51 protein-coding genes, 1 pseudogene and 2 riboswitches are annotated in these 56,245 nt (G+C 64.3%); of the genes and pseudogenes, 27 read left to right on the plus strand and 25 right to left on the minus strand.

The features are described from left to right. Positions 1-136 precede the first annotated feature (136 nt). Positions 137-601, minus strand: a pseudogene (locus GTZ97_RS12330) (IS110 family RNA-guided transposase); the annotation flags it as partial. A 200-nt stretch (positions 602-801) separates the two neighbouring features. Between GTZ97_RS12330 and GTZ97_RS12335 the strand changes: the two are divergent. The 12 genes from GTZ97_RS12335 (at position 802) to GTZ97_RS12395 (ending at position 10,089) form a co-directional block, all read left to right on the plus strand. After that, on the plus strand, positions 802-1,440 hold the full coding sequence (locus GTZ97_RS12335; protein ID WP_161650948.1) for a DUF4145 domain-containing protein: 639 nt from the start codon (positions 802-804) through the stop codon (positions 1,438-1,440). A gap of 162 nt (positions 1,441-1,602) precedes the next feature. Then, positions 1,603-2,160: a hypothetical protein gene (locus tag GTZ97_RS12340; protein WP_161650949.1), complete on the plus strand. Its 558-nt coding sequence runs from the start codon at positions 1,603-1,605 to the stop codon at positions 2,158-2,160. A 160-nt stretch (positions 2,161-2,320) separates the two neighbouring features. Continuing rightward, positions 2,321-3,433, plus strand: a complete 1,113-nt coding sequence (locus GTZ97_RS12345) for a hypothetical protein (RefSeq protein WP_161650950.1) — start codon at positions 2,321-2,323, stop codon at positions 3,431-3,433. A gap of 182 nt (positions 3,434-3,615) precedes the next feature. Continuing rightward, a complete protein-coding gene (locus GTZ97_RS12350) occupies positions 3,616-4,098 on the plus strand; it encodes a peptidylprolyl isomerase (protein WP_161650951.1) in 483 nt (160 codons plus the stop codon). Positions 4,099-4,186: 88 nt separating this feature from the next. Continuing rightward, a complete protein-coding gene (locus tag GTZ97_RS12355) occupies positions 4,187-4,762 on the plus strand; it encodes a hypothetical protein (RefSeq protein ID WP_161650952.1) in 576 nt (191 codons plus the stop codon). A gap of 137 nt (positions 4,763-4,899) precedes the next feature. Further along, positions 4,900-5,436, plus strand: coding sequence for a DUF924 family protein (locus tag GTZ97_RS12360; protein ID WP_161650953.1), 537 nt, complete (start codon positions 4,900-4,902; stop codon positions 5,434-5,436). Between the two features lie 144 nt (positions 5,437-5,580). Further along, positions 5,581-7,116, plus strand: a complete 1,536-nt coding sequence (locus GTZ97_RS12365; RefSeq protein ID WP_161650954.1) for a COG3904 family protein — start codon at positions 5,581-5,583, stop codon at positions 7,114-7,116. Between the two features lie 658 nt (positions 7,117-7,774). Then, the gene (locus GTZ97_RS12375; RefSeq protein ID WP_161650956.1) at positions 7,775-8,194 is read left to right on the plus strand and encodes a hypothetical protein; all 420 of its coding nucleotides are present in this window, start codon (positions 7,775-7,777) and stop codon (positions 8,192-8,194) included. A gap of 41 nt (positions 8,195-8,235) precedes the next feature. Continuing rightward, positions 8,236-8,664 (plus strand): VOC family protein, encoded by a 429-nt coding sequence (locus GTZ97_RS12380; RefSeq protein WP_161650957.1) that lies wholly within the window; start codon positions 8,236-8,238, stop codon positions 8,662-8,664. Positions 8,665-8,676: 12 nt separating this feature from the next. Then, positions 8,677-9,378, plus strand: coding sequence for a class I SAM-dependent methyltransferase (locus tag GTZ97_RS12385; RefSeq protein WP_161650958.1), 702 nt, complete (start codon positions 8,677-8,679; stop codon positions 9,376-9,378). A gap of 10 nt (positions 9,379-9,388) precedes the next feature. Further along, complete coding sequence (locus GTZ97_RS12390) at positions 9,389-9,664, plus strand: hypothetical protein (RefSeq protein WP_161650959.1); 276 nt, start codon at positions 9,389-9,391, stop codon at positions 9,662-9,664. Further along, the gene (locus tag GTZ97_RS12395; protein ID WP_161650960.1) at positions 9,661-10,089 is read left to right on the plus strand and encodes a VOC family protein; all 429 of its coding nucleotides are present in this window, start codon (positions 9,661-9,663) and stop codon (positions 10,087-10,089) included. The genes GTZ97_RS12390 and GTZ97_RS12395 overlap by 4 nt, the downstream gene beginning before the upstream one ends. A gap of 9 nt (positions 10,090-10,098) precedes the next feature. Here GTZ97_RS12395 and GTZ97_RS12400 read toward each other — a convergent pair whose 3' ends face one another. Next, entirely contained in the window at positions 10,099-11,763 is a 1,665-nt protein-coding gene (locus GTZ97_RS12400; RefSeq protein WP_236651194.1) for a ShlB/FhaC/HecB family hemolysin secretion/activation protein, read from the minus strand. Further along, positions 11,760-14,984, minus strand: coding sequence for a two-partner secretion domain-containing protein (locus GTZ97_RS12405; protein WP_161650961.1), 3,225 nt, complete (start codon positions 14,982-14,984; stop codon positions 11,760-11,762). The genes GTZ97_RS12400 and GTZ97_RS12405 overlap by 4 nt, the downstream gene beginning before the upstream one ends. 219 nt (positions 14,985-15,203) lie before the next feature. Here GTZ97_RS12405 and GTZ97_RS12410 point away from each other — a divergent pair, with 219 nt between their 5' ends. Beyond that, entirely contained in the window at positions 15,204-16,223 is a 1,020-nt protein-coding gene (locus tag GTZ97_RS12410; protein WP_161650962.1) for a UDP-glucuronic acid decarboxylase family protein, read from the plus strand. Here GTZ97_RS12410 and GTZ97_RS12415 read toward each other — a convergent pair. Then, positions 16,185-16,811 carry a response regulator transcription factor gene (locus GTZ97_RS12415; protein ID WP_161651081.1) on the minus strand — a complete coding sequence of 209 codons (627 nt, stop codon included), beginning with the start codon at positions 16,809-16,811 and terminating at the stop codon, positions 16,185-16,187. The genes GTZ97_RS12410 and GTZ97_RS12415 overlap by 39 nt on opposite strands. Further along, positions 16,811-18,835 carry a sensor histidine kinase gene (locus GTZ97_RS12420; protein WP_161650963.1) on the minus strand — a complete coding sequence of 675 codons (2,025 nt, stop codon included), beginning with the start codon at positions 18,833-18,835 and terminating at the stop codon, positions 16,811-16,813. Before GTZ97_RS12420 ends, GTZ97_RS12415 begins: the two co-directional genes overlap by 1 nt. Before the next feature lie 128 nt (positions 18,836-18,963). Between GTZ97_RS12420 and GTZ97_RS12425 the strand changes: the two genes are divergently transcribed. The 8 genes from GTZ97_RS12425 to GTZ97_RS12460 all read left to right on the plus strand — a co-directional run bounded on the left by GTZ97_RS12425 (position 18,964) and on the right by GTZ97_RS12460 (position 30,482). After that, entirely contained in the window at positions 18,964-19,992 is a 1,029-nt protein-coding gene (locus GTZ97_RS12425) for a TRAP transporter substrate-binding protein (RefSeq protein WP_161650964.1), read from the plus strand. 91 nt (positions 19,993-20,083) lie between these two features. After that, entirely contained in the window at positions 20,084-20,689 is a 606-nt protein-coding gene (locus GTZ97_RS12430) for a TRAP transporter small permease (RefSeq protein ID WP_161650965.1), read from the plus strand. Positions 20,690-20,700: 11 nt separating this feature from the next. Further along, positions 20,701-21,981, plus strand: coding sequence for a TRAP transporter large permease (locus GTZ97_RS12435; RefSeq protein WP_161650966.1), 1,281 nt, complete (start codon positions 20,701-20,703; stop codon positions 21,979-21,981). 107 nt (positions 21,982-22,088) lie between these two features. Next, entirely contained in the window at positions 22,089-24,905 is a 2,817-nt protein-coding gene (gene ppc, locus GTZ97_RS12440; protein WP_161650967.1) for a phosphoenolpyruvate carboxylase, read from the plus strand. Between the two features lie 43 nt (positions 24,906-24,948). Next, positions 24,949-25,090: riboswitch (glycine riboswitch) on the plus strand. A gap of 9 nt (positions 25,091-25,099) precedes the next feature. Further along, positions 25,100-25,238: riboswitch (glycine riboswitch) on the plus strand. A 73-nt stretch (positions 25,239-25,311) separates the two neighbouring features. Continuing rightward, positions 25,312-26,427, plus strand: a complete 1,116-nt coding sequence (gene gcvT, locus GTZ97_RS12445; protein WP_161650968.1) for a glycine cleavage system aminomethyltransferase GcvT — start codon at positions 25,312-25,314, stop codon at positions 26,425-26,427. 143 nt (positions 26,428-26,570) lie between these two features. Beyond that, entirely contained in the window at positions 26,571-26,945 is a 375-nt protein-coding gene (gene gcvH / locus GTZ97_RS12450) for a glycine cleavage system protein GcvH (protein WP_161650969.1), read from the plus strand. Positions 26,946-26,982: 37 nt separating this feature from the next. Continuing rightward, positions 26,983-29,883 (plus strand): aminomethyl-transferring glycine dehydrogenase, encoded by a 2,901-nt coding sequence (gene gcvP, locus GTZ97_RS12455; RefSeq protein ID WP_161650970.1) that lies wholly within the window; start codon positions 26,983-26,985, stop codon positions 29,881-29,883. After that, positions 29,856-30,482, plus strand: a complete 627-nt coding sequence (locus tag GTZ97_RS12460) for a hypothetical protein (RefSeq protein WP_161650971.1) — start codon at positions 29,856-29,858, stop codon at positions 30,480-30,482. Before gcvP ends, GTZ97_RS12460 begins: the two co-directional genes overlap by 28 nt. On the opposite strand, the gene ppsR is transcribed toward GTZ97_RS12460, so the two are convergent. Then, on the minus strand, positions 30,476-31,294 hold the full coding sequence (ppsR, locus tag GTZ97_RS12465) for a posphoenolpyruvate synthetase regulatory kinase/phosphorylase PpsR (protein WP_161650972.1): 819 nt from the start codon (positions 31,292-31,294) through the stop codon (positions 30,476-30,478). The two genes, GTZ97_RS12460 and ppsR, sit on opposite strands and share 7 nt — an antisense overlap. Positions 31,295-31,485: 191 nt before the next feature. Here ppsR and ppsA point away from each other — a divergent pair, with 191 nt between their 5' ends. The 6 genes from ppsA (at position 31,486) to dnaB (ending at position 37,166) form a co-directional block, all read left to right on the plus strand. Then, positions 31,486-33,891, plus strand: coding sequence for a phosphoenolpyruvate synthase (gene ppsA / locus GTZ97_RS12470; RefSeq protein ID WP_161650973.1), 2,406 nt, complete (start codon positions 31,486-31,488; stop codon positions 33,889-33,891). Positions 33,892-34,071: 180 nt separating this feature from the next. Beyond that, a complete protein-coding gene (rpsF, locus tag GTZ97_RS12475) occupies positions 34,072-34,437 on the plus strand; it encodes a 30S ribosomal protein S6 (protein ID WP_161650974.1) in 366 nt (121 codons plus the stop codon). A gap of 26 nt (positions 34,438-34,463) precedes the next feature. After that, on the plus strand, positions 34,464-34,754 hold the full coding sequence (priB, locus tag GTZ97_RS12480; RefSeq protein WP_161650975.1) for a primosomal replication protein N: 291 nt from the start codon (positions 34,464-34,466) through the stop codon (positions 34,752-34,754). A gap of 21 nt (positions 34,755-34,775) precedes the next feature. Beyond that, positions 34,776-35,069 (plus strand): 30S ribosomal protein S18, encoded by a 294-nt coding sequence (gene rpsR / locus GTZ97_RS12485; RefSeq protein WP_161650976.1) that lies wholly within the window; start codon positions 34,776-34,778, stop codon positions 35,067-35,069. A 12-nt stretch (positions 35,070-35,081) separates the two neighbouring features. Continuing rightward, a complete protein-coding gene (gene rplI / locus GTZ97_RS12490; protein ID WP_161650977.1) occupies positions 35,082-35,534 on the plus strand; it encodes a 50S ribosomal protein L9 in 453 nt (150 codons plus the stop codon). 195 nt (positions 35,535-35,729) lie between these two features. Beyond that, a complete protein-coding gene (dnaB, locus tag GTZ97_RS12495) occupies positions 35,730-37,166 on the plus strand; it encodes a replicative DNA helicase (RefSeq protein WP_161650978.1) in 1,437 nt (478 codons plus the stop codon). Between the two features lie 56 nt (positions 37,167-37,222). Here the strand turns inward: dnaB and GTZ97_RS12500 are convergent, their stop codons facing one another. The 19 genes from GTZ97_RS12500 to rnr all read right to left on the minus strand — a co-directional run bounded on the left by GTZ97_RS12500 (position 37,223) and on the right by rnr (position 56,212). After that, positions 37,223-37,921 carry a Bax inhibitor-1/YccA family protein gene (locus GTZ97_RS12500; protein WP_161650979.1) on the minus strand — a complete coding sequence of 233 codons (699 nt, stop codon included), beginning with the start codon at positions 37,919-37,921 and terminating at the stop codon, positions 37,223-37,225. 113 nt (positions 37,922-38,034) lie between these two features. Continuing rightward, positions 38,035-38,292: a hemin uptake protein HemP gene (gene hemP / locus GTZ97_RS12505; protein WP_236651195.1), complete on the minus strand. Its 258-nt coding sequence runs from the start codon at positions 38,290-38,292 to the stop codon at positions 38,035-38,037. A 46-nt stretch (positions 38,293-38,338) separates the two neighbouring features. Further along, on the minus strand, positions 38,339-39,193 hold the full coding sequence (locus tag GTZ97_RS12510; protein ID WP_161650980.1) for a TrmH family RNA methyltransferase: 855 nt from the start codon (positions 39,191-39,193) through the stop codon (positions 38,339-38,341). Positions 39,194-39,213: 20 nt separating this feature from the next. Next, entirely contained in the window at positions 39,214-39,861 is a 648-nt protein-coding gene (gene rnhB / locus GTZ97_RS12515; RefSeq protein WP_236651208.1) for a ribonuclease HII, read from the minus strand. Between the two features lie 10 nt (positions 39,862-39,871). Further along, positions 39,872-41,020, minus strand: coding sequence for a lipid-A-disaccharide synthase (gene lpxB / locus GTZ97_RS12520; protein ID WP_161650982.1), 1,149 nt, complete (start codon positions 41,018-41,020; stop codon positions 39,872-39,874). A gap of 12 nt (positions 41,021-41,032) precedes the next feature. Then, entirely contained in the window at positions 41,033-41,821 is a 789-nt protein-coding gene (lpxA, locus tag GTZ97_RS12525; RefSeq protein WP_161650983.1) for an acyl-ACP--UDP-N-acetylglucosamine O-acyltransferase, read from the minus strand. Positions 41,822-41,825: 4 nt separating this feature from the next. Beyond that, on the minus strand, positions 41,826-42,263 hold the full coding sequence (gene fabZ, locus GTZ97_RS12530; protein WP_161650984.1) for a 3-hydroxyacyl-ACP dehydratase FabZ: 438 nt from the start codon (positions 42,261-42,263) through the stop codon (positions 41,826-41,828). After that, positions 42,263-43,327 carry a UDP-3-O-(3-hydroxymyristoyl)glucosamine N-acyltransferase gene (lpxD, locus tag GTZ97_RS12535; RefSeq protein WP_161650985.1) on the minus strand — a complete coding sequence of 355 codons (1,065 nt, stop codon included), beginning with the start codon at positions 43,325-43,327 and terminating at the stop codon, positions 42,263-42,265. The genes fabZ and lpxD overlap by 1 nt, the downstream gene beginning before the upstream one ends. Then, on the minus strand, positions 43,324-43,833 hold the full coding sequence (locus GTZ97_RS12540; protein WP_161650986.1) for an OmpH/Skp family outer membrane protein: 510 nt from the start codon (positions 43,831-43,833) through the stop codon (positions 43,324-43,326). The genes lpxD and GTZ97_RS12540 overlap by 4 nt, the downstream gene beginning before the upstream one ends. A 2-nt stretch (positions 43,834-43,835) precedes the next feature. Continuing rightward, positions 43,836-46,139 carry an outer membrane protein assembly factor BamA gene (gene bamA / locus GTZ97_RS12545; RefSeq protein ID WP_161650987.1) on the minus strand — a complete coding sequence of 768 codons (2,304 nt, stop codon included), beginning with the start codon at positions 46,137-46,139 and terminating at the stop codon, positions 43,836-43,838. Between the two features lie 11 nt (positions 46,140-46,150). Beyond that, positions 46,151-47,545 (minus strand): RIP metalloprotease RseP, encoded by a 1,395-nt coding sequence (gene rseP, locus GTZ97_RS12550; protein ID WP_161650988.1) that lies wholly within the window; start codon positions 47,543-47,545, stop codon positions 46,151-46,153. Between the two features lie 34 nt (positions 47,546-47,579). Then, a complete protein-coding gene (gene ispC / locus GTZ97_RS12555) occupies positions 47,580-48,770 on the minus strand; it encodes a 1-deoxy-D-xylulose-5-phosphate reductoisomerase (protein WP_161650989.1) in 1,191 nt (396 codons plus the stop codon). Between the two features lie 7 nt (positions 48,771-48,777). Beyond that, positions 48,778-49,704: a phosphatidate cytidylyltransferase gene (locus GTZ97_RS12560; RefSeq protein WP_161651083.1), complete on the minus strand. Its 927-nt coding sequence runs from the start codon at positions 49,702-49,704 to the stop codon at positions 48,778-48,780. Continuing rightward, on the minus strand, positions 49,704-50,477 hold the full coding sequence (gene uppS, locus GTZ97_RS12565; protein ID WP_161650990.1) for a polyprenyl diphosphate synthase: 774 nt from the start codon (positions 50,475-50,477) through the stop codon (positions 49,704-49,706). Before uppS ends, GTZ97_RS12560 begins: the two co-directional genes overlap by 1 nt. Positions 50,478-50,571: 94 nt before the next feature. Beyond that, positions 50,572-51,132 (minus strand): ribosome recycling factor, encoded by a 561-nt coding sequence (gene frr, locus GTZ97_RS12570; RefSeq protein ID WP_161650991.1) that lies wholly within the window; start codon positions 51,130-51,132, stop codon positions 50,572-50,574. A 72-nt stretch (positions 51,133-51,204) separates the two neighbouring features. Then, the gene (gene pyrH / locus GTZ97_RS12575; RefSeq protein ID WP_161650992.1) at positions 51,205-51,915 is read right to left on the minus strand and encodes a UMP kinase; all 711 of its coding nucleotides are present in this window, start codon (positions 51,913-51,915) and stop codon (positions 51,205-51,207) included. A gap of 100 nt (positions 51,916-52,015) precedes the next feature. Further along, positions 52,016-52,912 (minus strand): translation elongation factor Ts, encoded by an 897-nt coding sequence (gene tsf / locus GTZ97_RS12580; RefSeq protein ID WP_161650993.1) that lies wholly within the window; start codon positions 52,910-52,912, stop codon positions 52,016-52,018. 106 nt (positions 52,913-53,018) lie between these two features. Further along, positions 53,019-53,762, minus strand: coding sequence for a 30S ribosomal protein S2 (rpsB, locus tag GTZ97_RS12585; RefSeq protein ID WP_161650994.1), 744 nt, complete (start codon positions 53,760-53,762; stop codon positions 53,019-53,021). A 131-nt stretch (positions 53,763-53,893) separates the two neighbouring features. Then, on the minus strand, positions 53,894-56,212 hold the full coding sequence (gene rnr / locus GTZ97_RS12590) for a ribonuclease R (RefSeq protein WP_161651084.1): 2,319 nt from the start codon (positions 56,210-56,212) through the stop codon (positions 53,894-53,896). Positions 56,213-56,245: the final 33 nt, after the last annotated feature.

The raw sequence follows: 56,245 nt of genomic DNA on the forward strand, positions 1-56,245 counted from the left end.
AACGCCGTGCGGCCTCACAGCAGCCTGGGCTACTTGACGCCTCACGAGTTCAAACTGCAGTATCTGTCCCTTCCACAACCCGCCGTCTTCCAGGAATGATTGGCGTGAAAAAGCCGAGCAGGTCAGCAGCCTTCAGGGGCAACACGATGCCGAACTCCGACAGCAGGCCGCGGATGCGGTTGATCATCCCTGTGCGCTGCTCGATGAAGGCCTGGCGCATGCGGTGCACCGTCAGGCGGCCTTGCTGCTCCAGGCTCTTGACCGGCACAAACCGCATGTTGGGCCGTTGCACGGCCTCGCAGATCGCAGCCGCGTCGGCCGCGTCGTTCTTGCCTCGTCGACCGCTCATGCGGTAGGGTGCGACGAACTTGGGCGCCATCAGGCGCACGGTGTGGCCGAAGCCGGCGAACACACGCGCCCAGTGGTGCGCACCCGAGCAGGCCTCCATGCCAATGGTGCACGGCGGCAGCGCCGCCACCATGCCCACCAGCTTGTCGCGCGCCACCTTCGGCGCCACCAGCACAGCTTTGCCATGCTCATCAACGCCGTGCAGCGCAAACACGGTCTTGGCGAGATCGATTCCAACGAACAAAATGGCCATGGACTTCCCCTTCCGGATGAAACAAAGATGAGTAATTCGCACTTCCCATCTTGGTCTCTCATGACCGGCGCCGCAAATCAGCGGCTAGTTCGGGACGGGGAAGTCCCTTTCATTCGTTAGGCGTCAAATCTCATAGGCAGCAGATGACTCTTCCCATCACCGCAACGGACTTGCAAGGACGAGATGATCGACTGGAGCTGATGAGCGTTCCTGATCTGTGTCCGCGCTGCCATCATCGTATTCATCCAAAGGTTGTAACGGCGTCAAGCATTAGCGACAGAAGTGTTTCGCAAGCCATATTCAAGTGCACCAACCAAAAGTGCCAAGAACTGTTCATTGCCACCTACGTTTTCAATGCGAAGGTAGGTAGCGGCGGTCGCCAATATGAGCTTCGCGCAGTCGCACCGTTTTCGGCTCAACCAGCGGATTTTCCTGAGACCGTCCAATGCCTATCTCCGACTTTTGTAGAGATCTACAATCAAGTTATTGCCGCAGAGTCGAGGAGCCTAGATCAGCTCGTGGGAATTGGGTTACGAAAAGCTCTCGAGTTCTTGGTCAAAGATTTCGCATCAGCTATAAATCCAGACAAAGCTGAACAGATCAAGGCATCAATGTTGGCACCATGCATTACTCAGTTCATTGACGACATAAACATCAAGGAGTGCGCTAAGCGCGCAGCTTGGTTAGGGAATGACGAAACCCACTATGTACGAAAGTGGGAGTCCAAAGACGTAAGTGATCTGAAGCTCCTTGTGAGGCTCACAGTGAACTGGATTGACAGTTTCCTGCTCACCCAGAAATACATAGAAGAAATGAACGCTGGGGCGCCCAGTAAGTAATGAGAACGAATACACAAAACCTTGCCTTCGCTCCTCAGCCTAATTGGGGGTTCAACGCGTACGCCAACATGAGCCATGCTTTCGGCATTTTCATGGCCCATATCTGTGCCCTCCAGCCTTCGGCTTCCGGCGCCGGTTAACCGGGGCGTTGGGCGTCACGAAATGGGCTACAGCATTGCATGGATCGCAACACGCGGCATCCCACTGGATCAAGCGCTGATTGCAGCGGGCTTGTCCAGCACGTCTACGTTGGCCGAGTTCGCTTCAAAGCCATTCACTGGTCAGGCCATGCGGCATGGGTGGTACTTGCTTGTTGCGAAGGGATGCGACAGCCCTCTCATTGCCAGCAAGGTGCTTGCAGAACTATCAACTAGTGGAGAAGTGATCGCATGCGCCATTGAAGAACATGTCATGTTCAGTTCTGCGGAATTCTGGCAAGGCGGTCACCGCATTTGGAAGGTTGCGCATTCATCGGACAAGGGAATACGCCACCTCTCCTCATCAGGCGCACCGCCCGCCTCATTCCAAGATATCGTGGCCGAAGCCAACCGCCTGCAAGAACAAGATTCAGAGGTTGATTACTTCTTCGACGTCCCTCTTACGTTGGCCAGCAAGTTGTGCGGATTCAAGCATGATGAAGCGCGCGACGGCTTGAACCCCGAGCAGTTCCTCGTTTATACGAAAGGCCAAGGGCACAAAAAGTGGTGGCAGTTTTGGTAGCGCGCAGTCATGTGCCGGGGTGCGCGCATGTTGGTGCCATACGAGCCTAGGGCTCAGGCGTCAATTCACTTGAGCGCCAGGCTTCCTGGTCTCATAATCAGTGGCATTGTTCATTTAAATCAATCAGCATTTTTTCAACAACCCCGTCTGGGAGGAACGCATGTCTCTATCCAAAAAACTATCCATTGTCACGAGCTTGTATTTTCTAGCCTTTCACCCTTCACATGCGGCCATACCAGCAGATATACCGAGTGACTTTCAGGTTACTGCTGTGTCGTTGACATCCGTCAACGACGTAGTTTTTAATGCATCAACCCAAGAGCTCTTGGTATCCGTTGGCAGCCTCGCTGGTTATGGATACGGCAACTCGATCACCCGTATTGGGCTAAATGGCACTATCCTTGGGTCTCAGTTCGTAGGCAGCGAGCCAGGCAAGATTGCATTGTCTTCAGATGGAACAGTGGGATACGTTGCCCTGCAAGCCGCCCCCAGCATCAAGCAATTTAATGCACTAACTGGCACCACCATTTCTTCGATATCAACGCCAAGCTCCACCTATAGCGGTGCCACACGAGCTGAAGACATTGCAGTATCGCCTGATAATGCTAATGTGATAGCCGTTTCCATCAGCAACACCTGCTGCAGCCCTCGTCATGAAGGCGTCTACATTATTGAAAACGGTCAAGTCTTGCCCAACCGTACACCTGGGCACACTGGAAGTAACACCATCGAGTTTGGGGCGAACGGCAGCATACTTTACGGGTATAACAACGAGACAACGGAATTCGGCTTCCGCACCATGTCTGTGAACAATGCCGGCGTCAGCACGACCTCTGTCACAGGCGGCGCGCTTTATGGGTTCTATCAGACCTTTACCTACGAAGCTGGCTTGGCCTACTCTTCGAGTGGCGTTGTGTTCAATCCATCTACTGGCGAGCAACTGGGAAAGTTTTCACTGCCATACGACGCGACATTCACAGCCAGCGTAACGACCAAGCGCGCATATGCAATTGACGGAGCCCGGCGACTGACTGTCTTCGACTTCGATACTTTTACCCCAATCGCTACATTCAATCTTGCCGGACAACTGAACGACACCAACATCTCCAAGCTTATCTACACCCAATCTGGCAGCTTGGCGGCGATAGGTCCAACGGGTGTTTATGTGCTGTCCGCTGTGCCAGAGATTGGCTCAATGTGGATGATGATCCTCGGTTTGTTCGGTTTGATGGCCACAGTTAAGATTTCACATCATTACCGGGAAACGCGGTAAAGGTCCCCTATCGGTCGGTTCGAGCCCAACTGTTCGGTCAAGCTGACACCAACAGGTTCTGCCGGCCGATACCGATACTGCGCGAACCAATCATCTATGGGTAATCGCCTCCTCGCACGCATCCCGTCGTCGCAAGTGAGCACGACGTCCTCCCTTACCTCAGCCATCAGCATTGCATGAACATGAGAGCATTTCCCGGCTTGATAATCGCAGCCCTTCTGACGGCCTGCGCCAGTCCACAGGTGTCCGAGGCTGAAGCAAGAGCCGAGTACGAAAAAATTGTTGCGCTCATATCAAGCAGCGAGTACAACGTACGCCATATCTTGGTGGAAAGCAAGTCCCAAGCAGCGACCGCTTTAAATCGCATTCGAGCGGGCGAGTCGTTTGGCTCAGTTGCTCGCGAGTTATCACAAGACCCAGGCTCGGCGCCACAGAGTGGAGAATTAGGCTGGAACGACCCAAGAAACTTCGTCCCCGAGTTTTCCAAAGCGATGATCACGTTGACACCTAACGGGATGACAAAAGAGCCGGTAAGAAGCCCCTTCGGCTGGCACATCATTGAAGTGAATGAAATACGTAAGGCAGCGGTCCCGCCATTTGAAGAAGTCCAAGACAAGATAGTAAGCCGACTCAAAAAACGAAAGGCGGCAGTGGCTAACAACTGATTGGGCTTCTTGACGGGAGCGATGCCCTACACCACAAAGCAGATCGACACATTAAGTGCGACACCACCGAGATTACCGATTACGCATCATGCAAGCCTTTTATAAAATAATTGCATTTAGCGCTTCGTGCGCAATTCTGTCCGGTTGCGCCTTTGTTGACGCTCCTGTGCCGGCCGAGGCCAGGCAGGAAAACGGATCCGCATACATTTCCGGTCGCTTCACACGCAATGACACCACCGAAAATTTTGCCCTGATCTTGAAGAACACCGTCACCGGCAAGGAGTACCTCATGCCATTGGGTGACACGAAAACAAAAGACCCACAACTGCACAACAAAGTGATTGCCCTGAAGGTGGAGCCGGGCCTTTACTCTGCCACACACTGGGTCACTTATTTTGGACGAACAAAGGAACAAACGAGCAAGAATCCAGTCAATAGCGGCGACCTTAAAATGATCCACGCATTCGCCGGCGAAAATACATTTATTGGAGACTATGATTTAAAGTACTGGCAATCCCCCCATCCAACACAATGGAGAAGTTTTTATTTGAATTGGTCAATGAGAGCCAAACCAATCACTCTGGACGAGGCTCGTAGAGCATTTGAAGAAGAGTACCCTAATCTAAGCACAAAAGAGTTCCATTGCTTGATCTGCACGCCGTGACAAAGGCACAATGCCGGCAACCTCTCGCGTTCAGCGACGCTCGAAACGTATCAGAAGCCAACCCACCCCGCCGCCAATGTCCTGTTCTTGGGGGGCGACCTACCGCTCATGTTTGTGAGCCTTTATGAAAGCCAACCATGTACCAAGATGTCATTCGCTTCTGGTTTGAGGAAACCGCTCCTGACCAATGGTGGGCGGCCGATCCGTCATTTGATCAACTGATCAAATCGCGCTTCTTGCCTACCCTCATGCAAGCTTCGCAAGGCGAATTGCATGATTGGCGCGACGAGCCACTGGGCCGACTCGCTGAGATCATTGTTTTGGATCAGTTTTCTCGAAATATCTTCAGAAACACGCCTCAGGCCTTTGCACAAGACGCCATGGCGCTTGTGTTGTCGCAGGAAGCTTTTCGGCAGAATGCGCACCTTTCGCTGTCACCCACAGAGCGTGCTTTTCTCTTCATGCCGTTCATGCACAGTGAATCCGCGAAAATTCATGTGCTCGCCGAAAAGCTGTTCAAGGACTTCACGCCGGCTTCGAACCACGACTTTGAGCTGAAGCACAAAGCCATCATTGACCGATTTGGTCGCTATCCCCACCGCAACGCCATACTGGGGCGCGCAACCACCCCTGAGGAAGCCGCGTTCTTGTTGCAACCAAATTCGAGCTTTTAAGGGCAACCGCGCTTTTAAGTGGAACGGCCAGGCCTCTGGCTGTTTTCGAAGTTTCGCCCTTTGACACTCCACGTCAAGAACCTCCCGTCATCGCCGTCATGACCGCCTGACATGAGCTCCAACGCCTTAGCCAGCCCGCCGCCGATGCCTGATTACAAAGGCCCTTTCGCCTTCTTCCGCAGGCACTACAACGGCGACTACTCCCTCGGGCGGTCTTACTGGGTTAACACCTTCCTGGTGTCGCTGTTCGCGCCAGCACTGGGGCTGATGCTCTTGCCGTGGTTGGGTCGCAGTTTCCCGGCGCGCTACAGTTCAGCGGCGTTTCTGCTGCTCACGGTCCTTGGCCTCCTCATCTGGTTCTGGGCGGTCTCTGGCACATGGGCATCTGCCAGCAAGCATGTTCAGCGTGGCGGCAAAGCGGGTTGGGCTACCGCCGCAAAGCTGTTGATCATCATTGGCGTCTTGCGCACGGCGGGCGAGCTTGTCTCGGGCTGGCCCACTTGGAAGGAGCACATCGAAGTGGCTGCGGGCGCCCAAATGGGGCCGGGCGCTGAGTTGGTCGTGCGCGCCGACGGTCGCTCCATCTTGCTTCACGGCGGCATCAACGACGGAACGGCAGAGCAGCTGGAGCAGGCGCTGCAGGCCGCCCCAGGGGTAACCACCGTGGTGCTGTCGTCAAGCGGCGGATGGATCCGAGAGGGCCACATGCTGGCCGACGTCATTCGCCAGCGGAGCCTCAATACGTATGTCGAGGGCTACTGCGCCTCCGCCTGCACGATCGCCTTCTTGGCGGGCCGTGACCGCGCCGCAGCCCCCACGGCCCAGATCGGGTTTCATGCCAGCCGCGGGGTGGGCAGTGTTGGTTCGAAGCGCTCGAACCAGGAGGTCGAGCAGTTGCGCGCCATGTACCAGGCCGCCGGCCTTCCGGAGTCGTTCATCCGCAGGGTGATCGACACGCCACACGACGCCATGTGGCATCCGTCGCACGAGGAGCTGTTGGCAGCGGGCGTGTTGACGCGACGGAGCTCTGGCGGTGAAACGGCGACGATCTCCACGGCGGTTCGATCCAAGGAGGCGCTGGCCGCTGAGTTCAAGAAAGTCGAGCTCTTCGCCTTGCTGGCCGCAAAATCGCCCGACGACTTCGAGCGCGTGATCCAGGCGGCCTGGCTCAAAGCCCAGCAAGGCGCGACGGACGTAGAAGTGACGTCGGCGGGCCGCGCTCAGATCGGCGTCGTCATGCCCAAGTTCCTGGTCTTGGCCACAGACGACACGCTGATCGCCTATCAGGCTCTCATTCAGGAGCAGCTTGAAGCCATGCGCGCGCGCGACATGGCAGTCTGCGTCGAGATGGTGCTTCCCTCCGGCCAGCCCATCAACATCACCGGCAACATGCCGCGCCATCTGGTCGAGCGCGAGCTGAATCTGCTGGCGCAGATGGTGCGTGAAGCCAATGGAGCCCGCGCCATCTCCCCGACGCCGGCTGAGCGACAACGCGTCGGCCAGCGCGCCGCGGCGCGTATGACGCAGCAGCAGTTGGCGGTCATTGCAGAGCCCGAGGCCTATCGCCAAAGCGCGCCGGCTTCGCTGTGCGATGCAGGAATTGCTTTCGTAGCCGGGCTCAACAGCATCCCGGCACAAGAAAGAGGTCGGGCGCTGCGGGTGTTCTACGCGGGCAACTGAATCCCGAGAGGCGACGAAGGCGGCAGCGCGTTCACATGGTTGCAATGAAGCGCCTTTAAAAAAGCGAACTGACCGCAGGCAGGCATTAAGATAACCTGCTTTAATTAAAAATCACATCAGGGTACAAATGAAACACAATCTTTCACGTAGAGCCGTCTTGGCGAACGCACTGCTGTTATCACTAGTGTCAGGATGCGGAGGCGGCGGAGACAGCAAAAATGAATCCGTAGCAGAAAGCCCGCCGAGCCAGTTCGAATATGATTTATTGGCGGAACAAGCTCGTGCCAGCCTAAATACTGCACGAACTCTCGCCAGAAGCAGCACCTGCAACGAGTCGAGCGAATGTGTGCTGGTGAAGTTTAATGCCAGCCCCTTCGCTTGCCACCATCTTAATATCACCATTACATATTCGTCCACATCGGAAAGCCTGCCCGAAATTCTTCACCACCTCGAGAACTACAAAACCCTGAGCAGGAAAGCCGTTGCCGTCGAGCCTCCAACTCCACCCGAGACATCCATCACGTGCTTTGCCAGTACGATTGAAATTCCCCCATCTTGTATCGCGCAGACCTGCGGATGGCCAGCAGAAGGCGACGATCCCCCGCCCCCATAAGGAAACGCAAAAGGATCCATACGGCATCCATAGCAGAATGCCCTCATGGATCCCGTCTACCTTCTCACAGTGAACGCCGCCCTCCAGGTGTTGGTGTCGTCGTTGCTTGGCACACTGATGCTCGTTCCCATGCAGCCTTGGGGCAAGCGCTTCGCGGCCAGAATGAACATGAAGTCGCTGCTGGCCACCCACATCGACTGGTACATGCTGGCCTTCATGCAATGGGGCGCCGCTTTCATCATGTCGCGGTGGGACAGCACCGCAAGCTTGCCCATTGCCGCGCTGCTGGTGTTCGGCGGTTGGACGAACGCGCTGCCCTACCTGCTGCGTGGTTTTGGCATCAACGCCTTCGTGCTCGGGGGTGATACTGTTCAGCGCATCGCTGCTGCCATCGGGGGCTTGAGCGTGCTGGCCATCCTCACCGCGTGGAGCGTGTTGTGCTGGCAGTTGCTCCACTTGCATTGAGGCTCGCCGGGCAACGCCTTGAGCAATTTGAAAGGTTACCCATGGAAGCACAGCAACTTCATCGCGGCCGCCTGATTGATCACGTTCAACTGGTGGTGCGCGATCTGGCGGCCAGCCGGGCTTTTTACGAGGCCGCCCTGGGCGCGCTCAACGTGCCCATGGGCGGCGAAGGCGAAGGCTACTTTTGGGTGGACGAGCTGTTTGTTTCAACTGCCGACAGCCTGGCCTCGCAGGGCCACCTCACGGGCCGCCACCATCTGGCGTTTCAGGCGCAAGACCGGGCCATGGTTGACGCCTTCTACCGGGCGGCGCTGGCCCACGGCGGCCAGGACAATGGTGCCCCCGGAGAGCGCCCGTATCACCCCGGCTACTACGCCGCGTTCGTGCTGGATCCGGACGGCAACAACATCGAGGCCGTTTATCACGGCGAAGCGGAGCGCTCGGCCCCGTCGGTGGTCATCACTTTTTGATCGGATGCGCCCGTGGACCGCACGGAACTCAAATCGACCTTTGATCAGCAAGCCGGCGTGTACGACCAGCAATGGGCCAAGCTGGCGCCCTTTCGGGACGGCATCCACTTGCTGGCGGCATCGGTCTTCAGCGGTTTGCCGCACGACGCCCGCATGTTGTGCGTTGGCGCAGGCACGGGTGCCGAAATCCACTTCTTTGCGGATCGTTTTCCCGGCTGGACGTTTGTGGCGGTCGAGCCATCTGGGGGGATGGTGAGCGCCGCAAGGTCTCGTGCTGAGGCCCATGGCTACGACAAGCGCTGCGAGTTCCACACAGGCTACTTGGAATCCCTGCCCACGTCAGCGCCGTTCGATGCCGCCACCTCGCTGCTGGTGTCGCACTTCTTGCTGCACCCAGGCGAACGCATGGCATTCTTCCGAGCGATTGCAGACCGGCTGAAGCCCGAGGGCATGCTGGTGACGTCGGATCTGAGCGCAGACACAGCCTCGCCGCTCTACCCGGACTTGCTGGAGGTATGGATGCGGGCGCTCTCGGGGGCGGACCTTTCCGCGGAGCGCTTGCAGCAGATGCGGGCGGCCTATGACAAAGATGTGTCCATTCTGCCGCCGAGCAGCGTCGAAGCCATCGTCGCTTCAGGGGGGTTCCAGCCGCCGGTACAGTGTTATCAGGCTGGGCTGATACACGCTTGGTATGCCCGGCGACGGGCGAGCTGAAAGGGTTCCCATGGATGCGCAAACTGAAGGCGACATGGTGGTGCTGGTCGGCAACCTGACCCCCACCGAGGCCCATATCCTGACGTCATGCCTGAAGGCAGCGGGCATCCAGGCGCTGGCGGGCGACACCGACACGGTGCAGGCGAACGACCTGTGGTCGATCGCGCTGGGTGGCGCCAAGATCCGTGTGCGGGCGGCTCAGTTGGACGAGGCCAAAGCGGTGCTGAAGGCTTTCGAGGCCGGTGAGTTCGAGCTGGGGGATGACTTCGACGAAGGCCGGGCATGACACCGCACCTGTCAGTCATCACACTGGGCGTGGACAACCTGGAGCGTGCGGTGGCGTTCTACCGCGACGGGCTCGGCTGGCCAACCAAGGGGATCATCGGCACCGAGTTCGAGCACGGGGCCGTGGCCTTCTTTTCCTTGAATGGCGGGCTGCGGCTGGCCCTGTGGCCGCGCGCCAGCTTGGCCCATGATGCGGGCCTGCCGCCACCGTCAGGCAGCGCGGCCGTATCGGGCGGCATCAGCCTGGGCCATAACGTCGAGTCGGCCGAGGCGGTCGATGCCGTGATGACCCAAGCCATTCGCGCCGGTGGCAGCGAGGTCAAACCGGCACAGCCCACCTTCTACGGCGGCTACGCCGGCTACTTCGCGGACACCGAAGGCCACCTGTGGGAGGTGGTTTACAACCCGGCGCTGGGCGATCTTTAGCCCCGAGGCTCAGAAGCGATAAGCCACCGTCACCCACAGCCGTGGATTGCGCTGTCGCGTGTCGGATGTGGCGTTGCCGCCATGGGTTCGCCACGCCAGCGCAGCGTCGACCGTCCAGTCGGCCTGCTGAGCGCGCACGCCCAGGCCCGCGCCGCCCAGCGAGCGGCTGTTGTCGCCTTGTTCCCAGGGACGCGCGTTGCGTGCGATGCGGCCTGCGTCGTGGAACAGATATGGCGTCACGCCGCCCATCGTGTAGCGCAGTTCGACCTGGCCAAGCCAGCCCCGATCGCCATAGCCTTCGCCGCTGGGATAGGCTCGCACAGCGTCCGCCCCGCCGAGACCGAAGCCTTCTGATGAATCCAGGTTCATGCGGGTCCATTGGGCGGCCACGCGCGCGTGCAGCGTCCATGCGCCCGGCAGAGCCTGGATGCGCGCCACGTCGACGTTGAACTTGTCAAACCGGCCTTCGGTGCGGGCGGTCGTACGGTCGAGCGCGCGAGCGGCAGGGTCAAGTTGCAGCTTGCCAGCCGACCAACTGAACATGCCATAGGTCAGGCCGCCCTGCCCCAGTCCGTCTCGCAAGTCCAGCCTCAGGGTGAGCGGCACGACATTGCTGGTCTTGTCGCTGCGCGTATCGGTGCTGCCTTGCCGGTCAATCAGTTTCTTGTGCTGATAAGCACCGCCCAGCGTGACATTGAGGCGCTGCGAGCGTACCAGCGGGTAGGTCAGGCCGAGGCTTGAGACTTCGGCTGTGCCGGTGGCATCCAGGCTGGAGAAGCCTTTGCCCAAGGTGTAAGCGCTGCGGGAATAGCCGCCCTGGGCGCGCAAGCCCGAAGCCCCTACGGGCGCGCTGTAGTCGGCACTTCCAAACCACATGGCTTCATCAGTCACCAGCGCCCTCAGACTGATCTGGTCGCCCACCAGGAAAGGGCTGTTGATGTCGAGGTCCAGCTTGGCGCGGTGTTGCCCGGTGTAGCGGTTACCGGTGTTGTCCAGCCCAACTTGGCCCGTGATACGGGGGCCGCGCTGCAGCGAAACATCCAGATCACCCGAGCCCGCGGCCTGCCCCGGACGAATGAGCGGCGACACGCTCACGCCAGGCAGATCGTCGAGCAGCAGCGTGGCGCGCTCGAGCGCAGCGCTCTGAATCACCGCACCGGTCTGCAGGCCGCCGAGAAAGGCTTGACCGCGCGCGGCAAGAGCCGGGTCATCCGACAGGGCGCGCACTTGACCATACTGGCCCTCGATGACTTCAATGCGCAGGATCTGGTCGCCCAGGGCTTGTGCTGGCACAAGTGCCCGCGCAAACGGATAGCCGTTGCGGCGGTAATGCGCGCTGATGGCGTCGGCGAGGCCGCGCAGGCCGGCCAGATCGAATGCACGCCCGCGGACGTCGCCAATAACGGCCTGCAGGGCCTCACTGGTGTACACGGTGTGGCCGCTGAACTGGACGCCGGCGAGTGTGACCTGGGGCCCGCCCGGCGGCGTGGCCTGGCGCGGGGCGGGCTGAACATCGACCAGCACGCCGGGTTGAGGCGCCTGCGGTGCTGGTTGGGTTTGCCTGAGCACTTGACCGCCGTCTGGCGCGGTCTGCGCGCGGGCATGCGCAGCAAGCGCCGCAATGACGGCCAGCGCCACGGCGCGGTATACGACGGTGTGAGCTTGCGACATCATTGACCTTCCTGATGGGTTGCGGCGCCATGGCCGGCGGGCATGCGAATGCCACCTGAGACGACGAACACCCGCATGAAGCCAGCGCCATCGCGTCCGCCAGAGGCAGCTGTTGGCGGCACACCGGCCCCGGCCGAGGCCTCTGGCGTGGCCGGCGCGGAAACAAACACCAGGCCATTGGATGCCGCCGCGCCCGGCGTGGGGGGGGCCAATGTGATCGGCCCGGTGGAGACCACACGAGGCAGGCTGCTGACGAGCGTGGTGCGCACTGCAGCCTCCTGCGGCTCGGGGGGCGTGCCGCGCTCAATCAGGAGGCTGCCATCCAGCGCGGTGATGTCGTAGTTGCTACCGGCGAACGCATTGGCCGTGATCGCATAGCTGCCGACCGTCTCACCTGGCACGCGCGACAGGGTGACGGTCAGGCTGTCGCCATCAACCAGGCTGCCTGAGGTGAGTTGGTAGGTGAAGACCGGGTCGACCGCATTCACGAGCTTGCGCCTGTCGTCAACGGTGACCGTGAGGGCGCGGGGGTTGATGGTCAGCGTGCCGCTGGTGTAGTTGATGAGGTAGCCCTGCTGGGTTGAGCGCAAGCCGTTTGGTGCGATGTCGTAGCTGCCCGCCTGGGTGGCGCTCTCTGCGCTGCCTCCGTAGCTTAAGCTGCCCGCAATCAGGCTCATGTCCGGTGTGAGGCTGTAGCTGGCGGTGTAGCTGCCGGCGTAGGCCTGGCCGTCATAGGTCTTGCTGACGTCGTGAGCCGTGACGTGAAGCGGGACCATGTGCGCGCGCAGCAGTGGGTCAGTATGCCCCTCATACAGCACCCAGACCTGGTTGAAATCCCAGCCGGGCGCGCTGTCGCCATTGGCTGTCGTGGCGCTGGTGAAGTTAACTGCCGTCCTGAAATCCGCTGTGCTCATCCCGTGGCCTGCGCCGCTCGTGGCCTGGCCGCTGCGCTGGACATCCCAGAAGCTGGTGTTCGCGGCCCACGCGGAGTCGCTGTGGCCGGTGAGGCCACCAACATCGTCGCCTGGGCTGGAGACAGCCCCGGTCGCATAGCTGCGCTCGATGTTGCCGCCATGGTGGCCCACGAGCCCACCAACGCGGTCGCCCGTGGCCGTGACGGAGCCGGTGGCATAGCTGTTAACGATGTAGTTGTTGCTGTAGCCGGTCAAGCCCCCTACAAAGCTGCCGCCCGTGATAGCGCCGGTGGCATAGGTGGTGTCAAGCACCCCGGTGTTGGCGCCCGTCAGGCCGCCGGCGCCGTTGGGGGAGCCACTCAAGGCGCCGGTGGCCGTCACGCTGCCTGTGGCGTAGCTGTGCTCGATCCAGCCGCCGTTGAACCCGACAAGGCCGCCCACCTCACGGTCGGCCGACACAGTCGCAAATGAACGGCTTTCCCGGGTGGTCAACTCGTGTGCCGTGCCAATCAGGCCACCCACGTAGTACGCGCCACTCACCGTGCCAGAAGCGTAGTTGTTGTGGATGCCGCCCCCCACGGCAGCGCCCACCAGTGCCCCGGTGCGCTCACCGCCGACGATCTGGACGTTCGCCAGCCCGACGTTGCGCAAGGTGGCGTGGTCTGTGGCGCCGAACAGGCCCACACCGTACTGCGCCGGAAGGTTGATGCTCAGGTTGCTGATTACGTTACCCAGGCCGTCGAACTGCCCGGTGAACTCGCCGCTGCCGTTGCCGACCGGGTTGAAGCCTTGTGCCCAGCCAGCCGTGGCAGTGGCGTCAATGTGACCGCCCAGGGCATATCGGCCGGCGAGGTCGCCCGCCATGCCTTGCAGATCAGCGCCGTTCGTGCTGCCCTCGCTGCCCAGCGCATTGATCACGGTGTAGCCAAGCCCGCCGATGGTGAGCAGCCCGGTTCCTGCGCGGCCGCCAAAGTCCACCCGACCGCTGAAGCCACCGCCCAGAGCGGTGCCCACGCGCACCGTGCCACTGGTGTTGGCCGCATCTGAACCGTTGGCGGTGGCCGGATTGAGTGCCAGAGTGGCCGTACCGGTCGCGGTCATGACGGCTTCGATGCGCACGTCCCGGGCCGCTGTCAGCGTGAGGGTGTTGGCCGACCAGCTGATGGTGTCGCGCACGAGGATGTCGCCTGACCCCGCGCCCGAACCGCTGCTGCTCTGGATCTCCACATTGGCGGTGTTCAATGCGCTGGACAGCTGCGTCCCGGTCATGTCACCCCCCGTCGCGGCGATGACGTAGTCCTGCGGATCAATCAGCCATTTGCCGGTCTGCCCCCCCTGGGACTGGGCAGTGACACGCAGATCCGACGCCAGCTTGACACGCGCGGCACTGGTTTCGATGAAGCCGCCATCGCCACCCGCGGGGGCGCTGGCGTCCAGGCGCCCGCCCACCTCGATGCGATCATGGGCCATGCCGCCCAGCAACATGATCTGCCCGCGCTCGCCGGTGGCCAGCGTCTGAGCCTCGGTGACACCGGTGTGCCGAATGACGGTGGACATCAGGTCCCCCGCGGACCGGGCGTTCAGGTAGACCACCCCGCCTGAGGACCGTATGGCCCCGCCCTGTGCGATCAGGGCGTTCAATGCGCCCTCTTCCACCTGAATCCTGACCGGCCCACCCATATCCAGCGTGACGACCTTACCGGCTCCCAGTGCCACGCCACCACGAACAGCCTCGATGCGGCCGTGGTTCTCGATTCGGGCAGCCACGAGGGCAACAGCACCCCCCTCAGAGGCGGTGATGCGCCCGCGGTTGACGATGCGGGCGTCGCTGTTGCCAGCGAACCGGTACTGGCCGCTCAGCAGGTCGTCGCTGCTCATGGACAGCGTGGACGCTACCAGCCCGCCCACGTTGACCTGTGCCGTCGCGGAGAACAGCACCCCGTTGGGGTTGAGCAGAAACACCTGACCGTTGGCACGCAACGCCCCCTGAATCACAGTGGGGTCGGCGCCCGTCACCCTGTTAAGCGCCACGGAGCTGGCCGACGGCTGAATGAACTGCACGGTGTGGCCCCGCGCGATCGAAAAGCGCTGCCAGTCGGTCACGAGCGCGTCGGTGTGCTGCGTGATGGTCAGGGTGCGTCCGGTCTGCCCGATGTGGCCGCTGCCGCTGACGACGGTTCCACCTTGGGGCAGCACCTGCGCCCCGGCGCCGGCGCTGAGCAGTCCGATCAATCCTGCCGCCGCAAAAAAGGCTTGCAGAGCCTCTCGCCCGACCAGGCGACAGGAGAAGTGACGGATCGGTAAGTTCATCGAGACCTCGACAGGTTGGACGCGACAGGGCGCAGCTTGGATCTGTGGGGTAGTAGAAGGCCCGGCGGGATCGCAGATAGGGCGGAAAAGGCCCTGAGGCGCCCCCTTTCTGCGACCGAGTGGCACCTTCGCCACAACGCGCCCGGGTCAGGCACGCCATTCGCCCTGCTCCGCTGGCACGGCTGCGTCGAGGCGGTCGTTCACTTGAGGAGCGAAGACATGCGCAGAATCCTGGTCACGGGCGGAGCCGGCTTTCTCGGCTCACACCTCTGCGATGCGCTGCTGGCGCGTGGCGACGAAGTGCTGTGCGTGGACAACTATTTCACCGGGCGGCGCGACAACGTTGCCCACCTGCTGAGCCACCCGCGCTTCGAGCTGATGCGGCACGACATCACCTTCCCGCTGTATGTGGAGGTGGATGAGATCTACAACCTGGCCTGCCCGGCCAGCCCTGTGCATTACCAGCACGACCCGGTGCAGACGACCAAGACCAGCGTGCTGGGGGCCATCAACATGCTGGGGCTGGCCAAGCGGCTGAAGGTGCCCATCCTGCAGGCGTCGACCAGCGAGGTCTACGGCGACCCGGCCGAGCACCCGCAGACAGAGGCCTATTGGGGCAATGTGAACCCCATTGGCCTGCGCAGTTGCTACGACGAGGGCAAGCGATGCGCCGAAACCCTCTTCTTTGACTACCACCGCCAGCACCGGCTGCAGGTGAAAGTGCTGCGCATCTTCAACACCTATGGCCCGCGCATGCATCCCAGCGACGGCCGGGTGGTGAGCAACTTCATCGTGCAGGCGCTCAAGGGCGAGCCCATCACCATTTATGGCGACGGCACGCAGACGCGCAGCTTCTGCTACGTGGACGACCTGATCGAGGGCATGGTGCGGCTGATGGATGCGCCCGCGGAGCTGACAGGCCCGGTGAACCTGGGCAACCCGAGCGAGTTCACGATGCTGCATCTGGCAGAGACGGTGATCCGGCTGACGAGCAGCCGCTCGACGCTGCGCTTCCTGCCTCTGCCGGGCGACGACCCGCGTCAGCGCCGGCCGGACATCACGCTCGCGCGCGAGGCCTTGCACTGGGCGCCGCAGGTGCCCCTGGAACAAGGGCTGCGCCGCACCATCGACCACTTCCGGCATGAGCTGGGCCTGAAGCCCACCGGTCGGCAGCCCCGCCGGCGTCCTACGCTGCCCCAGTCAGCCAGCGGCCAGCAGGCCGGCCAGTTCGGCCGCTGAGCGCACGCCCAGCTTCGAAAACACGCGGGCGCGGTGGACTTCTACCGTGCGCACGGCAATGTGCAGTTCGTCGGCGATGACCTTGTTGAGCTTGCCGGCAGCCACGCGCACCATGATCTCGCGCTCACGTTCGCTGAGGCTGGCCAGACGCGCCGTGCGCTCGGCCGCGCGGGCGTTCTCGGCATAAGACGAAGCCTCGACCGCCAGGGCCTGTTCGATGCGGTCTGCCAGCGTGTTGTCGCTGTAGGGCTTTTCGAGAAAGTCGAAGGCGCCCTTCTTGAGCGCCTCGACCACCATGGGAATGTCGCCATGGCCGCTCAGAAACAGCACGGGGTTGCGCAGCCCTTGTTCGATCAGCATCTCGTGCAGGCGCAGGCCCGAGACGGGCTCCATGCGCACATCCAGCACGAACACGCCGCGCAGCGGCCGTGGCTGGGTGCCGAGAAACGACAGCAAGGCGGCGGCGCCGTCGAACGCGTGCACCAGCAAACCGCGCGAACCGAGGAGGAACACCAGTGCATCACGCACCACCGCCTCGTCGTCGACCAGGTACACCACGCCCGCGTCGGGTTTGGCAGCAAACGTCATCATGCGGACTCCTCTTGCGATGCGGCCGAGCCGGTCGCCGCGCCATGGACGGGCAGGCTGAACGAGAACGCCGCGCCCCCCAGCGCGCTGGCCTCGGCATCCAGCACGCCGTAGTGCAACTCGACGATGGAACGGCAGATGGCCAGCCCCATGCCCATGCCCTCGGATTTGGTGGTGAAGAACGGCGCACACAGCTCGTCGACCAGCCGGCCTTGCAGACCCGGCCCGTTGTCGGCCACGGTGACGCGCACGAACCGGCCGCCGGACACCACATTGGCCGTGACGCGGATGCGCCTGGGCTCGGGCTGCGTCGCGAGCGCATCGCAGGCGTTGCGGACCAGGTTGACCACCACCTGTTCGAGCAGCACCGTGTCGGCCCGGACCTGCGGCAGGGCCGCATCCAGGGCCACCTCAGTCTGGACGTTCTGGCGGGCGATGTCGCGCTTGAGCAGGTTCATGCCCGATCGGATGACATCGGCCAGGTCGCAAGGCTCCAGCTGGGGCTCGTGGCGCGTGAGGAACTCGCGGATGCGACGCACGATGCGACCGGCATGGCCCGCCTGCTCGCCCATGCGCTGCAGGGCCTTGAGCAGGTGCGGATCGGCCGTTCCTGAGGCCTGCATGGCGTTGAGCACGCCGGCGTTGTAGCTGGCAATGGCCGACAGCGGCTGGTTGAGCTCGTGGGCCAGCGTGGAGGCCACCTCGCCGATCATGGTGAGCCGGGCGTGGTGAGCCATGGTCTCCAGCTGGCGTCGCTCACGCTCTTCCATGCGCTTCTTCTCGGTGATGTTGAGCACCGAGGCCATCCAGCCAATCTGCACGCCTTTGGCGTCCACCAGCGGTGCTTCGAACACCATCACGTCGATGATGTGCCCATCGCGGTGCTGCCAGCGCGATTCGTAGCCCTCGCGCGGCGCCTGGCCAGCCATGTTGCGGCGGTGCATGCGCATGCTGTGATCAAGGTCGTCGGCCACCCAGTAAGGCATGGGCGGCAGCAGGCCCACCAGCTCTTCCGGCTGGTAGCCGACCATGTCGGCCATGGTCTTGTTGACGTAGACCAGGCGCCCGTCCATGTCGCGGGCACGAATGCCCACGGCCAGCGAGTCTTCCATCGCACTGCGCCAGGCGACCTCTGTGCGCCAGGCGGTCTCGGCGCGCGAGACCGACCGCATCTGGCGCCGCAACATGGCCGAGGCCAGTGCCACGAGCACCAGAAAGCCCGCCATCAGCGCCATGGGCATGGTGCGCCACCATGGCGTGACCCGATGCTGGGCGGTGAGCTCCAGCCAGGCCTGCGGCAAGGCCGGCCCCATGGGCACGCGATACCAGAGTTGCTCTTCGCCGCGTGGGGTGCGTGTGGTACCGGCGATCACTTCGTCAGAGACGTCGACAATGCGGATGTCGTACTTGCTGGCCAGCCACCACGGCAGCTTCTGGCGCAGCACGGCAGCCGCTGAAAACCGCGCGATCATCATTCCCTGGGCCCCGCCCGGCGTGGTTGGGGGAAGGCTCACCGACAGGTGGCCAGACAGGCCCTCGTCGTCAAACATGCTGCGATCGGCGTGTCGAGGTGGCAGGCTGTCGTCCGGGGCATGGGCCACGATGCGGCCGTTCTCATCAAGCCAGGTGACGCTGATCCAAAGCCGCCGCAGGCCATCCAGCAGCAGCGGGCTTTGGTAGAAAGTCGCTGTGCCGCGCCCGCCCTTGGCCACGTTATCGGCCAGACCGCGCAGTTTGACCAGTTCGGCCTCCAGGCGTGCCGAAATCTGTGACTCGAGCGACAAAGCGTCTGCGATCATCGTGCGCTGGACGATGTCGCGCTCGGCGTCTTCCTGATGAACGAGCCAGGCCATGACGCCCGCCACGAACACCAGCGACAGGATCAGCGGCCACGCCCACAGCGTGGCCAGCAGCCAGGGCTGACGCACGAGCCAGTTGCCGCGACGCGGCGGCACGGCCAGCGCGGGTCGGGGCGGCGCACTCAGAGGCGGGCTCATGTCGACGTGCAGCAATACCTGGGACATGCCCTCAGTCTAGGGGCGGGAGACGGCGCTCGGCGCGGCCTTCCTCGATGAATGTGGAACTCCACAATTTCGGGCAGGGTATCAAAACAGAACAATGAGCCTACCAACACCGATTCGGAGACGCCACCATGATTCCTCTGGGTTCCACTCGCCTGCTGCGCCGCAGCGTGATTTCTCTGGCCCTGGCGGCCGCCTGTGTGCCCGCCGCATTTGCGCAGGCCCCCATCGTGATCAAGTTCAGCCACGTCGTGGCCAACGACACGCCCAAGGGCCGCGCCGCTGACTTCTTTGCCAAGCGCGCCGCCGAGCTGACCAAGGGCCGCGTGAAGGTGGAGGTCTACCCGAACAGCCAGCTCTACAAGGACAAGGAAGAGATGGAAGCACTGCAGCTGGGCTCGGTCCAGATGCTGGCTCCTTCCCTGTCGAAGTTTGCCCCCCTCGGTGTGAAGGAGTTCGAAGCCTTCGATCTGCCCTTCATCTTCGACGACTACGCCGATCTGCATGCCGTGACCAACGGCCCCGTCGGCCAAAAACTGCTCAAAAAGCTGGAGTCGCGGGGCATCACCGGCCTGGCCTACTGGGACAACGGCTTCAAGGTCATGTCGGCCAACAAGCCGCTGCGCTCGGTGGAAGACTACAAGGGCCTGAAGATGCGTATCCAGTCCTCCAAGGTGCTGGACGCCCAGATGCGCGCTGTTGGCGCCATGCCCCAGGTGCTGGCCTTCTCTGAAACCTATCAGGCGCTGCAGACCGGCGTGGTCGATGGCACCGAGAACCCGCCGTCGAACCTCTACACCCAGAAGATGAACGAGGTTCAGAAGCACGTGAGCGTGACGAACCACGGTTACCTGGGCTACGCCGTCGTGGTGAACAAGAAGTTCTGGGACGGCCTGCCGCCCGACATCCGCGCCGCGTTGACCAAGGCCATGGCCGACTCGACCAAGGTGGCCAACGAAGTGGCGCTGAAGGACAACCAGGACGCACTGGCCGCCGTCAAGGCTACCGGCAAGACCACCGTGCACCAGCCCAGCATCGGCGAACGCTTCCTGCTGAAGAAGGCCATGATCCCGGTGCACAAGCAGATGGCATCGCGCATCGGCCAGGAAACGATCGACGAGATCTACAAGGTCACCGGCTTCGACCCCAGCAAGCTGTGATGCGCATGGCGTGATGCCGTGACGGAGCCCACGCCACCACGTGGGCTTTTTTTCCGCCTCTTTCCCTCGTTATCTCATCAAGGAGAGCCCCATGAAATGGCTCGATCGCCTTGAGGAGTGGATCGTCTCGACCCTGATGGGCGTGGCCACCCTCATCATCTTCGCCGCGGTGGTCCACCGCTATCTGTCCGGCGTCAGCTCGCCCATTCAGGACTGGCTGTTGTCGCTGGACTTCGCCTGGGCCCAGGAAGCCTGCATTTACCTGTTCGTCTGGATGGCCAAGTTCGGCGCGGCCTACGGCGTGCGCACCGGCATCCACGTGGGGGTGGACGTGCTGATCAACCAGCTGTCCGAGCCCAAGCGCCGCAAGTTCGTGCTCTTCGGGCTGTTTGCCGGCGCCTTCTTCACGGCAGCCGTGACCATCATGGGCTCGCACTTCGTCTGGCACAACGGCGCCAACTACGCTTTCCACGCCGCGCTCGGGCTGGACCTGAGCGATTTGATCGAAGGCCCGACCACGCCTGATCTGGAGTGGCCGACCTGGATCATCTACTCGGCCATTCCGCTGGGTTCGGCACTGATGTCCTTCCGCTTCCTGCAGGTCGCTTGGAACTTCCACCGCACCGGCGAGCTGCCACATCACGACCACGGCCACGTCGAAGGTCTGGGTGATCAGCCCGAGCAAGCCAAGGCCTGAAGGATCACATCATGAGCGGAATCATCATTTTTAGCCTGCTGCTGGTGCTCATGCTCACCGGCATGCCCGTCAGCATCTCGCTGGGTCTGACGGTGCTGACCTTCATCTTCTGTTTCACCGATGTGCCCATCGCGTCGGTCGCGCTGAAGCTGTTCACCGGCATCGAGAAGTTCGAGATCATGGCGATCCCGTTCTTCATCCTGGCGGGCAACTTTCTGACGCATGGCGGCGTGGCCAAGCGCATGATCAACTTCGCCACCAGCATGGTCGGCCACTGGCACGGTGGCCTGGGTCTGGCGGCGGTGGTGGCGTGTGCGCTGTTTGCCGCGGTGTCGGGTTCGTCGCCCGCCACGGTGGTGGCGATTGGCTCGATCATGCTGCCAGCCATGGTAAAGGCAGGGTTTCCCAAGCAGTTCGGCGCAGGTGTGGTCACCACCGCGGGGGGGCTGGGCATCCTGATCCCACCCTCGATCGTGATGGTGATGTACTCGGTCACCACCAACACCTCGGTGGGTGAACTGTTCATGGCCGGCGTGATCCCGGGTCTGATGCTCGCCACGCTGCTCGGCCTGACCACCTGGTGGCGCGCGCGCAAGCACAACTACCCCCGCATGCCCAAGGCCACCTGGGGTGAGCGCGCCAAGGCCCTGCGTGAATCCATCTGGGGGCTGCTGCTGATCGTGGTGGTGATGGGCGGCATCTACTCCGGCCTGTTCACGCCCACGGAAGCCGCTGCCATGAGCGCCGTGTATGCCTTCATCATCGCCGTGTTCGTCTACAAGGACATGGGCCTGAAGGACGTGCCGCGCATGCTGCTGAACTCGGCCAACATGAGCGCAATGCTGCTGTACATCATCACCAACGCGGTGCTGTTCAGCTTCGTGCTGGCCAACGAGAACATTCCGCAGCAACTGGCCGACTGGCTGGTGGGTGTGGGTCTGGGCCCGATCGCCTTCCTGCTGGTGGTCAACATCCTGCTGCTGATTGCGGGCAACTTCATGGAGCCGTCGTCGATCATCCTGATCCTGGCGCCCATCCTGTTCCCGGTGGCCGTCCAACTGGGCATCGACCCGGTGCACTTCGGCATCCTGATCGTGGTGAACATGGAAATCGGCATGTGCACACCGCCGGTGGGGCTGAACCTGTACGTGGCATCCGGCATCGCGAAGATGGGCATGACCGAGCTGACCAAGGCCGTGGGGCCGTGGCTGCTGACCATGCTGGCCTTCCTGGCGCTGGTGACCTACTACCCACCGCTGTCGCTGTGGCTGCCGACCATGTTGATGCGCTGACGCACTATCCCCACCCCCAGGGTGGGACATCCCCGGGATGACCGGCGGGGCTGGCACGATGTTTGATGCGCTTTGCGCATCCATCGTCCAGCCCCTTGTTGTTTGTCATGGCCACACGCTCTGCTGCATCCACACGCCGCGCCACCGCGCCGGCCAAAGCCGTTCACGCCCCGCTGCTCCAGGACATCCGCTTGCTGGGCAGGTTGTTGGGCGATGTGATCCGCGAGCAGGAGGGCCGAGCCGCCTTCGAGCTGATCGAGCGCATCCGCCAGCTGGCCGTGGCCTACCGGGGTCGACACGACGCCCAGGCCGGCAAGGCGCTCGACCGGTTGCTCAACAACCTGTCGGCCGACCAGAGCGTGTCGGTGATCCGCGCCTTCAGCTACTTCTCACATCTGGTCAACCTGGCCGAAGACCGACATCAGGTGCGCCAGGCCCAGCAGCCGGTCGATCGGCCGGTAACTGGCTCGCTGCCCGCTGCGCTGGAGCGGCTGCATGCCGGCGGCATCGGGGCCGAAGAGATTGCCGGGCTGTTGCAAGGCGCCTATCTGTCGCCCGTGCTCACGGCCCACCCGACCGAGGTGCAGCGCAAATCCATTCTGGATGCCGAACGGGCCGTGGCCTCGCTGCTGGCCCAGCGCGACGACGCAACCGGGCCGCGCGCGGCAGAAGTGGAACGGGCTTTGCGCGCGCGCATCACCCAGTTGTGGCAGACGCGCATGCTGCGCTTCACCAAGCTGACGGTGTCCGACGAGATCGAGAACGCCCTGAGCTATTACCCGCTGACCTTTCTGCAGGAGATCCCGCGGCTGTATGGTCAGATCGAAGACGCCCTGCCCGGGCGCACCGTGCCGCCGTTTCTGCGCATGGGCCACTGGATCGGTGGCGACCGCGACGGCAACCCCAATGTGACGGCCGCCACGCTGCGTCTGGCCCTGTCGCGCCAAGCCGAGGTGGCGCTGCGCCATTACCTGCGCGAGGTGCATGAGCTGGGGGCCGAGTTGTCGATCTCGGGCCGACTGGTGCCCGTCACGCCCGATATGCTGGCGCTGGCCGATCGTTCGCCCGACCACAACCCCCACCGCGCCGATGAGCCCTACCGCCGTGCACTGACCGGCGTGTACGCCCGCCTGGCCGCCACACTGGAGGCGCTCACGGGAACGGAAGCGCTGCGTCATGCGGTGGCCCCGCAATCGCCCTACCCCTCAGCTAACGCGTTCCTCGCCGAGCTGCAGGTGGTCGACGCCTCGTTGCGCAGCCACCATGCCGCGGCGCTGGCCGACCTGCGGCTGCGCCCGCTGATCCGCGCCGTTCAGGTGTTCGGCTTCCATCTGGCCACGCTCGATCTGCGCCAGAGCTCTGACCAGCATGAGCTGGTCGTGGCCGAATTGCTGGCCCGCGCTGAGATCACCCCAGACTACGCCGCACTGGACGAGTCCGCCAAACAGGCGCTGTTGTGTCGGCTGCTGCGCGAGTTGCGCCCGCTTCGCGTACGCGGGGTGGCTTACTCGGAACTGGCCGAAGGCGAGTTGGCCATCTTCGAAGCTGCGGCCGATGCCCGCAACCGTTTCGGCGCCGAGGCGCTGCGCCACTACATCATCTCGCACACCGAAACCGTTAGCGACCTGCTGGAGGTGTTGCTGCTGCAGAAGGAATGCGGCCTGATGCACGGCACGCTGGGCGGGCCGGATGCCCATGCGCAGCTCATCGTCGTGCCGCTGTTCGAGACCATCGCCGACCTGCGACATGCCGAGGGCATCATGCAGGCCTTCTATGCCATCGAGGGCATTCCGGCCCTGATCCAGCGCTCGGGCAACGAGCAAGACATCATGCTGGGCTACAGCGACAGCAACAAGGACGGCGGCTTTTTCACCAGCAACTGGGAGCTGTACCAGGCCGAGATCCGGCTGGTGGCCCTGTTCGACACGCTGCGCCACACCCACGGCACCCGGTTGCGGCTGTTCCACGGCCGGGGCGGCACTGTGGGCCGAGGCGGTGGCCCATCGCACCAGGCCATCCTGGCCCAGCCGCCCGGCACGGTCAACGGCCAGATCCGCCTCACCGAGCAGGGCGAGGTGATCGCCTCGAAGTATGCCAACCCCGAGATCGGGCGGCGCAACCTCGAAACGCTGGTGGCGGCCATGCTCGAAGCCAGCCTGCTGCAGCCCAGCCGGCCCGTGCCAACGAGCTTTCTGGCGGCTGCCCAGGCGCTGTCCGAGGCCAGCATGGCGGCCTATCGCAAGCTGGTCTACGACACGCCCGGCTTCACCGACTACTTCTTTGCCGCCACGCCCATCCGCGAGATCGCCGAGCTCAACATCGGCTCGCGGCCGGCATCGCGCAAGGCCAGCCGCCGCATTGAAGACCTGCGCGCCATCCCATGGGGCTTCTCGTGGGGCCAGTGTCGCGTGGCGCTGCCGGGCTGGTTCGGCATGGGCTCGGCCATCGAGGCCTTTCTGGGTGCACCGGGCAGCACGCCAGAGCGGCAGTTGGCCCTGCTGCAGAAGATGTACCGCCAGTGGCCCTTCTTCCGTACATTGATGTCGAACATGGACATGGTGCTGGCCAAAAGCGACCTGGGCATCGCCGAGCGCTACGTCAGCCTCGTGGAAGACAAGCGCATGGGCAAGCGCATGCTGGCCGCCATCCAGGCCGAGTGGCAACGCACCAACACCGCGCTCGACCAGATCACCGGCAGCAAGGGCCGCCTGGCCAGCCAGCCCGAGCTGGCCAGCTTCCTGGCCTACCGCTTCCCTTACGTCGATCCGCTCAACCACCTTCAGGTCGAGCTGATGCGCCGCTACCGCCGTGCCCCCGACGAGCGCGCCTCCGAGGTGCCCGGCGAGACGGTGGCCGAGCGCGTGCGCCGCGGCATCCACCTGTCGATCAACGGCGTGGCGGCGGGGCTGCGCAACACGGGCTGAGACATCGGGCGGCCTCGCCTTTCGAGGTAAGTGCCCGTACAATCCGCGCCAGCCAGGAGAGAACTGCCCCTGCTTGGGTTTCACATGCCGCAAGCAGGCGCGCAGTCGCCGAAGGCGCAGGGCCCCGGGGCGCACGCAGGTGCGCCGCAGCCCGAACGCTCAGGCAAAAGGACTGGCAAACACGGCTTCGGCCGTGATACCTCACTGGAGAGAGGCCGGTGACGCTGCGCAGACCGCGGCGTGAGCCAGCCCACCGAAGGGGCAAGCCCTCACCGCGCCGGCCAGCCGGGGCGAAGGGTCAATCTCTCAGGTAAAGCGGACAGCGAGGGCAGCCCCCGTCAGGCGCAAGCATGACGTGGAACGGATTGTTTGCCCTCCAGCCGGTCTGGCGACTGGCCGTCTTCCCATGTCCGCAGACCTGCTTACCACCCCGCTGCACGCGCTTCACATCGAACTCGGCGCCAAGATGGTGCCCTTCGGTGGCTACGACATGCCCGTGCAGTACGCCACGGGCATCCTGGCTGAACACAAACACACCCGCGCCGCCGCCGGCCTGTTCGATGTCTCGCACATGGGTCAGGTGCTGCTGAGCGGCCCGGGCGCCGATGCCGCACTCGAAACCCTGGTGCCGGTCGACATCGTGGATCTGGCCCGCTTCAAGCAGCGCTACGCCCTGTTCACCAACGAGCAGGGGGGCATCCTTGATGACCTGATGGTCACCCGACGCGACAACGACCTGTTTTTGGTGGTCAACGCCGCCTGCAAGGCCCAGGACATCGCTCACCTGCAAGCCCGCATCGGTCATCTCTGCACGGTCACGCCGCTGCCCGACCAGGCGCTGCTGGCGCTGCAAGGCCCCGAAGCCGTGACAGCCCTGGCGCGCCTGAACGAAGGCGTTCACCAACTGGTGTTCATGACCGGCGGCCACTTCGCGCTCGACGGCATCGACTGCTTCGTGACCCGCTCGGGCTACACCGGCGAAGACGGCTTCGAGATTTCGGTGCCGGCCGCTCAGGCCGAGCAGCTCGCCCGCGCCCTGCTGGCTCAGCCGGAGGTCAAGCCCATCGGACTGGGTGCGCGCGACACCCTGCGCCTGGAAGCCGGCCTGTGTCTTTATGGCCACGATATCGACACCACGACCACCCCGGTGGAAGGCGCGCTGACCTGGGCCATCCAGAAAGTGCGCCGCCCTGGTGGTGCGCGTGCGGGCGGCTATCCCGGCGCCGAGGTGATTGGCCAGCAACTGGCCGAAGGCGTCAGCCGCAAGCGGGTGGGCCTGATCAGCACCGAACGCATGCCCGTTCGCGAGGGCGCCAAGGTGGTGGACGCCAGTGGCGCCGAGATCGGCGTGGTCACCAGCGGTTCGCTGGGCCCCAGCCTGAACCAGCCCGTTGCCCTGGCCTATGTGGCCACCGCGCACGCCGCCGCAGGCACCGCCGTGTTCGCGCTGGTGCGCGACAAGCGCGTGCCCATGACGGTAAGCCCCACCCCCTTCGTGCCCAACCGTTACCACCGCGGCTGAGCCCCGGTCCAACCGGCTGACCCCAAACCGGCTGAACCGCGCCAGCACGCCATGCCCCCAAGGGCTGAGACAATCACGCCCGTTCGGCTCCCAACCTCCCTTCTGCGCCCCGGCGCACCAACCTGATTGCCAAGGACGTCAACATGACCATCAAGTACACGCCCGACCACGAGTGGCTCCAGATCGAAGCCGACGGCACCGCCACCGTGGGCATCACCCAACATGCCCAGGACGCCCTGGGTGATGTGGTGTTCGTCGATCTGCCCGCGGTGGGCACCAGCTTCAACGCCAAGGACGTGGCTGGCGTGGTCGAATCCGTCAAGGCCGCCGCCGACGTCTACATGCCGCTGACCGGCGAAATCGTGGCCGTCAATGAAGCCCTGCGCGACGACCCCGCCCTGGCCAACAGCGACCCGATGGGCGCCGGCTGGTTCTTCAAGGTCAAGCTGGCCAACCCGGCCGATGCCGACGCCCTGATGGACAAGACCGCCTACGACGATCTGCTCAAGAACGCCTGAGCCCGAGGGCCCTGCCCGCATCACGCCGCCGAACACCATGCCGAACGCCCTGCCCTCCCTTGCCCAACTTGAAGACGCCACTGCCTTCCGCGCCCGCCACATCGGGCCGGATGCCAGCGACGAAACGCAGATGCTGTCTGCCATCGGCGTGGCCTCACGCCAGGCCCTGATGGACAGCATCGTGCCTGTCAGCATCCGCCGCGAGGCGGCCATGCAGTTGCCCGCCCCGCTCACCGAGGCGCAGGCGCTGGCCGAGCTCAAAGGCATTGCGCAACAGAACAAGCTGATGCGCAACTTCATCGGCCAAGGCTATTACGGCACGCTGACGCCCGGCGTCATCCTGCGCAACATCCTCGAGAACCCGGCCTGGTACACGGCTTACACGCCTTACCAGGCAGAGATCTCGCAGGGTCGGATGGAAGCGCTGGTCAACTTCCAGACCATGGTGACCGACCTCACGGGCATGGCGATCGCCAACGCCTCGATGCTGGACGAGGCCACCGCGGCGGCGGAGGCCATGACGCTGGCGGCCCGCGTGGGCAAAAGCAAGTCGCTGCGCTTCGTGGTCTGCCACGACGTGTTCCCGCAAACGCTGGAAGTGGTGCAGACCCGGGCCGAGCCGCTGGACATCACGGTCGATGTGGTGCATGCCGCCCATCTGGCCACGCATCTCGAGAACAACGACTGCTTTGCCGCGCTGCTGCAGTACCCCGGCGTCAACGGCCAGGTGCGCGACCTGCGCCCCCTGATCGACGCGCTGCACGCCAAGGGCGCGCTGGCCATCGTGGCGGCCGATCTGCTGGCACTGACCCTGCTCGCGCCGCCTGGCGAGATGGGCGCTGACATTGTCTGCGGCACCACGCAGCGCTTCGGCATGCCCATGGGCAATGGCGGCCCGCACGCTGCCTATCTGGCCACCAAGGACGAGTTCAAGCGCTCGCTGCCCGGCCGTCTGGTCGGCGTCAGCGTAGACAGCCATGGCAACCCGGCCTACCGGCTGGCGCTGCAGACACGCGAACAGCACATCCGCCGCGAAAAGGCCACCTCGAATATCTGTACCGCCCAGGTGCTGCCGGCGGTGGTGGCCAGCATGTATGCCGTCTACCATGGCCCCGAGGGCCTCCAGCGCATCGCCTTGCGTGTGGCCACGTATGCCTCCATCCTGGCCGAAGGCCTGAAGTCACTGGGCCGCACCGTGGTGCATACCACGTGGTTCGACACCGTGCAGGTACTGGCCGAAGACCGTGAAGCCATCCTGGCGGCCGCCGAGCAGATGGGCATCAACCTGCGCGACGCCAGCGCCGACAGCGTCAGCATCTCGCTGGACGAGACCACCACGCGCGACGACATCATCGACCTGTGGACGCTGTTTGCCGGCAACAAGGCGCTGCCCTCGTTCGCCGCGTTTGAAGGCGGGGTGAGCCTGGGCATTCCAGCCGAGCTGCGACGCACCAGCGGTTTCATGGCTCACCCTGTGTTCAACCGCTATCACAGCGAAACCGAGATGCTGCGCTACCTGCGGGGCCTGGCCGACAAGGACCTCGCACTCGATCGCACCATGATCCCGCTGGGCTCGTGCACGATGAAGCTCAACGCGACCAGCGAGATGATTCCCATCACCTGGCCCGAGTTCGCGCACATCCACCCTTTCGCGCCGCGCCACCAACTGCGCGGCTACGAACTGCTGAACGACCAGTTGTGCAGCTGGCTGTCTCAGGCCACCGGCTACGCCGGCATCAGCCTGCAGCCCAATGCCGGTTCGCAAGGCGAGTACGCCGGCCTGCTGATCATCAAGGCCTGGCATGAATCGCGCGGTGAAGGCCACCGCAACATCTGCCTGATCCCGGAAAGCGCCCACGGCACCAACCCGGCCTCGGCCCAGATGGTGGGCATGCAGGTGGTGGTGACCAAGTGCGACGCCGACGGCAACGTCGATCTGGACGACCTGAAGGCCAAGTGCGAGCAGCACAGCGACAAGCTCGCCGCCGTGATGATCACTTATCCGTCCACCTACGGCGTGTTCGAGACCCGCGTGACCGAGTTGTGCGCCCTGGTGCACCAGCACGGCGGCCGCGTCTATGTGGACGGCGCCAACATGAACGCGCTGGTCGGCCTGGCCGCGCCCGGCCAGTTCGGTGGCGATGTCAGCCACCTCAACCTCCACAAGACCTTCTGCATCCCCCACGGTGGCGGCGGCCCTGGCGTGGGCCCCGTGTGCGTGGTCGAAGACCTCAAGCCCTTCCTGCCTGCCCACCGCGCGGCCGGCATCGGTGAGGCGCAACAGGTGGGCGCGGTGTCGGCCGCGCCGCTGGGCAACGCCGCCGTGCTGCCCATCAGCTGGATGTACATCCGCATGATGGGCGCCGAGGGCCTGAAGGCCGCCACCGAAGTGGCCATCCTGAATGCCAACTACGTGGCAGCGCGACTGGCTGACCACTACGACATCCACTTCAGCAGCGGCCAGTCCAATGTGAAGGGTGGCGGCGTGGCCCACGAGTGCATCCTCGACCTGCGCCCCCTCAAGGACACCAGCGGCGTCAGCGCAGAAGATGTGGCCAAACGCCTGATCGACTACGGCTTCCACGCGCCCACGCTGAGCTTTCCGGTGGCGGGCACGCTGATGGTCGAGCCCACCGAGAGCGAATCCAAGGCTGAGCTGGACCGCTTCTGCGACGCCATGATTGCGATCCGCGAAGAGATCCGTCAGGTCGAGCAAGGCCAGTTGCCGCAAGACGACAACCCGCTGAAGAATGCCCCGCACACGGCCGAGAGCCTGCTGAAGGCCGACTGGGCCCACGCCTACAGCCGTGAACAGGCGGCCTACCCTGTCGTCGGCTTGCGCCGGCAGAAGTACTGGTCGCCCGTGGGCCGGGTGGACAACGTCTACGGTGACCGCAACCTCTTCTGCGCGTGCGTGCCCGTCAGCGAGTACCAGTAAAGCGCCGGCTCCACTGGGTCTGCGGGGGCCTGATTGCGCTGTTCCTGCTCACGATGTGGGCAGGGCTGGCGCATCAAGGGCCTGTGCCGCTGCGCGCTGACGACGACACGCTCGCCGTCGCCACCACAGCGATCGCGCTGGCCGGGGTGAGCGCAGCGGCCGTCTGGCTGCTTCTGCCCGACTGGCAGGACAGGCTGATCGCTGGCGTCATGGCCTGGGTGCTCGTGATCATCCTCGCGCCCACGGCCCTCACCGACCTGCTCCACGCGGCCAACGCCCTGCGAGTCGAGGCGGGATCCCGCCAGCAATCGGTGGAACGCTTCGCCGCATTGAAAGAGGCGAACCCGGCGAAACGCCGCAGCGCCTACTGGTTACGCTCGCTCCCGACGCATCTGCAAGATGGTCAGGCCCAGCTGCAAGACCGCCGTCTGTCGCGCGCCGCGCATGCCGCGCTCCAGAGCGAGCAACTCATCCCGGGTGAGCTGCTGCAGATCGAAGAGGCCACCGGCGCGCTGGGCTGGCCCTTTGTGGTGCGGGTCACCCGCCTGCGCGCCCCCACCGAATTCGCCTTCCAGGCCCAACCGGCCCGCGCTCAGTAAATCAGCCGATCCGGGCGGATGTCGCGCAGGATCGTCGTGGCGATCTCTTCGATCGATTTGTGGGTCGACGACAACCAGGCGATGCCCTCGCGGCGCATCATGGCCTCGGCCTCGTTGACCTCGGCCCGGCAGTTCTCGAGGCTGGCGTACTTGCTGTTGGGACGCCGCTCGTTGCGGATCTGGCTCAGACGCACCGGATCGATCGTCAGACCGAAACACTTCTTCCGATAAGGCTTGAGCATCGTGGGCAGAAAACCCCGGTCGAAGTCTTCCGGGATCAGCGGCACGTTGGCCGCCTTGATGCCGTGCTGCATGGCGAGGTACAAGGATGTGGGCGTCTTGCCACAGCGGCTGACACCGACCAGCACCACATCGGCCGAATCCAGGCTCCGGGACGATTGCCCGTCATCGTGCTCCAGTGCGAAGTTGATCGCATCGATGCGGTTGTTGTATTCCTGATCCTGGCTGGCGTCGCTGAAACGGCCCACGCGGTGGTTCGACTTCATGTCGAACTCGTGCTCCAGCGGCTCCACAAAGGTCTTGATCACGTCAAACACCTTGCCGCGGCAGCCCTTGAGGATGTCCAGCACCTCGTCGTTGGCCAGCGTGGTGAACACGATGGGGCGCTTGCCCTCGCGCTCGGCGGCAGAGTTGATCTCTCTGACCACCTGATGGGCCTTGTCTACCGTGTCGATGAAAGGCCGGCGCACATGGCGCGGCTTGACAGCGAATTGCGCCAGGATGGAGTTGCCCATCGTTTCGGCCGTGATCCCGGTGCCGTCGGACACAAAAAATACGCTTCGATCGGGCATGTGCATGCGTCGCCTGTTTGAGGGGGTGTCCGATAAACGGCGCCCCGGTGTGGAATCGGTGGACCCGTGATGATAGGGCTGACCCTACAATCGCTCCAACTCGTGCCAATGGCGGCCTGACCCATCACAAGCACAACAGGTCGTGACCGCCCGCGGCGCCCCCGGTTTTTTTCACCATCCTGGAGCTTCCCATGACCCAACGCTTTGAGCCGACCGCCCTGGTTGTGCCTTTTGAGCAACTTCGCATGTCCGACGTCGAGGTCGTCGGCGGCAAGAACGCCAGCCTCGGCGAGATGATCTCGCAGCTGCCCGACGGCGTGCGCGTGCCCACGGGCTTTGCCACCACGGCCCACGCCTTCCGCGAGTTTCTCAAGCACGACGGCCTGGCCGACCGCATCAGCCAGCGCCTGGCCACGCTCGACACCGACGACGTGCGCGCCCTGGCCGAAGCCGGCGCCCAGATCCGCGGCTGGGTCGAGGCACAGCCCTTCCCGGCGGACCTGGAAAAGGCCATCCGAGATGCCTACGCCAAGCTGGCTGGCGACAACCCCAACGCCTCGTTCGCCGTGCGCTCCTCGGCCACGGCCGAAGACCTGCCCGACGCCTCGTTCGCAGGTCAGCAAGAGACCTTCCTGAACGTGGTGGGCATTGAGGACATCCTTCACAAGATGAAGGAAGTCTTCGCCTCGCTGTACAACGACCGCGCCATCTCCTACCGCGTGCACAAGGGATTTGCCCATGACGTGGTGGCCCTGTCGGCCGGCGTGCAGCGCATGGTGCGCTCCGATCTGGCCGCATCCGGCGTGATGTTCACCATCGACACCGAGTCGGGTTTTTCGGACGTGGTCTTCATCACCTCCAGCTACGGCCTGGGCGAGACCGTGGTGCAAGGCGCCGTCAACCCCGACGAGTTCTACGTGCACAAGCCGGCGCTGAAGGCCGGCAAGCAGGCCGTGATCCGCCGCAATCTGGGCTCCAAGCTGCTCAAGATGGAGTTCTCGACGCCTGAAGAGAAAGCCGCCTCCGGCAAGCTGGTCAAGACCGTGGACACCACTGTCGAAGCCCGCAACCGCTACAGCCTGACGAACGATGAGGTGATGGAGCTGGCCCGCTACGCCCTGATCATCGAGCAGCACTATGGCCGCCCGATGGACATCGAATGGGGCAAGGACGGCACCGACGGCCACCTCTACATCCTGCAGGCCCGCCCCGAGACCGTGAAGAGCCAGGCCCACGGCAAGGCCGAGCAGCGCTACAAGCTCAAGGGCACGGGCACCGTGCTGGCCGAAGGCCGCGCCATCGGTCAGAAGATCGGCACCGGCCCCGTGCGCATCGTGCACAACATCGCCGAGATGGACAAGGTGCAGCCCGGTGACGTGCTGGTCACCGACATGACCGACCCCAACTGGGAGCCGGTGATGAAGCGCGCCAGCGCCATCGTCACCAACCGCGGCGGCCGCACCTGCCACGCTGCCATCATCGCGCGCGAATTGGGCATCCCGGCCGTGGTCGGTTGCGGCAACGCCACCGACCGCCTGACCGATGGCACGCTGGTCACCGTGGCCTGCTCCGAGGGCGACACCGGCCACATCTATGAAGGCCTGCTCGAGACCGAGATCACCGAGGTGACCCGTGGCGAGATGCCCCACATCGGCCTGAAGATCATGATGAACGTGGGCAACCCTCAGCTCGCCTTCGACTTCTGTCAGATGCCCAACAGCGGCGTGGGCCTGGCCCGCCTTGAGTTCATCATCAACAACAACATCGGCGTCCACCCCAAGGCCATCCTCGACTACCCCAACGTCGACACCGACCTGAAAAAGGCCGTGGAATCGGTCGCTCGTGGCCATGCCTCGCCGCGCGCCTTCTATGTCGACAAGCTCGCCGAAGGTGTGGCGACGATTGCAGCCGCCTTCTGGCCCAAGCCCGTCATCGTGCGCCTGTCGGACTTCAAGTCCAACGAGTACAAGAAGCTCATCGGCGGCTCGCGCTACGAGCCGGAAGAAGAAAACCCGATGCTGGGCTTCCGCGGCGCCTCGCGTTACATCTCTGAGGAGTTCGGTGAGGCCTTCGCCATGGAATGCGAGGCGCTCAAGCGCGTGCGCAACGACATGGGGCTGACCAACGTCGAGATCATGGTGCCCTTCGTGCGCACGCTGAAGCAGGCGGAGCGCGTGACCCAGATGCTGGCCGACCACGGCCTGGTGCGCGCGGCCAAGGGTGGCACCGACGGCCTGCGCGTCATCATGATGTGCGAAGTGCCCAGCAACGCCATCCTGGCCGAGCAGTTCCTGGAGTTCTTCGACGGCATGTCCATCGGCTCGAACGACTTGACCCAGCTCACCCTGGGCCTGGACCGTGACTCCGGCCTGGAACTGCTGGCGCACGACTTCGACGAGCGTGACCCGGCTGTCAAGGCGCTGATCTCGCGCGCGATCGCAGCTTGCCGCGCCCACGGCAAGTACATCGGCATCTGCGGCCAGGGCCCCAGCGACCACGCCGACTTCGCCGAATGGCTGGCAGCCGAGGGCATCGTGTCGATCTCGCTGAACCCGGACACCGTGGTCGAAACCTGGCAGCGGCTGGCAGCCAGCTGACACGCCCTCGCCACCCCGCGCCCCAAGCGCCGCCTGCCGCGGCGCTTTTTTCTTGCTATACTCGCGGGTTTTCCGATTTCCTGTCTGCCTCAGTTACATCCGAGGCAACGGAAGCCTTGCCGTCAGCGGGTTTGACGCTTCGCGACGGCTTCCATCAACTGGAATCCACAAGGAGTTTCCATGCGTCACTATGAAATCATCGTGCTGATCCACCCGGATCAAAGCGAACAGGTTCCGGCCATGCTGGAGCGCTACAAGACCCTGATCACCTCCAACGGTGGCCAGGTTCACCGCGTTGAAGACTGGGGCCGCCGCCAGCTGGCCTACCAGATCAACAAGCTCGCCAAGGCTCACTACCTGTGCCTGAACATCGAAGTCAGCAAGGAAATCCTGGCTGAACTCGAAACCGGCTTCAAGTTCAACGATGCCGTGCTGCGTCACCTGACCGTCCAGAAGGACAAGGCTGAAACCGCGCCTTCCGTCATGATGAAGCAAGTCGAGCGTGAAGAGGCCCGCAAGGCCCAGCAGGAGCAAGCAACCGCCTGACTCGTCAGGCGTGATGCCCAGCGTTCATGAACCGCGTCGAGCTGTCTGCGCAAATCATCGAACGCAAGGTATTGCGATACACCCCCGCCGGACTGCCCGCCCTCGATCTCGTGCTCGCGCACGAATCCACGGTGACGGAAGCCCAGCAAGACCGCAAGGTCAAGCTGGACGTCAAGGCAGTGGCGCTTGGCCCCGTGGCCGAGCAGCTCAACCGGACGGACATCGGCACATCCCTTCTCGTGACGGGATTCCTGGGTGCCCCTCGCAATGGCCGCGGCGTCCTGCTCCACATCACCGCACTCACGGACATCGTTTAAACACATACTGAGAGGTCAATCATGGCTGCTCCCCGCTCCAAGAACGGCAAGTTCTCCAAAGACCGCAAGGGCAAGCGCAACTCGCAATCCCTGCTGTTCCGCCGCAAGCGCTTCTGCCGCTTCACCGTCGCTGGCGTCGAACAGATCGACTACAAGGACGTCGACACGCTGCGCGACTTCATCGCTGAAAACGGCAAGATCATCCCCGCCCGCCTGACCGGCACGCGCGCGATCTACCAACGTCAGCTGACCACGGCCATCAAGCGCGCCCGCTTCCTGGCTCTGCTGCCCTACAGCGACCAGCACAAGGTCTAAGGAGTTCTCGTCATGCAAATCATCCTGCTGGAAAAAGTCGCCAACCTGGGCAACCTGGGTGATGTGGTCAAGGTCAAGGACGGCTACGCCCGTAACTTCCTGATCCCCACCGGCCAGGCCCGTCGCGCCACCGCCAACGCCGTCAAGGAATTCGAAGCCCGCCGCGCCGAGCTGGAGAAGGTCCAGGCTGAAAAGCTGGCCGCCGCTCAAGCCCTGGGCGAGAAGCTCAACGGCAAGACCGTGTCGCTGACCCAGAAGGCCGGCGTGGACGGCCGCCTGTTCGGCTCGGTCACCAACTTCGACATCGCCGAAGCCCTGAAGGCTGCCGGCTTCGAAGTGGCCAAGCAGCAAGTGCGTCTGCCCAATGGTCCTCTGAAGACCATCGGTGACCACGGCGTGTCGGTGTCGCTGCACACCGACGTGACGGTGGACGTGACCATCAACGTGGTCGGCGAAACCGCCTGATCGCGCGGGGCGAGCATACGCCCCTGACCCCGCCTCGGCGGGGCTCGACAAGCCGGCTTCCAGCCGGCTTTTTCTTTTGGTCTTTTCTTCTGGGGGGCGGCACGCCAGTTGTGCACACGATTCCCCAGGAAGTTCAGCGTCCGTCCACAGCCTTGTCCACAGGCATCCGCCGGCATCCCACCTATCATTGCCACCATGGCTGCAGCATTTCCCTCCCCCTTCCCCACCCGTGGCAACGCCGACGCGTCAGGCAGCGATGAAGTCGCCAAGTTGCGCGTGCCACCGCACTCGATCGAGGCCGAACAGAGCGTGCTGGGCGGCCTGTTGCTCGACAACAGCGCCTGGGACCGCGCCTCCGACATCCTCAACGAAAGCGACTTCTACCGGCTGGAGCACCAGCTCATCTTCCTGGCCATCCAGAAGCTCGTGAATGCCTCGAAGCCGGCGGACGTGATCACGGTCTACGAGCAGCTGCAGATGATGGGCAAGGGCGACGACGTGGGCGGACTGGCCTACCTCAACGCCCTGGCCCAGTCGGTGCCCAGCGCGGCCAATATCCGCCGCTACGCCGAGATCGTGCGCGAGCGGGCGGTGCTGCGCAAGCTGGTCTCAGCCAGCGACGAGATCGCCACCAACGCCTTCAATCCGCAGGGCCGCACGGTGTCGGACATCCTCGATGAAGCCGAAGCCAAGATCATGAAGATCGGCGAGGAAGGCAGCCGCAACAAGCAGGGCTTCCACGCGATGGATGGCCTGGTGGTGGACCTGCTCGACCGCGTCCAGGAACTGGCCGACAACGGTGCCGAGGACGTCACGGGCGTGCGCACCGGTTTCATCGACATGGACCGCATGACAGCCGGCCTGCAGAAAGGCGACCTCATCATCCTGGCGGCCCGCCCCTCGATGGGCAAGACCGCGTTCGCGCTGAACATCGGCGAGAACGTGGCCGTCAACGAGGGCCTGCCCGTGGCGGTGTTTTCGATGGAAATGGGTGCATCGCAGCTCGCGCTGCGGATGGTCGGCTCGATCGGGCGGATCAACCAGCAGAACCTGCGTACCGGGCGCCTCAGCGACGATGAATGGAGCCGCCTGAGCGAAACGGTCGAGAAGCTGCGCAGCGCCAACGTCTTCATCGACGAAACCCCCGGCTTGTCGCCCAACGAGCTGCGCGCCCGAGCCCGCCGTCTCGCCCGCCAGTTTGGCGGCACGCTGGGCCTGATCATCGTCGACTACCTGCAGCTGATGAGCGGCTCGGGCGGCAACGAAGAAAACCGCGCCACGGTGATTGGCGAGATCTCGCGGGGCCTGAAGGCGCTGGCCAAAGAGCTTCAGTGCCCGGTGATCGCGCTGTCGCAGTTGAACCGCTCGGTCGAAACCCGACCAGACAAGCGGCCGATGATGTCCGATCTGCGTGAATCCGGCGCCATCGAGCAGGACGCGGACGTGATCATGTTCATCTACCGCGACGAGTACTACAACAAGGAATCCAAGATTCCTGGTACGGCCGAGATCATCATCGGCAAGCAGCGTAACGGCCCAGTGGGCAGCATCCACCTGGCCTTCCTGAAGGCCAACACCCGTTTCGAGAACCTCGCGCCGGGGACCTACGTGGGCGAAGGCGACCAGTACTGACGAAAAAAAACCCGCCGCGGGCCAGCCGGGGCGGGTTTGCTGGGTCGCCAGGCAACTCAATCGTCGCTGCCACCAAAGGCAGTGAACAGGTGCAGCAGCGACGTGAAGATGTTGTAGACGTCCAGATAGAGCGCCAGCGTGGCAGAGATGTAGTTGGTCTCGCCGCCGTCCAGGATGCGCTTGAGGTCATACAACAGGTAGGCCGAGAACACCACGGCCACCAGGGCCGAGATGGTCAGCGACAGCGCCGGGATCTGCAGGAAGATGTTGGCGACGATGGCAGCCAGGATGACCATCACCCCCATGAACAGGAACTTGCCCATGCTGGAGAGGTCGCGCTTGATGCTGCCCGCCAGCGCAGCCATGGACGCAAACACCACCGCCGTGGTGCCAAAAGCCAGACCGATGATCTGCGCACCGTTCGCCAGACCGGCGACGTAGCCAATCATGCGCGACAGCATCAGGCCCATGAAGAAGGTGAAGCCCAGCAGCAGCGCCACCCCCACGCCAGAGTTCTTGAACTTCTCAATGGCAAACATGAAGCCGAAGGCCACGGCCATGAACACCATGAAGCCCACCAGCGGCTTGCCTGCGAAGAAGGTGAAGCCCATGGCCATGCCCAGCCAGGCACCCGCCACGGTGGGCAACATCGACAGGGCCAGCAAGGCATAGGTGTTGCGCATCACGCGCTGGCGCGTCTCCGCGCCAACGGCCGCGCCGTACACCGCGTCTACAGGTCGAATCGAACGGTCCATACATCCTCCTCAAGATGACGCCACGGGCGGACCCACGCCGCATCCGTGACAAAACATTGCACTGAATGCATTCTAGGGGAATCCGGGCGGCGCCACGGATGCCCCTGCCGGCTTCATTTTGTGAGGATGAGTTTGCCTTGGCGGGTCGTGCGCAACTGGTACTGGGCGCCCTGGTGCTCGATCCACACCACCGTCTCGCCACCAAACAGGTCTGCGCTCTGCCACACACGGTGGCCCGCAGGCGTCGCTTGCGAGGTCGTCACCTCGACCTGAGCACCGATAGAGGGCACCCCGGGCGAACCGGGCACGCCTCCGCCTGCTGCCGCGAGTTCGGCAGACAAAGCGAGGACAGCTGGCATCTGAGAAGACATGCCAACATTATAAATGCGAATGATTCTTAGATCAATCGCTGCGTGCTCACGCGCTGCTTGCCAGGCGCTGCCGCATGCTTTCGTACAAGCAGACCGCCGCTGCGGCGGCCACGTTCAGCGACTCTTCGCCACCCGGCTGCGGGATACGCACGGTCAGGCGGCACTGGGCCTGCAACGCGGCCGAGACCCCCTGCCCTTCGTGCCCCAACACCCACGCGCAGGGGTCGGGCAGGTCGGCTTCTGGCAGCGAGGTGTCGGTGTGCGAACTGGTTCCGACCAGCGTCACGCGCAGGCATTCAGCCAACAGCTCGGTTGTGGCTTGCTCTACCAGATGGAGTGCGAAGTGCGCCCCCATGCCCGCGCGCAGCACCTTGGGCGACCAGAGCCCCGCCGTGCCCTTGATGGCCACCACCTGCTCCACCCCCATGGCCGCGGCGCTGCGCAGGATGCTGCCGACGTTGCCAGCGTCCTGCACGCGGTCAAGTACCACGGTGCGGGCGACCGGGCGGATCGCGGCCGAGACGCCTTCGCCAGGCTGGGCCAGCACGAAACCCAGGCGCGCGGGTGACTCCAGGCCGGTGAAGTGCTTCCACAGGGCCTCGGGCACCACGACCACGCGCTCGGCCTGCCGAGCCAGGGCAGACAGCTCACGCGCCATGCCGTCGGCCGGCGGCGCCACACCATGCTCGCCCGTCCAGGCGGTGTCGGCGATCACCGCATCGGTGGGCTGTACGCGGCGCTGTACGGCAGCCGCACACAGGTGGTCGCCCTCCAGCCACACGGCGCCCAGCTTGCGGTAGGCCACCGGGTCTTGGCCCAGGCGCCGCAGCCGCTGGATGAGCGGGTTGTCGCGCGAGGTGATGGACAGGACCTTGGGATGGCGGTCAGAGGCGGTCGACATGGTGATTCTCGTCGGGTGGCTCAGCGGCCCAGAGTCAGGCTCGGGTCCGGGAGCAGGCCCAGCGCCACCTTGACCGGCGCAAAGCTGCGGCGGTGTGCCGGCGTCACCCCGTGCCGCCGCAAGGCCGCGACATGTTCGGCAGTCGGGTAGCCTTTGTGGGCCTGAAAGCCGTGCAGCGGATAGCAGGCATGAAGCTCTTCGCAGAGCCGGTCGCGGTGTACCTTGGCGAGGATGGAGGCGGCCGAAATCGCCTGCACCTTGCTGTCGCCCTTGACCACCGCCTCGGCGGGCACCGTCAGCGTGGGCACGCGGTTGCCGTCAACCTGCACCAGCGCGGGCCGCAGGCGCAGGCCTTCGACCGCGCGGCGCATGGCCAGCATGGTCGCGTGCAGGATGTTGAGTTGGTCGATTTCCTCGACACTGGCCTCAGCGATGCTGCAACACAGCGCCTTGGCGCGGATCTCGTCATACAGGCGATCGCGGGCGCGGGCGGTGAGCTTCTTCGAATCGGCCAGGCCGGCAATCGGCTGCATGTCGTCCAGGATGACGGCCGCGGCCACCACCGGGCCGGCCAAGGGGCCACGCCCGGCCTCATCCACGCCAGCCAGCAGGCCCTGCGGCGCCACCGTCCACAGCAGGTCCAGCTGGCGGGGGCCGTCGGCCACCATGGGCGAGCCCTCAGCCACCGATGACTTTCGCGATCGCATCGCTGGCCATGCGGGCCGTGTCGCACCGCAGTGTCTGGTGAAGCGCGTCGAAGCGCCTGGCCACGCTTGCGCAGCGGCCTGGATCGTCCAGCCAGGCCAGCACATCGTCGGCCAGTTGCCGTGGGTTGGCATCGTCCTGAAGCCGCTCGGGCACCACGAACTCGCGCAGCAGGATGTTGGGCAAGCCCACCCATGGGAGGTAGCCCATGCGCTTCATGATGGGCCAGCTCAGCGCCGACAGCTTGTAGGCAATGACCATGGGCCGCTTGAACAGCGCGGCCTCGAGGGTGGCCGTGCCGCTGGCGATCAACGTGACGTCACAGGCGGCGAGTGCCTCGTGCGAACGCCCGTCGGTGAGCAGGATGGGCGCATTCGGCGCATGCGCGCGTACCAGCGGCTCGATCATCGGACGCAGGCCTGGCGCCACCGGCAACACGAAACGCAGCGCCGGCCGCTCCCGCGCCAGCAGGGCCACGGCCTCCAGAAAGGCCGGCGCGATGAAGCGGATCTCGCCACGCCGGCTGCCGGGCAGCACGGCCACCACCTGCGCGTCAGGCGCCAGGCCCAGCGCCTGGCGAGCGGCCGTGCGAGGCACCTCCAGCGGGATGGTATCGGCCAGCGGATGGCCCACGAACGTGGCGTCGATGCCATGGTCGTGATAGAGCGCCGGCTCGAATGGAAACAGGCACAGCATGTGATCCACCGAGCGGTGGATCTTGTGGATGCGCCCGCCCCGCCACGCCCAGATCGACGGGCTGACGAAGTGAACCGTCTTGATGCCCTGGGTCTTCAGGCGGGCCTCCAGGCCGAGGTTGAAGTCAGGTGCGTCGACGCCGACGAACACGTCCGGCCGATCGGCCAGCAGCCGGTCGCCCAGCCGCTGGCGGATGGTCCAGATCTCGCGAAAACGTCGCAACAGCTCCAGGTTGAAGCCATGCACGGCCAGCTTGTCGCACGGCCACCAGGCCTCGAAACCGCCCGCGACCATGCGCGGCCCGCCGATGCCCATGCTGCGCATGGCTGGCCAGCGCGCCTGCATGCCGCCCATCAACAGGCTGGCCAGCAGGTCGCCGGAGGTCTCGCCGGCCACCATGGCCACACGGGGCGCGTCACGCTGCATCGGGCTCGGACCTCAGCGGACGATGCCGCGCTGGGCATCCTCCAAAAAGCCCAGCATCAGATCGATCTCGCCTTCTGCCTCCGGGGTCTGCCCCTTGAGCGCGGCGATTTCCTGACGCGCGGCCTCCAGCGTCAGCCCCTTGCGATACAGCAGCTTGTACATCTGCTTGAGTACCGACAGTCGCTCGGGCGAGAAACCCCGGCGACGCGGGCCCTCTTGATGAACGTTCTGCGCTTCAGCCGGGTTGCCGGCGGCCATCACGAACGGTGGCAGGTCTTGCGACAGGCGGGTCTGGAAGCCGCACATCGCGAAGTCGCCGATGCGAACGAACTGGTGTACACCGCTCATGCCGCCGATCAGGGTGTGGTTGCCCACCAGCACATGACCGGCAAACTGCACGCCGTTGGCAATCACGTTGTCGTCGCCGATGATGCAGTCGTGGGCCACGTGTACATAGGCCATGATCCAGTTGCCGTTGCCCACCTGCGTGATGCCCTTGTCCTGCACCGTGCCGGTGTTGAAGGTGGTGAACTCACGGATGGTGTTGCCGTCGCCGATGACCAGCTGCGTGGGCTCGCCCTTGTACTTCTTGTCCTGCGGGTCAGCGCCCAGCGAGGCAAACTGGTAGATGCGGTTGTTGGCACCGATCGTGGTGTGGCCCTCGATCGTGCAATGTGAGCCCACGGTCGTGCCCTCGCCGATGCGGACATTCGGCCCGATCGTCGTGAAGGCGCCGACCGTGACCGACTCGTGCAACTGGGCCTGCGGGTCGACAATGGCGGTGGGATGGATCTGTGCCATGGGCTCAGCTGACCTTGCGCACCGTGCACATGAGCTGGGCCGACACCGCCAGCTCTTCGCCCACATAGGCTTGTGCGTTGAATTTGTAGATGCCGCCCTTGTTGCGGTCCATCTGGACATCCAGGAAGAGCTGGTCGCCCGGCTCGACCGGCCGCTTGAAGCGCGCGCCGTCAATGCCGACGAAATAGTAGACCGAGTTTTCGTCCACGCCCTTGCCCATGGACTCGAAGGCCAGCAGCGCCGCTGTCTGGGCCAGGGCTTCGAGCATGAGCACGCCGGGCATCACCGGACGATTCGGGAAATGCCCCTGAAAGAACGGCTCGTTGATGGTGACGTTCTTCAGCGCACGGATGCGCACGTCGGGCTCCACCTCGAGCACGCGGTCGACCAGCAGAAAGGGATAACGGTGGGGCAGCTTGGCCAGGATCTTGTGGATGTCCATTACTTCTTCACTTCTTTCTCGAGGGCCCGGATGCGGTCGCGCAGCGCATGCAGCTGGCGCAGGGTGGCCGCATTCTTTTCCCAGGAAGCGTTGTCATCGAACGGGAAGGCCCCGCTGTAATGCCCCGGCTTGAGCACGGAGCGTGAAATCAAGGTGCCGGACGACACATGCACATGGTCGGCCAGCGTCAGATGGCCCAGGATCATGCCCGCGCCGCCCACCGTGCAGTGCTTGCCGATGCGGGCGCTGCCCGCCACACCCACGCAGCCGGCCATGGCCGTATGCGCGCCGATGTGCACGTTGTGCGCGATCTGGACCAGGTTGTCGAGCTTGACGCCGTCTTCGATGACGGTGTCATCGAGCGCACCCCGATCGACACAGGTGTTCGCGCCCAACTCCACATCGTTGCCAATGCGCACGGCGCCCAACTGCTCGATCTTGACCCAGGTGCCCTGCTGCGGCGCGAAACCGAAGCCGTCCGCGCCGATGACCACCCCACTGTGAAAGATGCAGCGCTGTCCGACTGTGCAGTCAAACCCCACGGTGACGTGGGCGGCCAGTCGCGTGCCCTCACCCAGGCGGGCCCGGGCGCCCACCACACAATGCGGGCCGACGACAACGTCGTCTTCGAGGATGGCGCCGGCCTCGATCACGGCGAGTGGGCCGATGCTCACGCCCTGCCCCAGCACGGCGGTCGGGTCGACCACGGCAGATGGGTGCACGCCCGGTTCAGGGCGCGGCCGCAAGCGGGCGGCCCACCACTGCGTCAGGCGGGCGAAGTACAGATAGGGGTCATCGGTGACGATGACCGCGCCGCGCGCGGCCGCCTCGTCCTGCGTGGCAGGCGAGACAATGACGCAGCCGGCCTGCGTGGTGGCCAGCTGAGCCCGGTAACGCGGGTTGGACAGGAAGGCAATATCCTGCGCCGAGGCGGTCTCGAGCGGCGCAATGGCCGAGATGGCCACGGCCGGATCGCCCAGCAACGTGCCACCCAGCGCCGAGACCAGCTCACCCAGCGTGGCGCCGACGCCGGGGGCGCCCGCCCGCTGCGCTGCGGCGCTCACTTGGCCGGCGCGGCGTTCATGGCCCGGATCACCTTGTCGGTGATGTCCACGCGGGGGCCGGCAAACACCGCTTCCTGCAGGATGAGGTCGTACTTCTCCTGGTCGAAGATCTGGCGCACGACCACATTGGCGCGGTCGATCAAGGCGGCGAGTTCCTCGTTCTTGCGCTGGTTCATGTACTCCTGCGACTCACGGCGCTTGCGCTGCAGCTCGCGCCCCTGCTCGACCAGCTCGCGCTGCCGACGCAGACGTTCGGATTCGCTGAGTGTGGGCGCGTCTTTCTCGAACCTGTCGGAAACCGTCTTCAGCCGTGCTTCGGCGTCGACCAGTTCCTTGTCACGCCGCAGGAACTCACTTTCGAGCTTGGCATGCGCTGCCTTGGCCGGCCCGGCATCACGCAGCACGCGGTCCAGGTTCACGTAGCCGATCTTGAGCTCCTGGCCCTGAGCCGTCGCAACGGTCAGCGCCAGGGCCACCGCGGCCAGGGTCTTGAATGGAGCACGCATGGTCAGAACACGGAGCCGATCTGGAACTGGAGTCGTTGGATTCTATCCTGATCGAAATAGCGCACCGGCTTGCCGAAGCTCAGCTTGAGCGGCCCCACGGGCGAGATCCAGCTGATGCCCACCCCGACGGACGCCCGCAACTCGCTGAGGCTGACGGACTCCTTTTCGCCCCAGACGTTCCCCGCATCGAAATAGGAGAACAGGCGCAGCGTGCGGTCGTTGCCAGCACCAGGGAACGGGATGTACAGCTCGGTGTTGAAGTTCATGCGCTTGGCGCCACCGACGTACGCACCTTCGATGTCCACCGGCCCCAGCGTGCTCTGCTCGAAGCCCCGCACCGAGCCCAGACCACCGCCGTAGAAGTTCTTGAAGACCGGGTAAGGCTTGCCCGAGAAGCCCTTGCCATAGCCGAGCTCAGCGTTGAAACCGAGCGTGTAGCGGTTGGTCAGCGGCACATACTGCTGGAACTGGTAATCGGCACGGCCATAACGGGTGTCGCCCAACATGCCCAACTCGAGGTTGACGCGCTGATACCGCCCTTGCGTCGGTGCGATCAGGCTGTCGCGGCCATCGCGCGCCCAGCCAACCGTCAGCGGCACCGACAGACTGCGGTCGCCGAAGATCTGGCGGTGTTCCTGATAGCTCACGGGCAGGCCCGTGGAACCCTTGATGGCGGTCTGCTCGATACCCAGACCGAAGAAGACGGTGTCGAATTCGGTGAACGGCACACCGAAACGCAACGCCGCGCCCGGCGTGGTGATTTCGTAGTCGCCACCTTGCGTGTTCAGCGGCCGAGAGGTGCGGTAGAACACATCGACGGCGCGCGAGACGCCGTCATCGGTGAAGTACGGGTCGACCGTGCTCAGCACAATGGTGCGGTTGTACTTCGAGGTGTTCAGGTCGATGCCGAGGTAGTTGCCGGTGCCGAAGACGTTGTCTTGCTTGACCGAGGCAGTCAGCGTGAACTTCTCAGCGCTGGAGAAACCCGCGCCCAGCATCAGGTTGCCGGTGGGCTTTTCTTCGACGGTCACGGTCAGGTCCACCTGGTCGACCGTGCCCGGCACTTCAGCGGTGTCCACCGACACCTGCTTGAAGTAGCCCAGTCGGTCGACGCGATCACGCGAGAGCTTGATCTTCTGGCCGTCGTACCAGGCCGATTCGAACTGCCGGAACTCGCGGCGGATGACCTCGTCGCGCGTGCGCGAGTTGCCCGCCACGTTGATGCGGCGCACATAAACACGGCGCTGCGGCTGGGCCACGAGTACGGCCACAGCCTGCCCTTTCTCGCGGTTCAGCTCGGGGCGGAACTCGACACGCGCAAACGCGTAGCCAAAGGCCGCAAAGCGGTCGGTGAAGGCGCGAATCGTGCTGGCCACCTCGTCGGCGCGGTAGGCCTCGCCCGGGCGGATGTTGACCAGTTGACGGAACTGGTCTTCCTTGCCGAGGTAATCGCCTTCCAGCCGCACACCGGTCACGATGTAGCGCGGGCCCTCGTTGACCTGAATGGCAATCGAGATGTCCTGCTTGTCAGGCGAGATGGCCACCTGGGCCGACTCGATGCGGAACTCCAGGTAACCGCGATTGAGGTAGTAGGAGCGGATGGCCTCCAGATCGGCATTGAGCTTGGAGCGGGCGTACTGGTCGGACTTGGTGTACCAGGTCAGCCATCCGCCTGTGGTCAGGTCCATCTGGGCCAACAGCGTGCTTTCAGAGAACGCCTTGTTGCCGGTGATGCGGATGCTGCGGATCTTGGTGATCTCACCCTCATTGACCGTGAAGGTGACGTTGACGCGGTTGCGTTCGGCCGGCGTGATGGTGGTGACCACCTCGACGCCGTACAGGCTGCGGGTCAGGTACTGGCGCTTGAGCTCTTGCTCGGCGCGGTCAGCCAGCGCGCGGTCAAAGGGCTGGCCCTCGCCAATGCCCACGTCCTTCAGCGCCTTGATCAGCGCTTCCTTGTCGAACTCACGGGTGCCGACAAATTCCACGCGCGAGATGACAGGCCGCTCTTCCACGACCAGCACGACGACATTGCCGTCGATCTGAATGCGCACGTCCTTGAACAACCCGGTTGCAAACAAAGCCCGCAAGGCCGCGGCGCCCTTGTCGTCAGTGTAGGTGTCGCCCACGCGGAAAGGCAGCGACGCAAACACCGTCCCGGCATCGGTGCGCTGCAGACCTTCGACCCGGATATCCCGCAGCACAAAAGGCTCGACAGCGAACGCGGCGCTGAACAACGTGGAAGAAAGAACGGCCGCGATCAACTTGGGCCGGAACGGCCCCGCGAACAGGGAAGACTTAGGCATGCGCAGACAAATCAATGCGCGCCCATCAGGCGCGCCAGGTCGTTGTAGAGGGCCAGCGACATCATCAGCAACATGATGGCCAAGCCACCGCGCTGAAGCCGTTCCAGCCAGAGATCGGACACCGGGCGGCCCGTGATCGCTTCGAAAAGATAATACATGAGGTGCCCCCCGTCCAAGACAGGCAGGGGCAGCAGATTCAGCACGCCGAGGCTCACGCTCACCAGAGCCAGAAAGCCGATGTAGTAGACCCACCCGAGCTCGGCGGTCCGCCCGGCGTAATCGGCGATCGTCAGCGGCCCGCTGAGGTTTTTCAGCGACGCCTCGCCGATCAGCATCTTGCCCAGCATCTGCAGGCTGAGCACGGACACTTCCCACGTGCGGTCCAGCGCGCGGGTCAGGCCTTCCCAGGCACCGTAACGCACAGTCACCATCGCCGGTGCCGACCCGATGGCCGCTTCAATGCGCGGCAGCATCTGGCCTTGCACTTCCTTGCGCACCGGCGTCACTTCGAGCGTGAGCGCGCGCCCGGCGCGCTCGATGTCGAGCACGATGGGACGCAGGTCTGCATCGGGCTGACTTTCGCGAATCGCGCGGCGCAAAGCAGCGGCATCACGCGGCACCTCACCGTTGATGCGCAGGACGCGGTCCCCCGCCTGCAACCCTGCGCGCTCGGCCGGGCCGTCCGGCACCACATCGCTGATCAGCGGCTCGCCGTAAGGACCGGTCAGGCCGATGCGGTCCATGAGTCGGGCATCGACGTCGCTGGCCGACAGACGGCTCAGGGACAAGCGCAACACACTGGCACCGTGGGGCTCGGCCGCGGCCTGGTCGCGGCGGGCCACCTGCAGCTCAAGATCGCGGCCCGCCAGCGCGGACTGGGTCAGCAGCCACTGCAGATCCGACATGGACCGCACTGGCGTCCAATCGGCAGGGCCAGACTCGCCCCGCGACTCGCGCGCAGCCATCACCTGATGCCCGGCCTGCAGGCCAGCCTCTTCGGCGAGCGAGCCGGGCTGGGGCTGAGCCATCCAGGGGCTGAGCTCCTGCACGCCGGCCCAATTGACCCCCGCGTACAGCGCGATGGCCAGCAGCAGGTTGGCAGCCGGGCCAGCCGCCACGATGAAGGCCCGCTGGCGCAGCGGCTTGCGGTTGAAGGCCCGGTGTCGCTCGGCCGCATCAACCGGTGTCTCGCGCTCGTCCAGCATCTTCACGTAGCCACCCAGCGGGAGCGCGGAGATCACGAACTCGGTCTCGCCGCGCATGCGACTCCACAGCACCCGTCCAAAGCCCACAGAGAAACGCAGCACCTTGACATCACACGCCACTGCAGCGCGGTAGTGGCCGTACTCGTGGATCACCACCAGGATGCCGATGGTTACCAGAAAAGCCAGCGCAGTCGTCAACATGCTCACACTCCTTGCATCCAGAGCCGCGCGCGCATCATGCCGTCAGCGACCGCACGACGCCCTCCGCACAGACCCGGGCCCGCGCGTCCAGTTCCAGCAGGCCCGCCACGGAGTCTGCCACGCCCGGCTCGGGCAAGCAGCCTGACAGGGTCGCATGGTTGACCGCATGGATCTGATCGAAACGGATCCGCCGGGCCAAAAAGGCGGCAACAGCCACCTCATTGGCAGCGTTGAGCACACAGGTGCTGCCTTCAGGGCCGCCCAGGGTGTCCCAGGCCAACTGGAGGCCGGGGTAGCGCTGGGGGCAAGGCGCCTCGAACGTCAGCGCTGCGGTGCGCGTCAGGTCGAGCAGATCCGCGCCCGACGTGATGCGCTCCGGCCAGGACAGACCATAAGCGATGGGCACGCGCATGTCCGGCGTGCCCAACTGGGCGAGCACGGATCGATCGCGGCAGACCACCATCGAGTGGATGATGCTCTGCGGATGAAGCACCACCTTGATCTGCGCGGGCGCGAGCCCGAACAGCCAGCGCGCCTCGATTACCTCCAGCGCCTTGTTCATCATCGTGGCCGAATCGACCGAGATCTTGCGGCCCATCACCCAGTTCGGGTGGGCGCAGGCTTCATCGGGCGTGATCGACGCGAAGCTGGCCGGATCGCGCTGACGGAAAGGTCCGCCCGAAGCGGTCAGCACGATGTGGTCGATGCGCTGGGACCAGGTCTGCGGGTCTTCCGGCAGGCACTGAAAGATGGCCGAATGCTCGCTGTCGATGGGCAGCAGCGTGGCCCCGCCTTCGGCGACGGCCGACATGAACAACCGACCTCCAACTACCAGCGCTTCTTTGTTGGCCAGCAACAGGCGCTTGCCGGCGCGTGCCGCCGCCAGGCAGGGATTCAGGCCCGCCGCTCCCACGATGGCGCCCATCACCACGTCCACATCCGGATGGGACGCAAGCTCGCACAGCGCAGCCTCACCCGACAGGACCTCGGTGGCCAGACCTGCCTCGCGCAAACGGGCGCGCAATGCGACCGCCTCCGGCTCGGCCGACAGCGCCGCGTATCGGGGGCGCCACTGAACACACTGGCCGAACAGTTCGTCGACCCGTGAACCCGCGGTCAGCGCAAACACCTCGAAACGCTCTGGATGGCGCGACAACACGTCCAGCGTGTTGCCACCGATGGAGCCGGTGGCGCCCAGAACACAGACCCGCTGCAACGGCTTCATGACACGCTCATCCATGACACAAGGTCATCACGGCCAGACTCAGGGGCAGCACGGGCAGCAAGGCATCGACGCGGTCCAGCACCCCACCGTGCCCGGGCAGCAACTGGCTGCTGTCCTTGACACCAGCCTGACGCTTGACGAGCGACTCGACCAGATCGCCGGCCACGCTCATGCCTGTCAAAGCCGCCAACGCGAGTGCCGCGCCCAGCGGACCGAGCCCCGTCCAGAGCCGGCTGTACAGACTGGGGCCGTCAGCCACGGCCGCATGGCGATCCACCCACACCCACAGCGCGGCGAGCACCGCGACCGTCAGCATGCCGGCGATCACACCTTCCCAACTCTTGCCCGGGCTGATGGACGGCGCCAGTTTGCGTTTGCCAAAGGCCCGCCCGCCAAAATAGGCACCGATGTCGGCGGCCCAGACCAGGCAGAACACGGACAGCAGAAAGTTCAGGCCCTGGCTGCGACCTTCTACCAACGCCAGCCACGCCATCACCAGGATCAGCACCCCCACCAGCCTGCGCAGGACCTGCGGCACGGCCAGCCAATGGGCGGTGCCCCAGCGCAGCATGGCCCCGCCTCCAGGCACCCAGATCAGGGCAGCCAGCCACCAGACCCACCCAGGCACCAGAAAGCCCACGGGCGGCTCGCCCCAGGTGTGCGTGTGTGGCTCGCTGAGCGCCGAGCCCGAGGGCTGCGCAGACCAGACCGGCAAAGCCAACTGTGCCGCCGCATAAAGCGCGCCGCCGACGACAGCGGCCGCCAGCACCCAGGCCCGCCAGCCAGGCGCCCCGTTCAGTCTCGACCACTCCCAGCCCGCTGCGGCCACAAACACCAGCGTGAGCAAGGCAAAGGGCCAGGCCGCTTCGGCAGCCAGCGCAGGCAGCAGGATGGCCACCAACACCAACGCGGTGATCACGCGCTGCTTGAGCATCATCGGTCTCCTTGCTCGACGGGCGACTCGCCCAAGCCCACCGCCGCGTCGCCCTGACCGGAGGCGCCCACGTCACCGAAGCGACGTTCGCGGCCGGCGTAGTCGCGTAGCGCCCGGTCCAGCTCACCGTCGTCAAAATCCGGCCACAGACAGTCCGTGAAGTACAGCTCGGCGTACGCACTCTGCCACAGCAGGAAGTTCGACAGACGCACCTCGCCACCGGTGCGGATGAAGAGATCCGGATCCGGCGTGTCGGCCATGGCCATGTGGCGCGACAGCGTCGCCTCATCCAGCGCCTCAGGCGCAACCCCAGCCCTCATGGCACGGCGGCAAGCCTGCACGATGTCCCAACGGCCGCCGTAGTTGAAGGCCACCGTCAGTGTGAGGCGGCTGTTGTGGGCCGTGGCCTGCTCTGCCTCGCGCAGCGCGTGGTGGATGCGCTCGGAAACGCTGTCCAGATCGCCGATCACCCGCACGCGCACGCCGTCGGCCGACAGGCGCGCGAGATGCTTGGACAAGGCCACCAGCAGCAGGCTCATGAGCCCCGACACCTCTTCTTCCGGCCGCTTCCAGTTCTCGGAAGAAAAGGCAAAGACCGTCAGATAGGGGATGCCCCGAGCCGCGGTGGCCTGCACCACCTTGACCAAAGCGTCCACGCCCGCACGGTGCCCCATGCCGCGAGGCATGAAGCGCTTGCGCGCCCAGCGGCCGTTGCCGTCCATGACGATGGCCACATGCCGGGGAAGAGAGTCGTGAGAGCGTTCGGACGTCATGCTGGATAGCGGGGGCCTTGAAAACAAAACGAGGCGGTCTGTCCCGCCTCGCATCGTGCACATGGCACGCGATTATGACAAAGCGCCAGCGCGCTCAGATGGCCATGATCTCGGCTTCTTTGGCCTGAACCAGCTTGTCCACCTCGGCGATCGTTCGGTCGGTGAGCTTCTGCACCTCGTCTTGAGAGCGACGCTCGTCGTCTTCGGTGATCAGCTTGTCCTTGAGCAGCTTCTTGGCTTGCTCGTTGGCATCACGGCGCAGGTTGCGCACGGCGACCTTGGCATCCTCGCCGGCGCCCTTGACGACCTTGGTGAGTTCCTTGCGGCGCTCCTCCGTCAGCGGCGGCATCGGCACACGGATCAGGTCACCCTGCGTGGCTGGGTTCAGACCGAGATCCGACTCGCGAATGGCCTTCTCGATCTTCTGCCCCATGCCCTTTTCCCAGGGTTGGACGCTGATCGTGCGGGCGTCCATGAGGGCCACATTCGCCACCTGGCTGATGGGCACCATGGAGCCGTAGTACTCGACCTGCACCTGATCCAGGATGCCGGGATGGGCCCGACCCGTGCGGATCTTGCTCAGCTCGCTCTTGAAAGCCTCAATCGACTTGAGCATTTTCTGCTCGGCGTTTTTCTTGATGTCTGCAATGCTCATGGCAAAACTCCGTGGCTCGGATGATGTCATCCACAACGCGTCGGCACATGGCTGCGCCGACAACCATCGCTGTCAAACGTGGACCAGCGTCCCCTCGTCCTCGCCCATCACGACGCGCTTGAGCGCGCCCTGCTTGAAGATCGAGAAGACCTTCAGCGGCAGATTCTGGTCGCGGCACAGCGCGAAGGCCGTCGCGTCCAGCACCTGCAAGTTCTTGATCAGCGCCTCATCGAAGGTGATCGAGGCATAGCGCGTGGCAGACGGGTCCTTCTTGGGATCAGCCGTGTACACACCGTCCACCTTGGTGGCCTTGAGCATGATCTCGGCACCAATCTCGGCACCGCGCAAGGCGGCAGCCGTGTCAGTGGTGAAGAAGGGGTTACCGGTGCCCGCGGCGAACACCACGACCTTGCCCTCTTCGAGGTATTGCAGCGCCTTCGGGCGCACATACGGCTCGACCACCTGGTCGATGCTGATGGCCGACATGACACGCGCCGTCATGCCTTCCTGGCGCATGGTATCGGCCAGCGCCAGCGAGTTCATCACGGTGGCCAGCATGCCCATGTAATCGGCCGTGGCTCGGTCCATGCCGACCGAGCCGCCTGCAACACCGCGGAAGATGTTGCCGCCACCGATCACGACGGCCACCTGAACGCCCAGTGCCGTCACCTCCTGCACTTCCCGGACGATGCGCACGATCGTGGCGCGGTTGATGCCATAGGCATCGTCGCCCATCAGGGCTTCACCAGAGAGTTTCAACAGGATGCGCTTGTAGGCGGCCATGGGTGTCCTTGTGGCTGGGGGGGCAGGATGGAAGATCTTAAGGGAGCGGGTACGGCACACAGCACAAGGGGGCCGAAGCCCCCTTGTCTGTCGCGCTGGATCACTGACCCTTCGCGGCGGCCATCGTGGCAGCCACTTCGGCGGCGAAGTCGTCCTGCTTCTTCTCGATGCCTTCGCCCACCACGTACATCGTGAACGACTTGACTTCGGTGTTGGCCGACTTCAGGTACTGCTCGACGGTCTGCTTGCCGTCGGCGGCCTTCACGAAGACCTGGTTGAAAAGCGAGACTTCCTTCAGGTACTTCTGAACAGCGCCTTCGATCATCTTGGCGGCGATGTCGGCGGGCTTGCCCGACTCGGCGGCCTTGGCAGTGGCCACATTGCGCTCGGTTTCGATCAGCGCAGCAGGCACGTCGGCAGCCGACAGCGACACAGGCTTCATGGCGGCGATGTGCATGGCCACGTCCTTGGCAGCCACAGCGTCGCCGGCGTGCTCGACGATCACGCCAATGCGCGAACCGTGCAGGTAGGCGGCCAGGTTGCCACCGCCCTCGTAGCGCTTGAAGCGACGGATGGACATGTTCTCGCCGATCTTGCCGATCAGACCCTTACGCACTTCTTCCACGGTGGGGCCAAAACCGTCTTGCGACAGCGGCAACGCACCGATGGCGGCGACGTCAGCGGGATTGTTCTGGGCGATCAGTTCGGCCACCGACTTGGCGAAGGCCAGGAACGACTCGTTCTTGGAGACGAAGTCGGTTTCGCAGTTGATCTCGACCAGGGCGCCGGTCGAGCCGTTCACGAAGGCCGACACAACGCCTTCGGCGGTCACGCGCGAAGCGGCCTTCGAGGCCTTGCTGCCCAGCTTGACGCGCAGGATCTCTTCAGCCTTGGCCATGTCGCCATCGGCCTCGGTCAGGGCCTTCTTGCACTCCATCATCGGCGCGTCGGTCTTGGCGCGCAGTTCGGAAACCATGCTGGCGGTGATTGCGGGCATTTGTATTCTCCGTATGAGGCCGCGCCACGGGCGCAACCATTCAAGTTCAGACTCTGTTGAAAAAAAGGGGCTGATGCACAGCCCCTTCTTGCCTGGTGAGGCGGAATCAGGCGGCTTCGTTCACTTCAACGAACTCGTCGTCGCCAGCGGCAGCAGCGACCACATCATTGACGGCGTTGGCCTTGCCTTCCAGGATGGCGTCAGCCACGGCCTTGGCATACAGGGCCACGGCCTTGGACGAGTCGTCGTTACCGGGGATGACGTAATCAATGCCTTCGGGCGAGTGGTTGGTGTCGACCACGCCGATCACGGGGATGCCCAGCTTCTTGGCTTCAGCGATGGCAATCTTGTGATAGCCGACATCGATCACGAACAGGGCGTCCGGCAGGGCGTTCATGTCCTGGATACCGCCGATGTCCTTCTCGAGCTTGGCCAGCTCGCGTTGGAACAGCAGGCCTTCCTTTTTCTTCAGGCCGTCCAGACCGGCTTCAACCTGGACTTGCATGTCCTTGAGCTTCTTCAGCGAACCCTTGACGGTCTTGAAGTTGGTCAGCATGCCACCCAGCCAACGCTGGTTCACGAAGGGCACGCCAGCGCGGCCAGCTTCTTCGGCGATGATGTCACGGGCTTGGCGCTTGGTGCCAACCATCATGACGGTGCCGCGGCGAGCCGACAGCTGCTTGATGAACTTGAGCGCTTCTTCCAGCTTGGGCTGGGTCTTCTCAAGGTTGATGATGTGGATCTTGTTGCGATGGCCGAAGATGAACGGGGCCATCTTGGGGTTCCAGAAGCGGGTTTGGTGACCGAAATGGACACCGGCTTCCAGCATTTCGCGCATGGACACAGACATGTGTAGCTCCAGAGGTTGGGTCTGAGAACCCGCATTGATCACGTGTGTGACACCTTGGACTGCGGGCTCTGGGTTTCAGAAAAACGTTTGCACTCAGGCAAACCCTGAGAATATAGCACGAAAACGCGCATTCACCGCTTGCCGCGCGCGCTCTTGCGGCTGGCTGCCGGCTTGCCACCCCCGCCCTTGCGGCGCGCGCCGGTGCCAGCCGGCCCGGCGCTCTTGGTGCTGCTGGCGCCACGGCTTTCCTCGCGCGCCCCACGTGCGCCCGCCGAGCGCTTGACCATCCGATCGGCCTCACGGATCTCGGCGAGTTCGTCCTGGGCGGACCAGGTGTCCTGGCCGGCCGACTTGCCCTTGCGTCGCGACGGAGACGCACTACCTGCCCGCCCTTCCGACGACTCCGGCACCATGCGGAAGTCGATCTTGCGCGTGTCCAGATCCACTCGGCTGACCTGCACCCGCACCCGCGCCCCGATGCCATAGCGCACACCGGTGCGTTCACCACGCAATTCCTGTCGCACTTCGTCAAAGCGGTAGTACTCGCCACCCAGCTCGGTGACGTGGATCAGACCCTCCACATACAGGCCGTCGAGCTGCACGAACAGCCCGAACGACGTGGCCGCGGTCACGGTGCCGGCATACTCCTCGCCCAGACGCTCGCGCATGAACATGCATTTCAGCCAGGCCTCAACGTCGCGCGAGGCTTCATCGGCGCGGCGCTCGTTGGCGCTGCAGTGGATGCCCGCGGTTTCCCAGGCCTGCGCCTCAGCGGGTGGCAGCTTGCCCTTGGCCGCCTTAATCACGGCCTTGTCCAGCCCCTGGGTCACCAGCCCCTTGCTGCCCGGCTTGCGGAAGGTGCCCACGGACGACACGACCGAAGGCGGCAACGCCAGTTTGTAGCGCTCACGCCCCAGCAAGGCCTTGATCACGCGGTGGACGAGCAGATCCGGGTAGCGTCGGATCGGGCTGGTGAAGTGTGTGTAGGCTTCATAAGCCAGCCCGAAGTGTCCTGCGTTGACAGGCGTATACACCGCCTGCTGCATCGAACGCAGCAGCATGGTGTGGATCTGGGTGGCATCCGGCCGGTCCTTGGTGGCCTGCGCGATCGCCTGGAAATCGCCCGGACGTGGCTCCTCACCGAGACTCAAACCCAGGCCCAGCGCCTTGAGGTAGTTCTTCAGCGTCTCGCGCTTCTCGGGCGTCGGGCCCTCGTGCACGCGATACAAGGACGGATGCCGCGCGCGCAAGATGAAGTCAGCCGAGCACACGTTGGCGGCCAGCATGCACTCTTCGATCAGACGGTGCGCCTCGGTGCGCACGCGCGGCACGATCTTCGCGATGCGCCCGTTGTCGTCACAGACGATCTGTGTCTCGGTGGTGTCGAAGTCCACCGCGCCTCGCTGCGTGCGCCCCTTGAGCAGCGCGCGGTAGACCTCGTGCAGATGCAGCAGATGCGGCACCAACGCCTCGCGGCGCACGGCCTCGGGCCCGCGCGTGTTACCGAGGATGGCGGCCACCTCGGTGTAGGTGAAGCGGGCATGCGAATGCATCACGGCCGGATAGAACTGGTAGGCGTGGATCTCGCCCTCGTGCGTGATGACCATGTCGCAGACCATGCACAGCCGGTCCACGTCCGGGTTAAGCGAGCACAGGCCGTTGGACAGCTTCTCGGGCAGCATCGGGATGACGCGACGGGGGAAGTAGACCGAGGTGGCACGCTCGTAGGCGTCGCGATCCAGCGCCTCGCCCGGCTTCACGTAGTGGCTCACATCCGCGATGGCCACCAGCAAACGCCAGCCGTTGGGCGCCTTCGAGCGTCCGACCGTGACCGGCTCGCAATAGACGGCATCATCGAAATCGCGGGCATCCTCGCCATCGATGGTCACCAGGGCGACATCGGTCAGGTCGACCCGGTTGCGCTTGTCGACCGGACGGACCTTCTCGGGCAGCTTCTGCGCTTGCGCCAGCGTGTCTTCGGCAAACTGGTGCGGCACCTCGTACTTGCGCACCGCGATCTCGATTTCCATACCGGGATCATCGATCTCGCCCAGCACCTCGACCACCTTGCCGACGGGCTGCGCGTGCAGTGTGGGCGGCTCGGTCAGCTGCACCACCACCACCTGCCCCGGCTGAGCCTTGCCCGTCCCCTTGGCGGGCACCAGCACGTCCTGCCCGTAGCGTCGATCCTCTGGCGCCACGAGCCAGACACCGCCCTCATGCAGCAAGCGCCCGATCAGAGTGGTGGAGCGCCGCTCCAGGATGTCGAGCACCAGCCCCTCCGGGCGCCCCTTGCGGTCGAAGCGCACCACGCGCACCTTGACACGGTCACGGTGCATCACGGCGCGCATCTCCTGCGGCGAGAGGTAGACCGATGCGGCGCCGTCATCGGACAACACAAAGCCGTGTCCGTCGCGGTGGCCCTGCACGGTGCCGTCGATTTCGCTCATCAGGCTGACGGCCAGTTGGGGAGTACTTGTCAT

This window comes from Aquabacterium fontiphilum, assembly GCF_009909205.1.
GTDB lineage: Bacteria > Pseudomonadota > Gammaproteobacteria > Burkholderiales > Burkholderiaceae_C > Aquabacterium > Aquabacterium fontiphilum.

What these genes read in the sequence shown, in the direction of transcription:
- GTZ97_RS12335 (WP_161650948.1), top strand. Translation starts at nt 802, where the DNA reads ATGAGCGTTCCTGATCTGTGTCCGCGCTGCCATCATCGTATTCATCCA.
- GTZ97_RS12340 (WP_161650949.1), top strand. Translation starts at nt 1,603, where the DNA reads ATGGGCTACAGCATTGCATGGATCGCAACACGCGGCATCCCACTGGAT.
- GTZ97_RS12345 (WP_161650950.1), top strand. Translation starts at nt 2,321, where the DNA reads ATGTCTCTATCCAAAAAACTATCCATTGTCACGAGCTTGTATTTTCTA.
- GTZ97_RS12350 (WP_161650951.1), top strand. Translation starts at nt 3,616, where the DNA reads ATGAGAGCATTTCCCGGCTTGATAATCGCAGCCCTTCTGACGGCCTGC.
- GTZ97_RS12355 (WP_161650952.1), top strand. Translation starts at nt 4,187, where the DNA reads ATGCAAGCCTTTTATAAAATAATTGCATTTAGCGCTTCGTGCGCAATT.
- GTZ97_RS12360 (WP_161650953.1), top strand. Translation starts at nt 4,900, where the DNA reads ATGTACCAAGATGTCATTCGCTTCTGGTTTGAGGAAACCGCTCCTGAC.
- GTZ97_RS12365 (WP_161650954.1), top strand. Translation starts at nt 5,581, where the DNA reads ATGCCTGATTACAAAGGCCCTTTCGCCTTCTTCCGCAGGCACTACAAC.
- GTZ97_RS12375 (WP_161650956.1), top strand. Translation starts at nt 7,775, where the DNA reads ATGGATCCCGTCTACCTTCTCACAGTGAACGCCGCCCTCCAGGTGTTG.
- GTZ97_RS12380 (WP_161650957.1), top strand. Translation starts at nt 8,236, where the DNA reads ATGGAAGCACAGCAACTTCATCGCGGCCGCCTGATTGATCACGTTCAA.
- GTZ97_RS12390 (WP_161650959.1), top strand. Translation starts at nt 9,389, where the DNA reads ATGGATGCGCAAACTGAAGGCGACATGGTGGTGCTGGTCGGCAACCTG.
- GTZ97_RS12395 (WP_161650960.1), top strand. Translation starts at nt 9,661, where the DNA reads ATGACACCGCACCTGTCAGTCATCACACTGGGCGTGGACAACCTGGAG.
- GTZ97_RS12400 (WP_236651194.1), bottom strand. Translation starts at nt 11,763, where the DNA reads ATGATGTCGCAAGCTCACACCGTCGTATACCGCGCCGTGGCGCTGGCC.
- GTZ97_RS12405 (WP_161650961.1), bottom strand. Translation starts at nt 14,984, where the DNA reads ATGAACTTACCGATCCGTCACTTCTCCTGTCGCCTGGTCGGGCGAGAG.
- GTZ97_RS12410 (WP_161650962.1), top strand. Translation starts at nt 15,204, where the DNA reads ATGCGCAGAATCCTGGTCACGGGCGGAGCCGGCTTTCTCGGCTCACAC.
- GTZ97_RS12415 (WP_161651081.1), bottom strand. Translation starts at nt 16,811, where the DNA reads ATGACGTTTGCTGCCAAACCCGACGCGGGCGTGGTGTACCTGGTCGAC.
- GTZ97_RS12420 (WP_161650963.1), bottom strand. Translation starts at nt 18,835, where the DNA reads ATGTCCCAGGTATTGCTGCACGTCGACATGAGCCCGCCTCTGAGTGCG.
- GTZ97_RS12425 (WP_161650964.1), top strand. Translation starts at nt 18,964, where the DNA reads ATGATTCCTCTGGGTTCCACTCGCCTGCTGCGCCGCAGCGTGATTTCT.
- GTZ97_RS12430 (WP_161650965.1), top strand. Translation starts at nt 20,084, where the DNA reads ATGAAATGGCTCGATCGCCTTGAGGAGTGGATCGTCTCGACCCTGATG.
- GTZ97_RS12435 (WP_161650966.1), top strand. Translation starts at nt 20,701, where the DNA reads ATGAGCGGAATCATCATTTTTAGCCTGCTGCTGGTGCTCATGCTCACC.
- ppc (WP_161650967.1), top strand. Translation starts at nt 22,089, where the DNA reads ATGGCCACACGCTCTGCTGCATCCACACGCCGCGCCACCGCGCCGGCC.
- gcvT (WP_161650968.1), top strand. Translation starts at nt 25,312, where the DNA reads ATGTCCGCAGACCTGCTTACCACCCCGCTGCACGCGCTTCACATCGAA.
- gcvH (WP_161650969.1), top strand. Translation starts at nt 26,571, where the DNA reads ATGACCATCAAGTACACGCCCGACCACGAGTGGCTCCAGATCGAAGCC.
- gcvP (WP_161650970.1), top strand. Translation starts at nt 26,983, where the DNA reads ATGCCGAACGCCCTGCCCTCCCTTGCCCAACTTGAAGACGCCACTGCC.
- ppsR (WP_161650972.1), bottom strand. Translation starts at nt 31,294, where the DNA reads ATGCCCGATCGAAGCGTATTTTTTGTGTCCGACGGCACCGGGATCACG.
- ppsA (WP_161650973.1), top strand. Translation starts at nt 31,486, where the DNA reads ATGACCCAACGCTTTGAGCCGACCGCCCTGGTTGTGCCTTTTGAGCAA.
- rpsF (WP_161650974.1), top strand. Translation starts at nt 34,072, where the DNA reads ATGCGTCACTATGAAATCATCGTGCTGATCCACCCGGATCAAAGCGAA.
- priB (WP_161650975.1), top strand. Translation starts at nt 34,464, where the DNA reads ATGAACCGCGTCGAGCTGTCTGCGCAAATCATCGAACGCAAGGTATTG.
- rpsR (WP_161650976.1), top strand. Translation starts at nt 34,776, where the DNA reads ATGGCTGCTCCCCGCTCCAAGAACGGCAAGTTCTCCAAAGACCGCAAG.
- rplI (WP_161650977.1), top strand. Translation starts at nt 35,082, where the DNA reads ATGCAAATCATCCTGCTGGAAAAAGTCGCCAACCTGGGCAACCTGGGT.
- dnaB (WP_161650978.1), top strand. Translation starts at nt 35,730, where the DNA reads ATGGCTGCAGCATTTCCCTCCCCCTTCCCCACCCGTGGCAACGCCGAC.
- GTZ97_RS12500 (WP_161650979.1), bottom strand. Translation starts at nt 37,921, where the DNA reads ATGGACCGTTCGATTCGACCTGTAGACGCGGTGTACGGCGCGGCCGTT.
- hemP (WP_236651195.1), bottom strand. Translation starts at nt 38,292, where the DNA reads ATGTCTTCTCAGATGCCAGCTGTCCTCGCTTTGTCTGCCGAACTCGCG.
- GTZ97_RS12510 (WP_161650980.1), bottom strand. Translation starts at nt 39,193, where the DNA reads ATGTCGACCGCCTCTGACCGCCATCCCAAGGTCCTGTCCATCACCTCG.
- rnhB (WP_236651208.1), bottom strand. Translation starts at nt 39,861, where the DNA reads ATGGTGGCCGACGGCCCCCGCCAGCTGGACCTGCTGTGGACGGTGGCG.
- lpxB (WP_161650982.1), bottom strand. Translation starts at nt 41,020, where the DNA reads ATGCAGCGTGACGCGCCCCGTGTGGCCATGGTGGCCGGCGAGACCTCC.
- lpxA (WP_161650983.1), bottom strand. Translation starts at nt 41,821, where the DNA reads ATGGCACAGATCCATCCCACCGCCATTGTCGACCCGCAGGCCCAGTTG.
- fabZ (WP_161650984.1), bottom strand. Translation starts at nt 42,263, where the DNA reads ATGGACATCCACAAGATCCTGGCCAAGCTGCCCCACCGTTATCCCTTT.
- GTZ97_RS12540 (WP_161650986.1), bottom strand. Translation starts at nt 43,833, where the DNA reads ATGCGTGCTCCATTCAAGACCCTGGCCGCGGTGGCCCTGGCGCTGACC.
- bamA (WP_161650987.1), bottom strand. Translation starts at nt 46,139, where the DNA reads ATGCCTAAGTCTTCCCTGTTCGCGGGGCCGTTCCGGCCCAAGTTGATC.
- rseP (WP_161650988.1), bottom strand. Translation starts at nt 47,545, where the DNA reads ATGTTGACGACTGCGCTGGCTTTTCTGGTAACCATCGGCATCCTGGTG.
- ispC (WP_161650989.1), bottom strand. Translation starts at nt 48,770, where the DNA reads ATGAAGCCGTTGCAGCGGGTCTGTGTTCTGGGCGCCACCGGCTCCATC.
- GTZ97_RS12560 (WP_161651083.1), bottom strand. Translation starts at nt 49,704, where the DNA reads ATGCTCAAGCAGCGCGTGATCACCGCGTTGGTGTTGGTGGCCATCCTG.
- uppS (WP_161650990.1), bottom strand. Translation starts at nt 50,477, where the DNA reads ATGACGTCCGAACGCTCTCACGACTCTCTTCCCCGGCATGTGGCCATC.
- frr (WP_161650991.1), bottom strand. Translation starts at nt 51,132, where the DNA reads ATGAGCATTGCAGACATCAAGAAAAACGCCGAGCAGAAAATGCTCAAG.
- pyrH (WP_161650992.1), bottom strand. Translation starts at nt 51,915, where the DNA reads ATGGCCGCCTACAAGCGCATCCTGTTGAAACTCTCTGGTGAAGCCCTG.
- tsf (WP_161650993.1), bottom strand. Translation starts at nt 52,912, where the DNA reads ATGCCCGCAATCACCGCCAGCATGGTTTCCGAACTGCGCGCCAAGACC.
- rpsB (WP_161650994.1), bottom strand. Translation starts at nt 53,762, where the DNA reads ATGTCTGTGTCCATGCGCGAAATGCTGGAAGCCGGTGTCCATTTCGGT.
- rnr (WP_161651084.1), bottom strand. Translation starts at nt 56,212, where the DNA reads ATGAGCGAAATCGACGGCACCGTGCAGGGCCACCGCGACGGACACGGC.